Here is a 57,671-nt window from a genome sequence, read left to right as displayed (position 1 = left end):
TTTAAAAAAATATATTGAATTACATGGTGGGCACAATAGGGCTCGAACCTATGACCCCCTGCTTGTAAGGCAGGTGCTCTCCCAACTGAGCTATGCGCCCTCAAATGGTTGCGGGGGAAGGATTCGAACCAACGACCTCCGGGTTATGAGCCCGACGAGCTACCAGACTGCTCCACCCCGCGACAAAAAACTTATATATGAACTCTTATTATTATGTTCTGTTGTTATTGGTGCCGGAGATCGGAATCGAACCGATACGATCGTATAAGGATCGCAGGATTTTAAGTCCTGTGCGTCTGCCAGTTCCGCCACTCCGGCATTAACTTGGCTCTCAGGGTGGGACTCGAACCCACAACCTACCGGTTAACAGCCGGTTGCTCCACCATTGAGCTACCTAAGAACAATTTTTTTCGCTGTCCTCTCTTTCCTAAGGACAAGATATATCTTACCATACTAAAGGGTTGATGTCAACCCATTAGCCAAAAAAAATATAGATTTATTAGTTTTTTTTATAAAAGAGCCATATTATAGCCTTTCTTGCCTTTATTTTCAGCACTTTTTCTATATTTTTGTGATACTTATCATAGTCCTATTGATTTTTTCATATTTTTAATATAAAGAATTATTTTAGGGGGTAGATTGAGTGGATGATATTATTAAATGTATTTTATTTTTCATGATATATTATTTCTTAGTAATAAAATTGGATAGACGTGTTTGTTTTCGTCAATATCTTTGTAGTAAAATAGGCTCTGTTAAAAACTATAATATTTTAGTCGTTTTAGTTTGTTTTATAATGCTATTAATAGCTGGTTTTATAAATCCGTCTATAATTTATCCTAAAATCTTTGGTAGTATTTTGCTCGCAACCATGGTGTCTTTTTTGTTGTATTAGTATGTATGAAACTAGTATTATTAATAAAGTAACAAATCTTTTAATATCTCCATATATTATAGTACATAGATAATCAAATGTAATATATTTATATTCGAATATCAAATCTAATTACAGGAGGTATTCTTATGGCTGATGCTCAATGTGGAAGCGGAGGATATAGTGATAGTTTATTATTCTTTTTCTTGCTATTAGTAATATTATTCTGTTACTGCTTTTAATTAAAACCATATTAGGAGCTGGCAACGCTCCTAATAACTACATAAAATAATTTAATTGTTTACAGGTTACATAAGCTATTATAACTCTTTAATTTGTAACAAGTTTTCTTTAATCTCCATAATATATAATAGCTATTGACTAAATATACTAAACAAAGGAGGTTGCGTTATGGCTAACGGTCTTTTTGGAAGTTTATTTAACGGTGAAGGCAGCAGTTTATTATTCTTCTTCTTACTATTAGTTATTATTTTCTGTAACTGCTATTCAGGCGGCTGCTAGTTGTAAGACTCTAATGACATCTTGTTTGTGAACAATTAAAAGCTAATGTTATCCTTATGATAAATAGCTAATTATGCATTTAATAAATATTAGATTGTTGCATAACTTTGGTAAGGAGTCGTATAGACTCCTTAACCATTATGGTTAGTAATAGTAAATTCGGGAGTGATACTATGGATAATAATTTTCCTTTATGGATTGCCAAAAACAAAAATAAAATATTGGTTTATGATGCTAATGAAATACTAATTAAAAAATATGATTGTAATGAAATAAATCCTCACGATATAAAAAATAGAATAAAGTATTGTAACATAAAAAGAATACTGAAAATCTAGTATAATATATATTGATTTAATCAAAATTAAAACGAGCTGTCACTTCAAAAGTGTACCAACTCGTTTTTATAATTCTCTATTTTTTTAATACTATGTTAGCTCCATTATAATCTATCTCTAAATTATCATCGTTTTTGTAATATACCTTTAGCTCATATTCTCCATCAGGGTTAGGCACATCGAACATTAACATACCTGTTTTTTTTACCTTAGGGTCTGCCTCTATACGAAGATTCTTTCCCCCCATTAACTCTGTTTCCATATTGTCATGCTTTATTAACTCTCCTGTCTTTAGAGTTACGTCATACTGATTTCCGCCTTTTTCTATTAACTTATATTTGAAATTATCTAGTTTTATTTTTATATTTGAACTATTTACTGCTGAAACCTGAACTAATAAAAACTTGTTGGTTGCACTATAATTTACATACTGATCTTCGTAAAGTTTTACTTTACATGCATTTGTTACATATGTACCATCTACTTTAAAAGTAATTCCTTTGTACTTAATATCCTGCCCAATTTTTGTTTCTTCTTCTTGTTTAACTACTGGCTGAGCATTTTCTTTCTCTTTATTCTCTAATATTTGCTTATTAAGGCTACTTATTAAGACATCCTTTTCCTTAATACTCTTCTCTAACTCTTCGTTTTGTTTTTTTATTTGGGCCAACTGTTTTTTTAGCTCTTCGTTTTCTTTTACTGCTAAATCATTGTTATTGCTACTACAGCCACATATAAAAACAGCTGTAAGCAATGACACTATAATTAATTTCTTCATTTACAATTTATCCCCCTTATATACATGTAAACCACATACTAAAAATCTGACAATAGTATTATCTCATGTATGATTAATTTTAACAACTATAAACTTTTATATATTCTTTTATTATATAATCTATTTTTCTTAAATGATTTAAAAAACTCTGATTGGTATAATATATCCACTAACGCTATAGCCAAGACCATTATGCTAACAAATAAAAATACTACTCTCTGTGAATCCCACCCAAAAAGACTTGCTATCAATGTTAAGACTATAGGTGATGCAAATTTCCCAAAGTAAATTGATCCATTGAGAAATGAAAGTGCAAATGTATTATTGTTTTTAGGTGTCACCTCTATAACTTTAAGCTGAAATACTGGTGTTAATATTCCCATGCTAAAACCTATCATTACTACACTGACAATTATACCTGTAAAAGTAGTTGCCCTACTTATTATTACAAACCCTATGCTCATCAGAAATAATGGCACTGATATACTCATTTTTTTCATTAGAGCTGTTAGCCTATGTAACAATAATCCACTCAGAAAACCAGCCAATGTTAAAAAAGATATGGAAAGTCCCGCTGAATCCGCTCTTCCTAAGTTTTCATTTATTAAAAACAATGCTATATTAGTCATGACACTATAAAAAGCTATATTTGTAAATATAGCTATAACAGAAACTCTAATGACTTCCTTGTTCATATAGCTACTACTAGCTTTTTTCTTCTTTAATACTATATCTGAAGAAGGTAACCAGATTATAACTAAAGTAAATGAAATCACTGCTACTAAATACAACAAAAAAATATATCTCCATCCTATTAATGCTAATTTACCACTAAAATATGTTCCAAGTATTCCTCCTAAATTTGATGATGCATTTGAATATCCTAACATTTTAACTTTAGCTTTTCCTTTATATATGTCAGATATCAAGGAGCCTATTAATGGCAATAATATTCCCATCCCTACTCCTATAATTCCTCTAACTAATAACAGCTGACTTAACGTGCTAACAAAAGCCCCGCAGGCTCCACCTATTATGTATAAAATTAAACCTATTACTACTAACTTCTTTTTGTTTATTTTACTAGATAGCTTACCAGAAGCTAATGAAGCTGGAATAATTAGCATGGAAGGTAACGTTACTAATAGCTTTATATTGTATGTACTTGCTAAAGGAAAATACTCCTTTATACTTCCCAATGCAGGAGACACTAAAGCTCCTGTTATTATAATTAAAAAAGATATCGAAAGTATTGCTATACATGCAGTGTTTTTCATTGTTTTCACCTCTGTATTATTCTGTGCTAAACGATATCTTTTATCCATTTATTAAGTTGTTTATATTTTTCTAAAATCCAGAACCTCTCTAGTCTTCTTTATTTGCTCTGGAATAGAGTCAAACTTCATTCTAACTATATTTATAAACAGTACATCTATAACAGTTAATTGAGCTATTCTCGAAGCTATAGCGCCCATTCTAAGTGTTTGCTCTACTTCTGTAGTATATAGTTTTATATCTGATAGTTCTGTAAGAGGATTTTTGCCATATTTGGTAAGTGATATTATCTTTGCACCACTTTTCTTTGCTATTTCGACAGCTTTTATAGTCTCTAATGTTTTTCCATGATGTGATATAGCTATAACTACGTCATCTTTTTGAACATTAACTGCGGATACTAATTGTAAATGGTAATCCATAGACATGTTAACAGGTATATTAATCCTAATCAGTTTATACTGTAAATCCATTGCTACTAAAGCTGATTGACCTACACCAAATAAATGTACTCTTTTTGCCTTTATTATCCCTTTTGTAGCTTCTTCTATTGCTTTTATATCTAATAAATCTCTTGTTGCTTCTATTGCTTTTATATTTCCAATAGGTATTTTACTTATTATATCAGCTGTAGAGTCTTCTATTGATACTTGTTGATATATATCGTTGTTTTCTGTACCTTTTTTCACTACATCTTTTGCTAATGCAATTTTCAATTCTTGAAAGCCTGCATAACCCAATCTCTTTGAAAATCTAACAACGCTCGCTGGACTAGTTGACGATAACTTTGCTAATTGTGATGCAGTCAGATTGTAAACTCCATTTATATTTGAACTTATATAATTCGCCAGTCTTTTTTCTGAATCAGTAAATTCTTTTAGCATACTATTAATTTTAACTATGACACTCACTTTTTTCCTCCTATTTGAAGATTTATATGGACTCCTATTATTTCTTATATTATATCAATAATGGTTTTTTTTCAAAGTTATTTTTGTAATAAATAGGGGATATCTCAATTATTTCATAAGATATCCCCTTTTTCTAACTATAATAAAATTTAAATTTGCCACCTGGCTTAAGCATTGGTAACATTATATCACCATAAAGCACCCTGCCTATAACATTTACTCTCTCATCTTTTGTCAGATTATCCCGAAGTATTTGTAGCTCTCCTTCGTATCGTTTGTATAAACAGTTATCAATAGTTATTGAATATTTTTCTCTCATTTGATATCCATTTGGCTTAATTATACTACCTTTTTTTGACCTTGCTTCTTGAGATCTTATTACTTTTTCGCCAGGGTCTGTTCTATTGGTGTGTATCCCCTGAGCTATGTACAGCTCTGTATCGCTGACTTCTTTAATCTCAACAGGTAGCATTAAAATATCTTCACTTATCATAGTCAATATCTTTAATTCCTCTTGTGATGCCATTGCATCCCCTATAATAATACTATCAATCCCTGACCTTAATAGATGCTGGGCTGAAACTATTATAGGTTTATCTCTGTGTATTTCTAATGTTGGAAGCCCTTCATATATAGGTCCTCTCTTGCCATCTTTATTATTACTTGGTATAAAACCATAAATCTTAAGATTATATTCCTTAAATGCCTTATTTCTTTCCATCATCAACTCGTATGATATACCAGTGTCTCTTCTTGGATAATAATTATGACACATCTCTATATTGTTTATATCAATACCTTTATGCATCAAACGTTCTAGTTCTTCTTTATTAATTGTACTAGCATTTAGATGAATTTTGAATTGTTTATTTTTTGTTAGTTCTATGATTTCATCTTCTGTAAAACCAAAATCCAATCTTAATGCATATATGTTGTATCTCGTTATATCTATTTTTTTAAGATACTCCTTTGAGATATCAGCTATTATGTCCATATCAAGCTCTGTAGCTAACTCTATTATCTTTATGCTTTCTTTATATAAATCACTATTAGATTCAGGAATATGGAGAGATGTGAAAATTGTGTTTATTCCACACCTCTTTGCATTTCTAATGTACCTTATATTAGTTTCTAAATCTATATCTAAACCACTGTATACTGAAATACCAAACATAATTATCTCCTATTATTCTACTGGATCTTTAAATCCTAGTGCATAAGTAGCTACGAAACCTACTGCATATGCTACTGATAAACCTAATACGTATAATATTATCTTGTTTGATTCTATTAGTGAAGCTAGTGGCAATCCTGATAATCCCATACTCACTGCTCCTACTTTAAACGCAGCTACTACTGCACCTCCAGCAGCTCCTCCAATACACGCTCCTATAAAAGGTTTTCCTAATGGTAATGTAACACCATATATTAATGGCTCCCCTATTCCTAATATACCTACAGGTAAAGCACTTAAAATAGTCTTCTTGAGTCTTTGATTTTTTGTCTTAATATAAACCGCAAATGCAGCACCAATTTGTCCACAACCAGCCATAGCTAGTATAGGTAACAATGTATTTACGCCTGTTTTAGCTAATAAGTCTGCATGAATAGGTGTTAATCCTTGATGTAACCCTGTCATTACCAATGGTAAAAAAGTACCAGCTAATATACCACCAACTATCGGTCCACCACTCTCTATTGCTGTTACACATGCTTTTCCTATCCCATCTGATATCATACCACCTATTGGTTGCAATACTAAAACTGCTACAAAACCTGATATCAATACTGTAAGCACTGGTGTGAATATCAACTCTAGAACTTCTGGTATGATTTTTCTAAGCTGTTTTTCTAGTAATGATGAAAATGCTACTACTAATAATACTGCTATGATTCCACCTCTACCTGGAACTAGCGTTCTACCAAGCAACTCTATTCCTGCAAGTCCTGGAGATATAACTATACCTGCCATAAGTCCACCTATAGTCTGTGATCCGCCAAACTCTTTTGCTGCATTCATACCTACCATTATTGCCATATATGCAAAGACTGCTGAAGAAAATACTCCTAGTAATGATGTCAATGCACCTTGTTCTATTACTCCTGATTTCTTGATTATATTATTAATCCCCATTATAAGTCCACACCCTATGAAAGCAGGAATTAAAGGTATAAATATATTTGCTATCTTCTTTAATACACCACTCATAGGAGCTTTATATTTCTCTTTTACTTCTTTTTTTGTTTTAGCAGCATTCCCAAAGTTTGATTGCCCTTGACTGCCAATAATCTCTGATATCTTACTAGCTACTTTTGTTGCAACGCTTGGTCCTACAACGAATTGATACTGCCCATCTGCTTTTACAACTCCCATAACTCCTTCAATCTTTTTTATTGCGCTTTCATCTACTAGGTCTTCATTCACGAAAACCATCCTAACTCTAGTCATACAGTTAGTTACTGATACGATATTATCATAACCTCCTACATGTTTTAAAATACCATTAGCAATGTTGTCATTTTTGTTGCTCATGCGCTCACCTCTTTTATTTATTGTTGGTATTTATTCAATACTCTTACTTAAAATTTTATTTCTTTATATTTATTATAGTATGAAATATTATTTCTTACAACTAGTTTTTTTATTTTTTTATTTTTTAATTAATCTAAAGGGGAAACTATCAATCTCTTGATAGCTTCCCCTTAAAATTAAAATCTATTTTGTATAATCATAAAAACCTTTTTTAGTCTTTCTACCTAGCAAATTGCCTCTTACCATTTTTCTAAGCAATGGATGTGGTCTGTATTTTGGATCACCGAATTCCTCGTATAGAACCTCCATAATAGCTAGATTAACATCATTTCCTATCAAATCCGCTAATGCTAATGGCCCTATAGGGTGATTTGCTCCCAATTTCATTGCATTATCAATATCTTCTGCACTTGCTACTCCATCTGCTAAAATCCCTACCGCTTCATTAATCATAGGTATAAGTATTCTATTTACTACAAAACCTGGAGCTTCTTCTACTTCTACTGGAGTCTTACCTAATTCTTTCGTTAGATTTAGGATTTTCTCTTTTGTTTCCTCTGATGTAGCTATTCCTTTTATAACCTCTACTAACTTCATTACTGGAACTGGATTAAAGAAGTGCATTCCTATAACTTTATCTGGTCTATTTGTAACTCTTGCTATTTCCGTTATTGATAATGAAGATGTATTTGTTGCAAGGATTGCATCTTCTTTACATAACTCATCTAGCTCTGTAAATATTTTTTTCTTTATTTCCATATTTTCTATAGCAGCTTCTATAACTAAATCTACATCTTTACAAGCATTTATATCTGTTGTAACTTCAATTTTACTAAGTATTTCAAGTTTTCTTTCTTCTGTTATTCTCTCTTTTTTTACACTTCTATCTAAATTTTTTGTTATTATAGATATCCCCTTTTGTACGAAATCTTCTTTTAAATCTCTAAGTACAACTTCGTGTCCTGTTTGTGCAAACGTTTGGGCTATTCCACTGCCCATCGTTCCTGCTCCTAATACCATTACTTTCATGACTTTTCCCCCTCTTATTTATTCTTGAATTCTGGCTTTCTCTTTTCTACAAACGCATTCATGCCTTCTGTCTGATCTTCTGAAGCAAAGCACAACGCAAATATGTCCTTTTCTATTTCTATACCCGTTTCTATATCTGTCTCTATTCCTCTATTTATTGCAGATTTGGAGTATTTCACTGCTAGTTGTGCATTTTTAGCTATCGATTTAGCCATACTTATTGTTTCTTCTAAGAGCTTGTCCATCTCAACTACTTGATTTACTAACCCAATTTTCTCTGCATCTAATGCTCCTATTATATTTCCTGTGAATATCAATTCTTTCGCTTTTGCTATCCCTACTATTCTAGGTAATCTTTGTGTACCACTAAAACCTGGTGTTATCCCCAAACCAACCTCTGGTTGTCCAAATTTTGCCTTTTCACTAGCTAACCTTATATCACAACTCATGGCAAGCTCACATCCACCACCTAATGCAAATCCATTAACAGCAGCTATTACTGGTATTTCTAACAACTCTATCCTTCTAAATACTAAAGCTCCAAACCTTGCAAACTCTCTTGCCTGTTCTACGTTTAAATCCTTCATTTCTGTAATATCTGCTCCAGCTACAAAAGCTTTACCTATCCCTGTTATTACAAGCACTTTTATATCACTATTTTTTTCTATTAAGTCTAAGGCAGTATTTAATTCTTGTAATACCTTTGTATTTAAAGCATTTAAAGCTTTTGGCCTATTGATGCTTAAAGTAGCAATACTGTCTTCTATTTTTAACAATAAATTTTTAAATTCCAATACCTTTTGCCTCCTTTGTTATAAATAATGTGTATTAACTACACCATCCCCCCTTTATTTAAAGAAAATTTAGCAATTAATAGTTCTTTTTGTTTTCTTGTGAGCTTTTTTATCTGCACCTCTCTTTTCATTGCCTCTTTTTTTGTTCCAAATTCTTCATAATAAGTTAAGTTCACGGGCGTTCTACCTCTTGTATATTTTGAAGCTATTTTGCCATTATGCGCCTTTAGTCTTTTTTTCAAATCTGTAGTCCAGCCAGTATAATATGTTCCATCACTGCAACGTAAAATATACGTGTAATTCATATAATGCTCCTTCTTGTCTAAAGGGAGGAATCTAGTAACATTATCCCTCCCTGTATATTTCTAGTTGTTCTATGAATAACCTTTAATTTTTGTTTTAACAAGTTATTAATTTATTGTTATATTATTTTATTTGAGATATTTGTCAAACCATTGTGTTATCTCTTTTAGTCTTTTTATCCTGTGCTTTGGTTTACCGCTCCTACTGAGTTCATGATTCTCTTCTTTAAATATGCACATACGAGTATCTACATTATGGAATTTAAGAGCGGTGTACATCTGCATTCCTTCTGGTAGCCAACATCTGTAGTCTTCCTCTGAATGTATAAATAATGTTGGAGTCTCTACTTTGTCTGCATATTTTAATGGAGACTGGCTCCATAGTTCATCATGATTTTTCCAAGGTTCCCCAGCACATTGATCTTTTCCAAATATATAACCTATATCACTTGTATTAAAAAACGATATCCAATTTGAGATACTTCTTTGAGACGCTGCTGCTTTAAATCTATTTGTATGTCCTATTATCCAGTTAGTCATATACCCTCCGTATGACCCTCCTGTTACACCTACTCTCTCTTCATCGATTTGAGTATATCTTTCTAAAACATTATCTGTAAATTTCATAATATCTTCGTAATCTATAGTTCCATATTTTCCTCTAATATCTGCAAATTCATTTCCTTTTCCATCGCTACCTCTTGGGTTACAGAAAAACACGAAGTATCCTTCATTAGCCCAGTACTGCATTTCATGTACAAATACTTTGCCATATACAGTCTTTGGACCACCATGTATATTGAGTATGGCTGGATATTTCTTATCTTCTCTAAAACCTATTGGTTTCATTACCCATCCATCGATATATACTCCATCTTCAGATTCGATTTCAATTTTTTCTGGCTTTGATATAGTTCTTTCCTCCAAAACCCAATTATTAAAATCAGTTATTTGTTTTTCTTTTTCTTTGCTGTGCAAATATAGCTCTTGTAACTTGATTCCTCTAAGACCTATATACAATATGTTACCATCTACTATATCAAAATTATCTACTGTTCCATTTGATTCTATGATCTTTTGTATGTTTCCTTTCATATCTATTTTGAATAGACAAGTATCATATCTATCTGCTGATGCAAAATAAAGCTGTCCACTATCAAATTTAATATCCGAACCGTTATTATATCTACAATCGGAATTTACAGAATTCCACAAGCTAAGGTCTAAATCAGGCGTTATGCATCTTGCTTCTTTTGTATGTGTATCAATAATATAAAACTTTCCATTTTCATTTAATCCATATTTCTCCATCGTACTACCAAAGCATATTACTTCTTTGTCATTAATATAGCTAGCAAAACTAAAGCTATAATCTTTAAATAATGTTGATATCTCCTCTAATTGAGTTGCCTGTATATCATATGTATATACTTTGTTAACGAAGTTATCGATACTTTTGTATTCCGCTGAAATGAATACTATCTTGTTTTTGTCTTTGTTTAGCTCAAAATGCTCTACTGCCATGTAATCATTAGAGAGTTTTTGGATCTTCTTAGTATTGGTGTTATATTTAAATAAGCTATTTCTTTTTTTGTTTACATACCCACTTCCATTGCTCCAGAATGGTAATTCATCAACTATTTCATAGTCTTTTTCTTCTTTTCTTCTTTCAAGCTCACTTTTTTTGCTCTCTTTATCGAGTGTATAAAGCTCTTTTTCCCCTATTTTCCCAGAAGCCGTAAAAATATATTCTTCACTGTTAATAGGTATAATTTTACCTACATTTTTGGGTATCCTAAACGATTTTTTAGCTTCTCCACCGCTAATGTTTATTTGATAATACTGAGTAAATACGTCTCCCTCTTCTTTCTTTTCTTTATCTTTTTTATCTCTTATAGCTGGAAAAATGATTCGTTCATCATCTAACCATACAAAACTACTTTCTTTATCTAATGCAGTCAATTGAAAATACTTATCTTGATTCACATTGTATACCCATATATTTGAGTTATATTTATTTTCATCAAACTCTGCACTATGAACAACAAAACAAGCATTTTCTCCATTAGGTGAATATTTGACTCTAGATAAAAACTTATAATTAGTAAAATCGTCTATTTTTATACTAGACATTTTTTCCCCTCCTATTATTCATTTATTTTATTATATCAGTTTTACTTTTTTTTGTTTACCCCTGTACTAATTTAATTTTATTTAATAAATCTATAAAATACATTAATAGTATTTACTATTTTGCATTTTTAAATGATTTTAAACTAAAGAAAAAGGTTGAAATCATTTATCAACCTTTATTCTTATCATTTTTTCTCTTATTTTTTATATCCTTATGAATTTTCTTCAACGCTTTTTTTGACCCTCTTTTTATATCTTTTTCTAGCTTTCTTTGACTAAATTCTTTAAATAATATATTAAAGTCATATCCTGCCGGATACAGGTTCTCTCGTTTTACTTCAAGTATTATTCTCTTTATATTAATCTGTTTAAACGTCTTTCCTATTTTTACCTCGATATTATTATATTTATCGACTTCTTTATATACTATAGCACTCTCTTTTGTATCAAGTAACTTCACTCTATCACCGATTCTTAAATCAACTTGTGCCATATCTTCTTCTTTTTCTTTATTATTATTTTCATCTCGTTTTATGGTTTTATATTGGTAGTTTTTTGTAGTAATATATCTTTCTGCTCTTTTTATTACTCTGTCTTTTAGCCCCATTTTTTTAGATATCCATAGTGCATTACTATCTCCACCTTGACCTATGATCAATTTGTATAGTGGTTGTAATGTTTCTGGATTAAACTTCATATGAGCATTTTGAAAATCTAAATGAACAGATGCAAATTCTTTTATATCTGCATAATGTGTTGTAACTACTGTAGTGCACCCTAGATAGTATAATTCTTCTAATATTGCTATCGCTAAGTTAGCACCCTCATTTGGCTCTGTTCCTACTCCTAGTTCATCAAATAACACTAGCGTCTTTTTGTCTGATTTATTAATTATATCTGCTATGTTTTTCATATGTGATGAAAATGTGCTAAGAGCATTCTTTATACTCTGATTGTCTCCTATATCAACAAATATATTTTCAAATATAGCTATTTCACTGCCCTCTTTTGCTTTTATATGAAGTCCCATCTGAGTTGCTATGGTCAATAATCCTACTGTTTTTAAGGCTATTGTTTTACCCCCTGCATTTGGACCAGTGATAACTAATGTCTTATATTCTTTACCAACATGAATATCTAGAGGGACACAATTACCTTCTAATAAAAAATGTTCACCTTTTATTATATTAATATAACCATAGTCATTTATATTCGGCTCTATTCCTTTAATCTTAGAGCTGTATTTAGCTTTAGCAAATATTAAATCATATTGTGATATAAGCTCTATATTTATAGACATTCCTTTTGCATTTTCCTGTATTATCGCTGTTAAATATGATAATATTTGATACTCTTCTTGCTGTTCTCTGAGTTTCAACTCTGATAGTTCTGCATTCAATTTTGTAACAATCTTAGGCTCTATATATACTGTAGTTCCTTTAGAAGATTGATCAATAATACTTCCTTGTATCACGTTTTTATATGAAGCTACTATAGATACAACAAATTTGCCTTCTCTTTTACTTATAATATGCTCTCTTACATAGCTCTTATTTTTTGATATAAACTCGTTTAATCTTCCTTTTATTCTGTCTTCTATTATATATTTTTTCCTTCTGATTCTAGATAACTCTTTTGTTGCGTTATCAACTATCTTTCCATTGTTTATCATACTATTTATTTCTTCTTCTACATCTGGATATTCAGTAAGTGAATGAGCATAATTGCTTAACATTGGAGCAATATACTCTTGATTCACCATAAATCTTTTTAATCTCCTACATCCTCTTAAAAAATCTGTGACCAACATAAATTCTTTTGTTGTCAATAATTCATACTTCTGTAACTTACTAATTATGATATTGACATCATTTATGCCATCAAATGGCACATGATTAGTGCTTTCTAATATTTTGAGTGCCTGTGATGTTTCTGTAAGTCTTTTTTTAACAGCTTCTATATTTTTATATGGCTTTAACTTCTCTGCCATAGCTCTTCCTAATCCACTTATACAATGTTTCTTAAGTTCTTCTATTAATTCTTTATATTCTAGTTTAATAAACGTATTTGTATTCATTGTTTTAACTCCTTTATATTATATATATTATTAATTAATTCAAACCTATAATATGCAGAGTTAATTAGAAATCGTTTATACTCATTTTTTTGCATCAAAAAAAGGTATATCAAAAGCCAATGTTAATAGTAACAAGTCTAATAGATTACACAATAAATAGTCGATTAATATGACAAAAAATCGAATTGTGCAAAACTCATCTAATTAACTCTACTATTTAACCAGTAACACGCTCATAAAATACCTCTATTTTCTAAATTTTTATTTATATATTGTCATTATCTCATAAATTAGATGTAAATTCAAGTAGTTAGTATAATCTTTTTCAAATTTATCTACTCTATTTTGTTAATAGACTAATTTTTGTTTTTTTAGTATACAGCCTAGTATCTTTTTTTGTTCAACAACTATAAGTTTGTCTATTTCTCGACTTAATATTTGTACACAATCTTCTTGTAAGCTACTTGTAATATTTACCATATTGTTGAGTCTCTGTTTTTTTACAAATAATTCATACTGCATGTTCCCTTCTCCTTCTTCCTCTATTTTACTTTTTTTACATGCGTTTATCATAAAATACTTTATATTATTTCATTTTTAGTGTTGTTTAATCATTTTTAAAAGTATTTATATATTTTTGCCAGTGTCATTATTATACTAACCTTTTTTCTAGTTGTCAATAGATGGGTTTTAACCTTATTTATTACTATTTTTACATAGTTTTTATATTAGTTCATTTAAAACTTTATATAGGAAAATATATGAAAAAAAGCGACATTTATAGTTGACAAAAAGAGAAAGAATACATCTGTTTTAGTGTATAAAAATCCAAAAAAATTTTTTTAAATTTTTTATTGTAGTATTTTGGGGGTTTGCATATTGCGTGTAAAATATAGGTGATGTAAGATGGTTTTTGGTATCTAGGTGTATTAAACAATTTTTATTGTCAACCTTTGCGTGATATGCAAATTTAAATATCAAAATAATTCTTTATTTTTTATTTAACTAAAAAATCTATCTATGAAAATAACAATAGATTTTCTAGTTGTCTTTTGTTAATAGTTATAGAATCTATGCCATTCATCATATTTAAATACCCTAAAAAGCATATGTTTATCTATAAACATATATGGTTGACATATATAGATTATCTACATATAATTATATATAGATAATCTATACACGGAAGGAATGGAATTTATGAAAATTGATAAAAGTTTAATCTCCGGAAGCACTTCCATGCTTATATTAAAACTATTAGATCAAGAAGATATGTATGGCTATCAAATCATTGAACAACTTGAACTTCGTTCAGAAACAATATTTACTCTCAAAGCTGGTACATTGTATCCTTTACTTCATAAGCTTGAGCAAAAAGGCATACTTACTTCTTATGAAAAAAAAGCTGAAAATCAAAAAATGCGTAAATACTATAGTATTACTACTGATGGCAGAAAATTCTTGGCTGATAAGCAAAAGGAATGGCATGTGTACGCTAACAGTATAAATAAAATTTTAGGAGGTATGCAAATTGAAACACTCTAATGAACAAGAAGAGTTTTTGTCAATCGTTTGTAAATCTATAAAAGTAAAAAAACTACATAAAAAGATACGAAAAGAACTGATTAACCATATAGAAGATCAAAAAGAAGCTTATATACTAAAAGGTATGAATGAACAGGCAGCACTTAGCAAATCTATTAAAGACATGGGCGATCCTATAATTGTTGGTAAAGAATTTAATGAAGCTCACAAGCCTCTAGTAGAATGGTCCATATTGATTACTATAGCATTTTTAATACTAACAAGTGGCATCTTACAATATATATTCGACAATTATAAACTAATGTATGCAAATACCCAATCTTCTATGTTTAGACATTTTTTATTCTATGCCCCTTTAGGATTTGCCATTTTTTTAGTAGCATATTTATTTAACTATTCACTAATAAAAAAATATGCATGGCATTTCTATGTATTATACTTAGTTATGATGTTAATATTATTAAAAATATCACCAGTTATCCGTGGTAGATCCTACTATACGTATTATCCTAGCTTACTTTTTATACCTATTTTCTCAGCGTTGATTTATAGATTTAGAGGTAAAGGTTACCTAGGAATAATTTTATCTGGTATAGTATGTTTTCCTCCACTATTAATAACTCTAAACATACCTTCTTTACAATGTACACTAATCATTATTATATCTTGTTTAATTACACTAACTTTTGCTATTAAAAAAAATGTATTTAATTGTAATAAGAAATTAGGTTTAGCACTAGTATATGTGCCTACTATAACAACTTTTATCCTTACCTTTGTTTTTTTGATAGCCAATTGTAGCTATAGATATGACAGATTTTATTGTCGTATATCTCAAAATCTCGACCCTAAAGCTGAAGGATATATGTTATATATTATTAGACAAATTATAACAAGCGCTAAACCTTTTGGTTCTGTACTTATTAATAATCATCCTATTCAAGCTGTTTTACCAAACTATACAAGCGAAAATACTTTTGCTTTCATTATAGGTTCTTTTGGCTATGTGCCAGCTATCATAATTAGTATTGCTATTTTATTCTTACTATACAGATTATATAAAGTAACATCAGCGCAAAGTAATACTTTAGGAAAACTTATTTCTTTAGGTTGTTTGTCTCTTTTGTCTTTGCAGTTTATATCTTCTTTATTAAATAATATAGGAATAAACTTTATACTTCAATTTGCTCCACCACTTTTATCTTATGGCTCACTGAGTTTTGTTTTTTCTATGGGGTTACTTGGATTAATGCTATCAGTATATAGATTAAGCAATATTGTAGACGATAGACCTTACTATCCAGAAAACAAAAATAATATTATTAGTTACAAAAATGGAAAGTTAACTGTAGATTTTAATAAAATAAATTTAAAAATTAGTGGGAAAAACTCGTAATAATTTTGTAAGGATATCTTTTTTTCATTTGAAATATGAATATACTATCTTACTATGATAAACTAATAACCTTCAGTGTCAAACTAAAAATACACTATCCCTGTGATAGTGTATTTTACTAATATACGAGCAAATCTATAAGCCGAGTTCTGTTTTTGACAGTCATCTATCTAGGCTCATTGTTGCCAATAAGCTCAAGCGACCTACCTACGGGACAGTAACGAGCAGCTACCTTTTTAGTCCCTACTTGGTCTTGCTCCAGATGGGGTTTACATAGCCAGTTAGTCACCTAACTGCTGGTAAGCTCTTACCTCACCTTTCCATCCTTACCTAATATAATCAGGCGGTTTATTTCTGTTGCACTATCCTTAGGGTTGCCCCCACTGGGTATTACCCAGCACCTTTGCTCTATGGAGCTCGGACTTTCCTCATGCATTATACATGCAACTGTCTGATTTACTCGTATTTAATTTTAAATTTATTATTTTTATCATGCAAGACATAGTCTACCACAAATACATAGGTGCTGTCAATTGTTTATTTTTCCCATTCATGTGTTATGTAGCGTATTTTTTTATATTTTTCAATGTACGCCCTACTCTGGTTCTTTTGAATACAACAATATCCTCCCACAGTTATCACAGTAACATACTACTTCGTCTTTTTTTAGCCTTGAAATTGTAGACAAAGGAATATTCATATGACAGCCGGTACAGCTTTTGTTCTTTACTTTTACTACAGCTCTGTGTTTCATTTTACTTATTGCATTATATTTTTTAATAAAATCCGGTTCTATTTTAGAGTTTAATTGTTGCAATTTAGTTCTAAGCTCTTTGCACTTTTCTTTTAATTTGGTAGTTTGATCTATATGCTCCCTGTGTAAAAATGATACATTTTCACTAGATCTAGTATACTCTTTTTGTTTTAATTTTATTATTTCGTCATACGCGTCAATTTTTTCTAAATTTAAATATATTTCTTCTTCTATCAAATCACATTGTTCTCTTAATCTTTCTTCTTCTTTATGTATCTCAATTAATTCCTTGCTATCAGTTATATCTCCACTGTATAATCTTTGTGTTGTTTGTCCAAGATTATCGTTTATTATCTTTAGTTTTCTTTCGCTTCTTTCAATTTCTATTTTTTTCATTTCTAATTGTGTTTTGTTTGTAATCAAATCATATTCTAATTGCTTTAATTCTACCTGTACATTTTCTAGTTTATCATCTTCTTTGATTTGCTTTAAACTTTTTAGTGTTTTTGTTAATTCATGTTGTTTTTCTTGATGTTCCCATAGTAGTTTTATCTGTTTCATTGCTGTTGCTACTCATATGGTGAATATAATTTACAATATTCTATGAGTAGCTCCACCTCCCCTTTATAATTAATCTTTATCCTTTGCGACCAATTGAAAATAAAAATTAAAATACTGTATAATAATACATTGTTCTAATTTTTATTAGCTTTATATACTATAAAACGAAACTAAATTATAAAAATTTTCTAAAAAATTATATTATAATAAATAGTAGCTAAACTTATTATGATATAACATCGCTTTTAAAAAGATTTATTTTATAAATGAGTATATAACTCATATGAAGTGCATTTTTCACTGTCTTAAATGAATTAAATATTTAATCTGTGACTTTAAAAGTTGTTTTATGCTTATATTATTTATAATTTTACCAACTATTATTTTATCATTTGATAACAATTATATCTACGTTATTTTTTGTTTTTTTCTACTTTTACAAATTGTTATGAAATTTTTGTTTTTAAAAAATCAATGTTTAAATAATAATACGTAATTATATTTATCCAATTATATTAAACTAAGTGATATGCTGCGCTATTGTCATCATTAGATATAGAGACTATTATTTTTTCATCAATACTATTTATGTATTCTTTTATCATACTTAAAACTACTTTTTCAGTATAGTAATGCTCAGCATCAATAACGGTTACTCCCAGTTCATTAGCTAACTGTGCATCATGATAACTTATATCTCCAGTTATATAGACATCTACATCTTTTTTTGCTACAAGTGGTATGAAATCTGCACCACTTCCTCCTACTACTGCAACTTTTCTTATAGGCTTGTTCATATCACCATATACTCTAATGCTTTTAGATTTTAATTTATCTTTTAGCATATGAGACACTTGCTCTAAAGTCATAATATTTGGTAATTCCCCTATCCTTCCTACCCCATGACTCACATATTTATTCTCTAGCTCATATATATCATAAGCTGGTTCTTCATAGGGATGATACCTAGCTATTATATCCAATACTTTCGGTACATCAACTTTATACATGACTGTTTCTATTTTTATTTCTTCTACTTGTTGTAATTCATTTTGTACACCTATGTATGGATTTGTATTTTCGTTTGGCATGAAAGACCCTATGCCGCTACTTTGAAAACTACAATAGCTATAGTTACCTATATGACCTACCCCTATTTCTCCAAGTTTGTCTTTCAAATCATTTGCATGTGTTGAAGGTACGTATACTGCAAATTTCATCAATTTTTCTTGTTTTTCTTCTAGTATCTGAATATCCTCTATATCTAGCAATTTTGCTAAAACATCATTAACTCCTCCTTTACACGCATCTAAATTTGTATGACATGAAAATATTGTTATATCATTGTTTATTATCTTTTTTATTAATGTGCCCTTCTTTGTACTCATATCTATACTTTTAATTGGTTTAAATATAAATGGATGGTGTGTTATTATCATATCAAAATTGCCCTTTATAGCTTCATCAATAACAGAATCCGTTATATCAAGTGCTAATAGCATCTTCTTAACTTCTTTTTGTACATCTCCAATTTGCAGTCCACTGTTATCCCATTTATATACATAATGACTTGGTGCTAATTTATTAAAGGCTTTAATTATGTCGTTCACTTTCATATGCTTTTTTCACCTCCAAAATTTTATTGTGTTTTTCCTGTAATTGCTTATATTTTACTGTTTCATTACTATTGCTTTTTATATTGTCCATTATTATGGATATCTTGGAGAGTTTCTTATCTATAAAAGGAATCAGTAGTTCATCCTGCTGCTGTATTAATTTTTCCCCTATTTCAAAGTTTATATCATCTGAAATTTTCATTTCACCATGTTTTACTAACATTGTTTCATATATTCTTTCATTTTCTTTTGATAATTTTTCTTTTACTATTTCATATCCATTATTATATAGATATTTTCTTAGTTTATCTGATGCAGTCATTGGTTGTAAAATAAAAAAAGGTATAGACCTTGCAACTTCCTTTGATTCATCTAATATATCTGCAATTAACAATCCTCCCATTCCTGCAATAATTGCTATATCAGCTTCGTTGCTATTCAACACCTTTAACCCATTTCCGAGCCTAGTCTCTATTTTATTAGATAGTTTTCTGCTTTGTATGTAGTCTTTAGCTATATTCAGAGGACCAATGTTTACATCTGAAGCAATTGCTCTTTTACATATTTTATTTTCTATAAGATATACTGGTACGTATCCATGGTCTGTACCTATGTCAGCCACGCTACCGCAGTTTTCTACCAGATGTATTATACTGCTTAATCTAGGTGTTATTTTCATAGTTTTCCTCCTAATATTACACTATTATAAAGAACGAAATGGGTTGTTTGAAATGATAAATTTCAAAAATTTGAAGTTCACTCATTTCGAAACAACCCAAGGATTCTTTAATTGCATTTTAGACATCCTCCCTATTCTAAGAAGTCTTTTAACTTTTTACTCCTACTAGGGTGTCTTAACTTTCTAAGAGCTTTGGCTTCTATTTGCCTTATCCTCTCTCTAGTTACGTCAAATTCTCTTCCCACTTCTTCTAACGTCCTAGCTCTACCATCATCTAAGCCAAATCTTAACCTGAGCACTTTTTGCTCTCTTTCAGTTAATGTATCTAATACTTCTATGAGCTGCTCTTTTAACATTGTAAATGTTGCCGCCTCTGATGGAGCTAATGCATCATTATCTGGTAAAAAATCTCCTAGATGGCTATCTTCTTCTTCACCTATTGGAGTTTCTAAGGAAACGGGTTCTTGAGCTATCTTCATTATTTCTCTTACTTTTTCTTCATCAAGGTTCATCTCAGCTGCAATTTCTTCGGGCGATGGATCTCTTCCTAAGTCTTGAAGAAGCTGTCTTGAAACTCTTATGAGTTTATTTATAGTCTCTACCATATGAACTGGTATTCTTATAGTTCTTGCCTGATCTGCTATCGCTCTAGTTATCGCCTGTCTTATCCACCATGTAGCATAAGTACTAAATTTATAGCCTTTTGTATAATCAAATTTTTCTACTGCTTTTATTAGACCCATATTCCCTTCCTGTATTAAGTCTAGGAATAACATACCTCTACCTACATATCTCTTTGCAATACTAACAACAAGTCTAAGATTTGCCTCAGCTAATCTTCTTTTTGCGCTTTCGTCTCCCTCTTCCATACGCTTTGCAAGATTAATTTCTTCTTCAGCTGTTAAAAGTGGTACTTTTCCTATTTCTTTAAGGTACATTCTTACAGGATCATCTACATTTATTCCTTTAGGCACAAGTAATGCGTTATCAATATCATTCTCTTCTTCTACTTCTTTTTCTAATATAATTTCATCTTTTTCTCCAACTATTTGTATGCCCATATCTTCTATTAATTGATATATATCATCAATTTGCTGTGGATTTAAGTCCATCTCTTCTAAAGCATCCATTATTTCTTTATATGTCAAAACACCTTTTTTCTTCCCTGTATCTATAAGTTTTTTCGCTGAGCTAAGAATTACTTCTTTATCTTTTATTTTTTTGTTGTTATCTATTTCACCCAATACTTACGCCTCCTCTAGTGAAACTTATCATGAAGCACTATTTTTTCTTTAATATCAATTAATTGTTGTAACAATAACTTTAGTTCTTTTATATCTTCGTCTGTTTTGGTTTCTTTTAATTCAATAAGTTTTATCTTATTTTTAACTTCATCTTTTGTTATTTTTAATTTCTGCATTTTTATTATACTTATATAATCTTCTATAGCTTTGTCTTTGTTATTGTAATTTATTTTAATATCCGTATCTAAAATAGTATTTAATTTATTTAATTCTTCATCATTACATTTACTCTTTAGTACGTTGAGATCAATATAATTTTCAGTTTGATAAATTTCATATATTTTTTCTGCTAAACTGATATTTACTTCATCTAAGAAATCATCTGTCATAAATTCAGTAAATATCTTATCATAAACATTTTTATTTGTTATAAGCAGATTAATTAGATTACTCTCTGCTGATATATACCCCAGCTGTAATGTATTTTTAACCGGTAATATTCTATCTTTATTATTATATCTATATTGTTTCTTTATATACTTGTCCTTACCATCATTCATTAATTTATACGAGTCTCTATTAATGGCTTCGGGAGATATCCCTGTCTCTTTTGATATTTTTTTGATATAAACATCTCTTTCGACAGAACTCTTCACTGTTGCTAATAGTTTTATTACCTCCTCAGTAAAGTTAATCTTCCCCTCCGGTGTCTGTATATTATAAAGTTTCCTGTATAAGTATATTTTGTAGTCTATATAATTAAGTGAATTTGCTAATAATTCGTTAAACATGCTAGGCCCAAATTTTCTTAGGTACTCATCTGGATCTTTAGCTTTATTAAATATAACAGCCTTAGCTTTTATACCAACTTGATTAAAAATCTCAAACGCTAAGCTAACTGCTTTTTGACCTGCTGTATCTGAATCATAACAAATATATATATCTTTTTTATATTTTTTTAGAAACTCTGCTTGTTCCTTTGTAAATGCTGTTCCTAATGATGCGACAGCATTTTTAAAACCATATTTATACAAAGTGATAGTGTCCATATATCCCTCTGTTAAAAGTATTTTGTTATTCTCTGAATGCTTTGAAAGATTGTTTGCTCCATATACATTGTATCTTTTATTAAATACAGGAGTATCAGGAGAATTTAAATACTTTGGTAAAGCTTTGTCTATGACTCTACCTCCAAAACCTATAATTTTGTTTTTATTGTTGATTATTGGAAAGATTATTCTATTTCTAAATCGATTGTAATAGCCATTATTGTTATTTCTCTTAATTATTAATCCAGCTTCATAAATTAATTCTTCCTTGTATCCTTTACTGACTAAGTATCTTTTTAAATCTTCCCAGTCATCTAAAGCATACCCTAATCCAAAAGCTTTGATCATATCACTATCTATTTGTCTGTTTTTTAAATAATTAATAGCTTTATAGTTGTTTCTTAAATTTTTATAAAAATATATTGCAGCTTCTTTGTTTATCTGAAACAAAAGCTTTTTTTTATTTGCTACTTTATTATTATCATCTTTTTCGTTTATTACTATACCAGCCCTATCTGCTAAAATTTCTGCAGATTCCTTGAAATCAATGTTCAAATACTTTGATATGAAACTTATAACATCTCCACCCTCTCCACATCCAAAGCAATGATATATTTGCTTGCTTGGTGAAACGACAAATGAAGGTGTTTTTTCTTGATGGAATGGGCAGCAAGCTTTGTAATTTACTCCAGCCTTATTTAGCTCTATATAATCAGATATAACATCAACTATATCGTTATCTTCTTTAATTTTTTCTATTAATTCATCTGACAAGGCATATGACATATATACCTCCTTTATTATTATTTCTCCACAATTTTCATATATCCTCCAAAAATACTGTGTAATATTTTACCGAATTATGATATTATTTCTATGTTATTTCTATTTTAACTAAATAAAACTAATATTTTTACAAAAGTCAATCACCAAATATTTATTCGACACAAATCTATGTTTCCCTTTTTTTTTTTGGATTTTTTAGAATTTGTCCCATGGCTTTGGAACAAATAGCTCGTTGAACTTGTTTATAGCGTACCTATCTGTCATCCCTGCAATATAATAACATGCTACATTTTTTGTATTTTCATCAATAGTCTTTAATTCTGTAGGCAATGATTCGGTATTAATAATATAATAATCATATAATTGTCGAATTACGTATTTTGCTTTACTTTCTTCTTGCTTTGCATTTTTATCTAAATAAACGTTTTTAAACATAAATTCTCTTAATTCATTCATGTAGTAACTCATAGACTCACTCATAATTATTTCATTTTGGTCAGTACTATTGTTGATAATATCAATTATCATATTATTTATTCTTTCACCATGAGTATTTCCTACATAATCTAAACATTTTTTTGGAAGCATATCTGTTTTTAATATACCTGCTCTTATTGCATCATCTATATCGTGATTTATATATGCTATTCTATCACAAATGCGTACTAATTGTCCCTCTAATGTACATGGTTTTTTATTTCCTGTATGGTTTAATATACCATCTCTAACTTCATATGTTAGATTTAGTCCTCTGTTTTTATTTCTTATTTCTATATAATCAACTATTCTTAGGCTATGCTCATTGTGTTTAAATCCTGCTTTATGCAAATTATTTAGTACCATTTCTCCCGCGTGACCAAAAGGTGTATGCCCCAAATCATGTCCGAGTGCTATAGCTTCTGTCAAATCTTCATTTATTCTTATCGCTCTTGCTATTGTTCTAGCTATTTGCGATACCTCCAATGTATGTGTTAGTCTTGTTCTAAAATGATCGCCTTCGGGTATTAAAAACACCTGTGTCTTGTGTTTCAGTCTTCTAAATGCTTTTGAGTGAAGGATTCTATCTCTATCTCTTTGATAATCTGTTCTTATATCACATTTTTCCTCTTCTATCTCACGACCTTTACTGTCACAGCTTTTTTTAGCAAATTTAGATAAAATTTTCAACTCAAGCATTTCGGTATTTTCTCTAATCTTCATTTTTTCCCCTCATTTCCATATAAGACGTAAATTTATTAGAGAATAGTTACTTAATTATTTTATGCATAATGCTTTAATCTATGTTTATTATATATATACAACAAATGCAAAAATAATCCTTTAATTTTTTGAACTAACTGAAAACAAGTAAATAAACTTGAACTCAAAAACAATACCTTTCACAGTTAAATGTATTTTCAGTAGTACTATAATTAAAATCCATATATAAATGATATAGTATTGTGAGCAATATATAATAATTCCATAATATTACAAAATCGAACATTTCTTTTTAATTTTTTCTATAAATTTACAATAAAAAAGGATTACGCTATATATATATAGAATATATTATTAAGAAAATAATACTTGAAAGGAGCGAATTAAATGAAAAGAATTAGTAAAAAAGAAAAATTTACTTCTTTAGCTGTTATTCCACCGCAATGTAATTGTTATTGTATGGATGATCCTTCCCATTCTTATGATCAGATCTTTGTTCAAAGGTATTAATACAATCAGGTAATATTATACAAAGAGTAATCTTATGGGTGTCTTTTCAGACACCCAATATGTTAAACGAAAAACACCTTAGTATTGGCTATTTTTACACAAAAAACCCTATATGAATAAACTCTCTTTTACGAGTGTCTATTCTATAGGATTCATTTTAAAACATGACTCATTCTTTTATTTATATTTAATCATATCTAGTATTATTCCTGCTGTTTCTTCTACCGCTTTGTTTGAAACATCTATTATAGTACAGCCTAACTTTTTCATTATCTTTTCTGCATACGTTAGCTCTTCTAATATTCTCTCTAGCGCTGCATAATTAGCATTATTATCAAGTCCTAATGCTTTTAATCTCTCTTGTCTAATTTGATTTAGTTTTTCAGGGTTAGCTGTAAGACCTATAATCTTCTTATGATCTATTTCAAATAAACTTTCTGGTGGTGATACCTCTGGAATTAGTGGAACATTTGCTACTTTTATGTTTTTATGTGCTAAATACATACTAAGTGGTGTTTTTGATGTTCTAGATACTCCTACGAGTATTATATCTGCTTTTTTAATACCTCTAGCATCTTTCCCATCATCATATTTTACTGCAAACTCTACTGCTTCTACTTTCCTAAAATATTTCTCGTCTAATCTTCTTATAAGTCCTGGTTCTCTTTTAGGAGACTGAGATAGCACATTTTGTATATGATCTATTATTGGCGTCATCAAATCTATGTAATTTATATCACGCTCTTCACATTTATCTATTAGGTAATTTTTTAGCTCTGTAACTACTATGGTAAAAAGTATTATACATTTTTCATGTTTTGCTTCGTCGACTATCTCTTTTATTTGCTCTTCATCTGTTATGTAAGGAAATCTTCTTATCTCATAATTACCTGTATTAAACTGACTCATTGCAGCCTTTGCAACCTGTTCTCCTGTTTCTCCTATTGAATCAGATAATACGTATACAACTATATTGCTTTTCATCTCATACCTCCTATTTTTTTGCCCCCAAGTCTACAAAAAGACTTGTTATATTAGTTTTGGAAATCCTACCAATTACTTTATAGTGAATTTTACCTTCACTCTCTTCTTTTTTTACTACTGGAAGAGAGTCTACTTGATGATTTATTATTTTTACTGCTACATCATACATAGTTTCCTCTGGATATGCCATAACTATATTAGGCATTCTGGTCATAATTAATCCAACAGGTACTTTATTTGTATCTGAATTACCTATAACACTTTTCAAGAAATCTTTTCTTGATACTACACCTACTAAATAACCTTTTGATGTTACAAATATTGTTCCTACATCTTCTAAAAATAATGTCACTATTGCGTTGTATATACTGGTTTCTTCATCTACCACGACTGGAGTGGATACGAAACTTTTTACCTTAATGTCTTTTATTTGATTAGCAAAAATCGTATTTATTGATTGCCCCGTAAAAAAATATCCAACCTTTGGTCTAGCATCTAGCATACCCATCATTGTTAAAACTGATAAATCAGCTCTTAGGGTTGCTCTTGTTACTTTTAGCATACTGGCTATTTGCTCGCTAGATATTGGTTGTTTTTCTTTTACTATTTCTATGATCTTATTTTGCCGAGTTGAAAATTGAATATCTATCACCTCTTCATCTACATGGTTTTATCATTATTAAACTCTTTATTTTAGTATAAATTAAAATAGGACAATTGTAAATAAAGGGATATCTCAATAATATGAAATACCCCTTCGTCTATCCTATAACTAATACTTTATTTTCTCTCTAATATAGTTTTCTAAATCAGATATCTTGATTCTCTCTTGCTCCATTGTATCTCTCTCTCTTACTGTTACGCACTTATCCTCTAAAGAATCATAGTCAAATGTTATACAATATGGTGTTCCTATTTCATCATGTCTTCTATATCTCTTTCCTATATTACCTGATGCATCATAATCAACCATAAATGATTTAGCTAACTCAGAATAAATTTCTGTAGCCTCTTTGTCTAATTTTTTAGTCAGAGGAAACACTGCAGCTTTAAATGGTGCTAACGCAGGATGTAGCTTTAATACTTTTCTAGTAGTTCCATCTTCTAAGGTTTCGTCATTATAAGCATCTATTAAAAATGCTAAAGTAACTCTATCTGCTCCTAGAGCTGGTTCTATACAATATGGTAAATATCTCTCGTTAGTAACTGGGTCTATATATCTTAAATCAACACCCGAATGTTCCATATGTCTCTTTAAATCAAAATCAGTTCTATCAGCTATACCCCAAAGTTCACCCCAACCAAATGGATATTTGAATTCTATGTCTGCTGTTGCATTACTGTAATGTGATAGTTCTTCCTCTGAATGATCCCTTATCCTAAGACTTTCTTTATCTATACCTAAATCATAAAGCCAATTTATACAGAATTCTTTCCAGTACTCATACCATTTCAAGTCTTCTTCAGGCTTGCAGAAAAACTCCATTTCCATTTGTTCAAATTCTCTTGTCCTAAATGTAAAGTTTCCTGGTGTTATCTCATTTCTAAATGATTTACCAATCTGACCTATACCAAATGGGATTTTTTTTCTAGCTGTTTTGGACATATTCTTGAAGTTAACAAATATACCTTGTGCTGTTTCAGGTCTTAAATATATCTCTGTTTTTGATCCCTCTGTAACCCCTTGGTATGTTTTGAACATAAGATTAAACTGCCTAATATTTGTATAGTCATTACTTCCACAATCCGGACACTTTATTTCTTTGTCTTTTATGTAGTCTTCCATTTGCTCATTAGTCCATCCATCAACTATGACTTCTTCTAATCCTTTATTTTTAATAAAATCTTCTATTAATTTATCTGCTCTAAATCTTGATTTACATTTCTTGCAATCCATCAACGGGTCATTGAAACCTCCAACATGCCCTGATGCAACCCAAACCTCAGGGTTCATTAGTATAGCGCTATCTAAACCTACATTCATTGGTGACTCTTGTATGAATTTTTTCCACCAAGCTTTTTTTACATTATTTTTAAGCTCTACTCCTAATGGTCCATAATCCCATGTATTCGCTAATCCTCCGTATATATCTGATCCAGGAAATATAAAACCTCTAGCCTTAGCTAATGATACTATGTTTTGCATTGTTACTTCTTTCATATCGTTTCCTCCTTAAAGGTTGTTTCATATATATTCTATAATAGTATTCCTTTTATGAAAACAAGTTTATTCAATTATTATCTTATTGTCAATACCTATACAAATAAAATAAGGGATTGTCTTAAAGATTTGTAGTGCTTTCTCACAAGACCTCCCTTAGGGCTGTTTCACAATGAGTTAATTTATTAGGCTTTAATCCACGAATTTACCATTACTTTACATCCTTTATAGCCTTTATTTAAGCAACTAAATTTTATTCTTCGTCTTCATCATTCTCTTCTTTGCTTATAGTTATATATTTCTCTTCTTTTTCTTCTACATCTTCATCTTTTTGCTTAGTTTTTTTTATTTTCTCTAATGTATCCTCTGTCTTACTCTTTACAGCGCCTAACGTATCTTGTGTGACATTCTTCACCTTGTTTATAGTATCATCAGCAAAGTTGCTTATACTTATAACATCTCCATCTTCTTTTATTATTTCTATAGAGCATTTTGTAAGTAATGCACCTGTAAAACTAAGTGCTGATAAAACTGGAGCTAAAAATATACCAATAGCACCAATAGTTACAGGAATATTCATAATTGTCTCATCATCTTTTTTTAATAGTATCTTATTTACATTCCCTGCTCTTATGACTTCTTTTACACTATCTATTACCGTGTCCACTGTTTTGTTTACCTTATCTTTGCAACACTTATTTTTGCCTAAATCTTCGATGTGTATTAACGCTTCTACTAAATCACCCTCATACTTTTCTAGAATTTCCTTTGCTTCTTTGTAGGATATATCCGCTCTTTCTCTTAGAGCATCAATTTTTTCTAAACTGATATTCATCTTACCCCTCCTTATTTATATTATTATATTTTTAGTCATCTATATTTGTTATACTATTAATTATGATATGAAATCGAGAAATTTTAGTGCATTAAAGTCTTTTTTATCTACGTAATATTCTATATATTTTCTTGTTAATTTTTGTAATTCTTTAAGCTCACCATAGTCTAACTTAATCTTGTCTAACTCATCTAATCTAGAATACATTAATAGCCTTAAACCTTCTGCAAGATTCTTATCAAGCATGAAATCATACGAATTATAGCTTTTGCATACATCGCAAAGAACTCCACCACTCTTAGAACTAAACACCGCTTCTCCTATAACTTCTTTACCACATTCACAACATCTCTTTGTATTAGGTTTGTAGCCTATAAAGCTCATATGCTTTAATTCAAATGCAAGTATTATTTTTATATATCCCTCTGTAGTTTTTGATAAAACTTCTAGTGTTTTTAATAGTAAGTTATATACTTTAATATTTTGTTCGTTTATTGGAACTGATGCATCTACTAATTGTAATACGTACATTGCATATGTTAGTCTGTCCAAATCTTCTCTTACACTAGAATATGTTTTAATCATATCGCCTTGGTTAATTGTATGCATATTTCTACCACGATAAACCACAAAATTACTTACAGTTAGTAATTGTGTGCTAGAAAACAATTTGTTTTTCTGTTTTCTAGCACCTTTTGCTATTCCTTGTATTTTTCCATTTTCTTTAGTGAAAATGGTCAATATCTTATCACTTTCACTATATTTTGTTTCTTTTAATACTACCCCCTCTAATTTAAGTAGCATAATACACCTCTATTATATTCTAGATTTGATTAATATCTTCGTTGTATTTCAGTGTTTCTTTGTAATCAATATATACATCTATTCTTCCTGTTTTCTCAAATAACTTCCACATAATATCTTGTAGCATATAAACTCCTCCTAATTTTAACTTGTACTTATAGATAGTTTGCTACTAAGAAGTTCAATTATTCTATGTAAAAAGTGTTATTTGTGGAATCAAATTATTCTAATTTTATTTTACTTATAACCCATTCTTTTTATTAAGCTCACTTTGTCACGCCAATTCTTCTTTACTTTGACCCAAAGTTCTAAGAAAACTTTGCTACCAAGTAATCTTTCAATCTCCATCCGAGATGCTTTTCCGATACCTTTTAACTTCCTACCATTTTTCCCTATTATGATGCCTTTGTGTGAGTCTCTCTCACAATAAATTGTTGCACTTACATCTACTATTTCTTTATTATTTCTACTCTTCATCTTTTCTATCTCAACAGCTATACCATGTGGTATCTCTTGGTCTAAGTAATGCAGAGCTTTTTCTCTTATTATTTCTGCTGCTATAAATCTTTCTGGTTGATCTGTTATCATGTCGCCCGGGAAATATTGTGGACCTTCTGGCAGATGTTTTTTTATTCTATTTAATAGTCTATTAACATTTATATCTTTCAATGCAGATATTGGCACTATATCTTCAAATATACCAAATTCTTCGTATTGCATAGCTATATTAGCTAAACTAGCTTTATTTAGTTTATCCATCTTATTTATTACTAGTATTTTTTTAGCTTTTATTTTTTTTAATTCTTCTAGTATATATTTATCTCCTGCTCCTAGCTTTAAGCTCTCATCTACTAGCCACAGTATTATATCTACTCCCGCAAATGTACTCTTTACTGCGTCCATCATATAGTTACCTAATTTATTCTTAGGTTTGTGTATACCAGGTGTATCTAAAAATACTATTTGGCATTCATCTTCTGTATGAATACACTGTATCTTGTTTCTTGTTGTCTGCGGTTTATCTGATATTATGGATAGTTTTTCTCCTATAATATTATTTAGCAATGTTGATTTACCAACATTAGGTCTACCTATTATTGTTACGAATCCTGATTTATATTTCATTTGTTCCTCCTATACGTTTTGTAAGTCCTCTGGCCCAAAGCTATATGGTAATAGCTCCTCTAATGTATGCTCTTTGTATTCGTTTTCTGATTTTACAACTATAACCTTCATGTCTTTAGAAAATTCTCTCATAACCTGTCTACATACTCCACATGGATATGAATACTCTGAATCTCCACACACGGCTATAGCTTCAAATTCTCTTTCTCCTTCACTTACAGCCTTACTTATTGCTGTTCTCTCTGCACAAATTGTAGGACTATATGATGCATACTCTATATTACAACCTGTATATACCTTACCACTTTTCCCTAATAAGGCACTGCCAACTTTAAATTTTGAATAAGGAGCATATGACAGTTTTTTTGCTTCTATAGCCTTTTTAACCAATTCATTTATATCCATTGTCTACACCTGCTTTCATCCATTGTGCTAATTAGTTCATTAATTGTTAGTATCAAATTTTACTATAGGCTTTGCCTCAACTACTTGTATCCAAGTAACTCCTGGATTAAGTATAATTTCTTTACCATCTTCATCAAAGTATTTTGTTTTTGCTTTTCTATCACTCTTTTTCCAAGTAATATTTATTCCCTTTCCATTAGTTATATAATAACCTGAGCCTTTTCCTACTGTAGCAATACTCAATCTACCATAGCTATCTATTGCTTTTGTACTAGCTTTTTGGACTATTATGTTTTTGGCTACTATAGGAGCTTTATTAGTCTCATCTATGTGTTGTTTACCATCCTTATATCTATTATATACCTTATTCTTGCTATCGTATATGTATTTAGTAGTATTTTTAAGTTTATAGTCTATAAACACTTCTTTTGCACTAAAAGACGTATCTGTTATTATATCTATATCTTCATTGTTAAATAAAAATGGTGTGAAGTTTGCTGTTTCTCTGTATTTCCTTCTTTTTTGTTCCTTTCTTATTTTTTCCATACTTGTATAAAGTGTATGTTCGTTTTTCTTACCTGTTTTATAGTTTCTATAAAAAGCTCCACTGTATAGTCCATCTATATCTGCAACTTTTAATTTCTTTACATCTGCTTTTGCTTGTTCACTACCACCACATCTAACGTATAGTGGGTCATATTCAAGAGCTGCACTTATAAAATATGGTCTCGCACTTCTCACTGATCCTATCACTTTAGGCTCGTTTACTAAAAACACACCCAAATATCTCGTTATACGTCCTTCAACCAACATCTCATAGGCAATTTCAGCTTGACTTAATCCTGCTTGCCACCTAGCTGCCCTATGGTTATCAAACATTACTGTAACAGGTCTTCTATTTATTTTTTCCTCTGGTACAATTATACCACTCAACGGAGATTTAACACCTTCTACAACTATTTTTTCTGGCTCTTGTTGTTCTGGTTTCTCCTCTGGGCTTTGTTTTACTTCTTTTTGTTGTACTGGTATTTCATTATTATCAACCACATCTTTGTCACTTCCACAACCTATTACTGTAATCATTAGACTTAAAATCATTGCTATACATAAAAATCTTTTCATTATGTAACCCCCATTTATTTTTTACACTTTTGCCTTTATTACTTCTACCTCAACATTCAATATCCTTCTTTTATTGACTTTTAACACAGACATAACTAAATCTTTATATTTAATTTTATCACCAATTACCGCTACTCTACCTAGAGAGTTAAATATATAACCTCCTAATGAGTCAAAATCTTCATATGGCAAATCTACGTTAAAGGCTTCATTAAAGTCCTCTAGTTCTATGTCTGCTTTTACATTATATCTGTTATCTCCTATTTTTTCTATTATATTTTCTTCTGCATCGTATTCATCCAGTATATCTCCTACTATTTCTTCTATTATATCTTCTATAGTTACTAAGCCTTCTGTTGCACCATATTCATCAAGTATTATAGCCATATGGACTTGCTGTGTTTGCATTTCTTTTAAAAGCTCTCCTATTTTCTTTGTTTGAGGAACATAGTATGCTCCTCTCATAAGCTCTTTTACTGATGCTTCATTTATATCAAGCTCATTATCAAAAGCAAATGGCAATATATCCTTGGCATATAATAAACCTACTATATTGTCGATACTATTTTCAAATATAGGAATTCTAGAATGTCCGTTTTCTATAATTATTGATAGTGCTTTTTTTAGATTACTTTTTATTGATACTGCTATTATGTCTACTCTAGGCACCATCACATTTGTGACATCTGTATCATCTATCTCAAAAACGCCTTCTATCATCATTCTCTCATGATGCTCAAGTATACCTTCTTCTTCTCCTACATTTACTATGGATTTTATCTCTTCTTCAGTTATGAATGCTACGTTTTTACTAGTCTCTCCGCCTAATAACTTGATAATTGCATTTGTAAAGCCAGTCAATATATGAAGTAATGGTTTAAACACCTTCACTAATATATCCAACATTTTACCTAGCTTTGTAATTATCTTCTCCGGGTTTTGAGTAGCAAATGTTTTAGGTGTTATTTCTCCAAATACGACTATCAACACAGTCATTATAACAGTTGAAATAACTATTGACCCATCTTTTTTGAAAAACTTTAACGTAAGCTCTGTTACTATAGCTGTAGCTGCAACATTTACTACATTATTTCCTATCAATATTACTGATAATACTGAATTTATTTGCTGTTTTAATTTCTTTATCAACTCTCCTTTACGTGCATCTTTTTCTTTTATATTTCTTATATTCGTTGGTTTTATTGCTGTTAATGCAGTTTCTGCACTTGAAAATACAGATGACAGATAAAGAAGTACTATTAATGCTACAATTTTAAAATAAAAAGCCATGCAATTAGCCTCCTATAAATAGTTAACTATTTATATGTTTCCCAATTACATGACAAACTTGTATGTTTTATTTATCGCTTTTAAATATTTTAAGGTTTTTCATAACATCTTTTTCTTTTTGTCTCATAATTTCTTTTTCAGTTTCAGTCATATGATCATATCCTAAAAGATGAAACATACTATGAGCAGTTAAATACATCAACTCTCTTTTTATTGAATGTCCTAATTCTTTAGCTTGTGCTATTCCTTTTTCAACTGATATAACTATGTCACCTAACATGCTTTCTTGTCCTTCTATGAATATGCTATCATCTTCAATAGGAAACGATAATACATCAGTATAGCTATCTTTATTTCTATACATCCTATTAAGTGTTTTTATTTCTTCATTGTCTACAAAAGATACACTTACTTCATAATCAGTGTTTCCTCTCTCAAGCATTAGGCACTCGCTAACTACTTTTTTTATATCTTCTATTATCTCCTGTGAAATCTCTATTTTCTCTTGTCTATTGTCTATCAGTAGTTGCATATTATTTATATGCCTCCTTTTATTTCATCAATGTTTAATTTAGGATATTCGATTCTTTCATGGAATATACCAAGTAATATTATTGTAAATTTATTTGCTATTATATCCAAATCTTTAAAGGTCAATTCACTTTCATCAAGCTGTCCATCTTCTAACTTTGCTTTGATTATCTTTTTAATTAAACTTTCTATTTTAACCTTTGTAGGCTCTTGTATTGATCTTACTGCTGCCTCTACTGAATCAGCTAGCATTATTATGGCTGCTTCTTTAGTCTGTGGCTTAGGTCCAGGATATCTAAAATCTTCTTCTCTTACAGACTCACTTTTCTCACTATTTAACGCCTTGTGATAGAAAAATGCTACTAATGTTCTTCCATGATGCTGTCTTATTATATCCTCTATGAATTTTGGTAGCTTATATTTTTTAGCCATTTCTACACCATCTTTTACATGATTTAATATGACTATAGTGCTAAGATTAGCCTTTAATTTATCATGTGGATTAGCAGAATTAAACTGGTTTTCTTTAAAGAAATATGGTCTTTTCAACTTCCCTATATCATGATAATATGATCCAACTCTAGCAAGCAACGCATTGGCATTTATAGCCTCTGCTGCTGATTCACTAAGATTACCTACTACTATACTGTGATGATAAGTTCCTGGAGCTTCTAATAGTAATCTTTTCATTATTGGAGTATTTGGGTTAGATAAATCTAATAGCTTTTGTGGTGTAATTATACCAAATACACTCTCCCAAAGTGGCAGTGAACCTACTGTAATAACACTACACATAACTCCATTTAATATACCAAAGATACTTTGTTGTACTATTAAATATGCACCTTCATCCAAAATCAATCCTATAGACACCGACATGAATACATTTACTAATCCTACTACTAGTCCCACTACAAATATTTTGTATCTGTGATTAGCCTCTTTTCCACCTATTGCTCCAACTAAACCACTCAGCATATACAACACTATAATACTTGGTGATGCATTTGTGATATAAGCTAGTTGTATTACCATTATTAAATTAATGAAAATTGATACTTTTTCATCTAGTAGTATTGTTATAAGCATTGTTGCTGTCGCTATAGGCACTAAATATGTTGATACATCACTAACGCTCTTTCCTAACAAAAGTATAACTATGACTATTAGCATAACCATAAATAATAGCTTAGGGTTATATAATAGCTTCCTATTTAAATAATATAGGTATACTATAAAGCTACATACTATCAGTACTGCCAGTAATATTAACCCTATTTTAGGCTTATATTCTTTCATATTTTTTTCTTTTAAGAGACCGCTTTCTCTTAATAGTGCAATGTGCCTTTTTTTAAATTCTTCACCTTTTAATATTATAACTTGTCCTTTTTTTATTTTTATGTCTTCTATCTGCTTTGCTACAGCCTCTTTTGCTTCTTTTGTCTGCTTTATATCTAGAAACATATTTGGTTTTAAAAAATTGACTATTATTTCTCTGCCTATTCTTTTATTTGAATCTTTCAGATCTTCTATTTTATCAAAGTTTTCAATTAGTACTTCTTTACTTTCTTCTAAATCTTTTTCTTTTATTCCCTTTGCCATAACCTGAAAAATGATATCACCTATATAACTTTGTAATTTATCCAGATCTGATTTTTTAGTTGTCAATAATATACTAAAGTCATTATCACTCAATTCTATATCTGCTTCTCTTTTTAACAATTCCTTTTGAAGAATCTTATTTTCGTCTTGCGAGTTTCTTATCATCTGTATAATATCAAAAAAGTTATTTATCTTTGTTTTAACATTAACTTGCACTGATAAATCAAATTTGTATATTGGCTCTACTTTGTCCATTGATTGTTCTCTAAGTCTGTTAGTTTCAATTTTATCTACTATATCTTTATTAGTTACAATATCTTGCCTAGCTACATCTCCTACTTCTGCTGATATTTTATTTGTAGTCATGTTAAATATAAAAATCCCTGATAACACAATAGTAAAGCATACAAAAAGTAATATTTGTTTAATCAATCTTCTTTTTAAAAATCTATTTACTTTAGTGCTTTTTAATCTTTTCCTAATATTATGCTTTTTAAAAAGCATGTTTCCACCCCACAAGCCTCATCACATATTATTTTTGTTTATCTTCAAATTTTTCGTATGCTTCTATTATTCTTTTAACCAGTTGATGTCTCACTACGTCACTTTTTGATAATGTTATAAAATCTATTCCCTCTACACCTTTTAATATCTTCGTTATTTGTTTAAGTCCTGATGTTTTGCCATTTGGTAAATCTATCTGTGTTATATCTCCTGTAATTACTGCTTTTGAGCCAAATCCTAATCTTGTTAAGAACATCTTCATTTGCTCAGATGTTGTATTTTGTGCTTCATCTAATATTACAAACGCCGAATCAAGTGTTCTACCTCTCATATATGCTAGAGGAGCAATCTCTATAGATCCTCTTTCTTTGTGCTTTGCAAAAGCTTCTCCTCCTAAAACATCAAACAGTGCATCGTTTAGTGGTCTTAAATATGGATCAACTTTATCCTGCAAATCACCAGGTAAAAAACCCAATTTTTCTCCTGCTTCTACTGCTGGTCTAGTAAGAATGATTCTACTTACTTCTTTATTCTTAAATGCATTTACTGCCATAGCTACTGCAAGATATGTTTTACCAGTTCCTGCAGGCCCTATGCTAAACACTACATCCTTATTTTTCATAGCTTCTATATATCTTTTTTGCCCTATTGTTTTAGGTTTTATCTGTTTTCCCGAATAAGTGGTACACATGACATCATTTATTAGTTCTTTTACTAAGTCACCATTTCCCTCCTGAACTAGCTGTATAGTATATGCTAATTCTTGATCTGTTAATGTTTTTTTATTTTTAATTATATCAACTAGCTTTGATATTAATATTCCAACAGCATTAACATTTTCTTTGTTCCCTATTATTATTATGTCATTTTCTCTATATGCTATGTCTACATCGAATTCTTTCTCTATCGTTTTTACATTACTATCTAAATCTCCAAAGAGTTCTCTTGAATAATCCTCTTCGCTTATCTTAATCCTTTTCTCTACTACTTCTTTATTCAAATTATAATCCTCCATTCTGACTATTAGGGTACATTGTTATTTTATAATTTTTTTTAAGGTAATGTTCTCCATAACTTCAATGTGTAGTATCGCAGTAATGTACTGTTCATCTATTTTATAAGAAACATTTTGTGACACTACCTTCGAGTTTTTTGGAATGTTACTCATAAGATTCTGAATACCTCTAACCCTAAGAACTTCTTTCAATGCTTCTACATCCTGTTTTATGTTCTTTAAAACTACTTCACAGTATTTATGTGTAATTATTTCTATTGGCAAGCTCATTAGTGCGTTATCTATGAGTTTATTACTCTTAGTTTTTTCTATATAGCAATCAAAAGGAATTTTTCCATTTGATACGCTGATGCTTTTGCTTCCTATTTTTAGTTCCTTAACTGTATAAGTCTTTCCTGTTTCCTCTTTTATCTCTTTGCTTATTGGTTCTTTTATATATTTTGTGTAATTTGTCTTTCCTAATACTTCTCCATTAGCATGAACTAAAAGAGGCTTTTCTAGTCTTTCATCTTCTATCTGTCCTGTAATTAATATCTGTCCTGCTTTAACCACATCTCCTTTTTCGACTAATGCTTTGCCATTTTTAGCTATTATTTTATATATGATTGCATTTTTATTTGCAACTATATTACATGGGCTTTTGTTATCGACTTCATTTTTTACATCTCTTTTCTTTACCTCTATTACTAATTTTGTTCCAACTACTTCTGCTCTTGTATAAGATATATCGTCAATATCTATAATCAATTTATCTTTTATTTGCTTTATATCTATATTTGCTTTTCTTATTCCTGGTCTTATATTGTACTGTTTTAAATGCGATATCACTTTATCGTTTACAATTTTATCTTCTCCTACTACTTCTATTACCCATATAAACGATGTCAAATAAAATATAATTATTAATGATATTAAGCTTCCCACTGCCATCATTTTTCTATGCTTTAATTTAGATATAAAAAAAGGAAATCCCTTTTCTTTGATTATACTTACTTTAAAGCTATTACTTCCTAGTTTTTGTATTAGTCTGTTAAAACCTTTTACACCAACTTTAGCTACTAATGTTGTATAATCTACTCTGTCTATATCCCATAAATATATATTATCATCTATTGAGTTGTTTATAAACCTTTCTAGCATTAATCCTTCAATTTTAATAATAACATATCCTCTAAAATAATTCCATAATCTTATAATAAGCAAATATAACACCTCTTTATTAAATCAAATATTCGATTTCATTTATTACACCAGTTATTATGATTTCTTCACTCACTATTGTCTTTAACAGCATATTATTTCCTAATACTTTTATGATCCCATCCTTGTATTTTACTCTAATTACAGTTTTACTATATTCTAAAATTCCTTTATGATTTTCTATATAAACTTGGATATTCCCTATCATAGTTATCTTTGGAAGGTCCATAACTATGTCTTTCGGTAGTTCTAGCACATCTGAAATGTCACTCTTTATTTTATCTATATTTTTCACGCAAAGCCCTCCTTTATATAAAAATATGTATTTTTTTTATGATGTATTACTACATGGGCAAAATAAAAACGAGAAGATTTTAGCAATCTTCTCGCCTATACTGATTATTTAGATAAACTTTTTGGTTTTCCTAATATCTCAGCCATTATAACGCCTTTTAGTACATCATCTTTGGCAAATGATAGTCCAAAATTATTGTTATCCTTTTTAGATGAAGTATTTTGGGTATAATTTTTTTTCTGAGCTTGAGTCTGTTTGATTGAATAAGGTGTTTCTTTAACTACTGTTGCTATCTCTTCTTGACTATCATAAATAGCTTCTTCCACAGTTCTTTCTTCATCTGTTTTAGTTGATTCTATCTGTTTTACTTCTCCCTTTGCATGATGTATATTAACTCCATTTACTACCTGTAAATTACTACCAGAATTTACTGCATGGTTTGTACCTTTATTTGCTTCTTTAGCTATTTTATTAATTTTACCTGCTATATAGCCAATAAATCCTATTATTAACGACGACGACACCAGAATATCAATAATATTGTCCATAGACATCAAATCCTTCCTAGTATATATTACTATTTGTCTTCTTTATCAACGTTTATTTTGGATATAGATGTTCTCATATCTGTGTCAGCCACTACATTTTTCATGTTATAATAATCCATTACACCTAGATTACCCTTTTCAAATGCTTTGGCTATAGCAAGTGGAATCTGTGCTTCAGACTCTACAACTTTAGCTCTCATTGATTGAACCTCTGCCTTCATTTCTTGCTCTTTAGCAACAGCCATAGCTCTTCTTTCCTCAGCTTTAGCTTGAGCAATCCTCTTATCTGCTTCAGCTTGGTCTGTCTGCAATTTAGCACCTATATTTCTTCCTACATCAACATCAGCTACATCTATAGATAATATCTCAAATGCAGTTCCTGCATCTAGTCCTTTTTCTAAAACTGTTTGTGATATCAAATCTGGATTTTCTAGCACTAGTTTATGGCTTACTGCACTACCAACTGTAGTTACTATACCTTCTCCAACTCTTGCTATGATTGTTTCTTCCCCTGCACCACCGACAAGTCTTTCTATATTTGCTCTTAAAGTTACTCTCGCTTTTACCATAACCTCTATACCATCTTTAGCTACTGCCGATACTTTTGGTGTTTCAATAACCTTTGGATTAACACTTACTCTTACAGCTTCTAATACATTTCTTCCTGCTAAATCTATCGCTGCTGCTCTTTCAAACGGTAATACAATCTCAGCTCTTTGTGCTGCGATAAGTGCATCGACTACAGTATTTACATTACCACCTGCTAAGTAATGTGCTTCCAGCTCGTTCAAATCCAATTTCAATCCAGCTTTTGTGGCTTTAATGAGTGGATTAACTATCCTTGATGGAATAACTCTTCTAAATCTCATCCCAACAAGTGTGAAAAGTCCTATTTTAACTCCTGAAAAATAAGCAGTTATCCATAACCCTACTGGAATAAAGCTAAACAATAAAGTTAAAAATATCACTACAGCAACAACAATAATAATTAAGAAAACTAAACCATCCATACCTTTGCTCCCTCCCAAATTTAACTAAATTTTTGTATTATTGATAATAATAACACCGTTATCAAAATAATGCAAATTTATTTTTTCTTTTTTACTACAATTCTTCTTCCTTCTATCTTTGTTACCTCAACTATTGAGCCTTTTTTTATAAATTGCCCCTCTGACACAGCATCTATTCTACTTTCATCAATTTTTATAGTACCTGCTGGTCTTAGAGATGCCACAACTATACCTTCTTTACCTATCAAGTTAATATCTGCTTTTGAACTAGTATAACTATCATCCTGACTTTTTGTAAGAACTAGCTTATTAAACATTGGGCTTTTTTGACCATACTTGACCATTATAAATATAAACAACCCACTAGTTAAGAATGCAGAAACCAGATATATCACTCCATGCATAACTGATTCTGATGCTAATAATATAGATACAACAATGCTTATTAATCCTCCTACTCCTGGTACTCCAAAGCCTGGTATCACTAACTCTATAAGCAATAAAACAATACCTACAACAAACATAATCACTGCTGCATACCCAGAATTTCCAGCTACTACACCTCCCCAGAAATATAAACCAAAGCATAATATCGCAAGGGTACCTCCAATACCAAATCCAGGTGTGAAAATTTCCGCAATTAAACCTATGAACCCTAATACAATTAATAACATTACGATAAATGGATTTGATAAAATACTCACTATAGTATTTTTAAAGTTATAGTTTGCAACTACTATTTTATTATATTTAACATCTAATTTTTCTAAAATCTCAGAGTAGTCACTTGCTATAGCATCTGAAAGATTAAGTCTTTTTGCATCTTCGTAGTTTAAATTTAATAAATATCCTCTTTTCACTACTCCCTCAATCTCTATATTTTTGTCTGCCATGGCAGCAACTAACTCATCATTTCTATTCCTTAGTTTAGCAGTAGCTTTTAGCATCTCTACCCATAAAGATAGTATTTTGGGGTTGTTAGGTATTGGCTCAGCCGAACCTATAGTTGCCCCTGGAGCCATTGCTACTTTATTAGCTGATATTGCTAGCAATACGCCTGCTGATTCAGCCTTATCATTTACATAAGATATGGTAGGGATATTGATTGATACTATTTCTTTTTTTATTTTTTCTGCATATTCAATATATCCTCCATATGTATCTATCTCAAATATAATAGCACTATAATTCTCTGATAATGCTAATTTGACATTATTCTTAACATATTCATAGGTGGCTTTGTTTATGTCTCCTTTTATTGGTACTACATATACATCACCCTCTGAATCGCTTGCATATACAAATCCTGAACATATTGTAAGTACAAACATCATCACAAATAAACATTTAATAATATTTCTAGATGCTTTCATAAAACACTCCCCTTTCCATAAATAGCCTTTTGATTATTATAATACAAGCAAATATTTTTTACTAGATTTATTTAATGAATTTTATTAAATTATTTTTAATAAATACTATATTTTGTAAATCGGCACTTATATTTTTGTTTATAATATTAGAAAACTAAGTAAAAAAATAAAATCTGAACACTATATATGCTCAGATTTTAGTAACTAACCTAATATTTTTTTTACGTAACTGCTAGCAATACTGGCGTCTGCTTTGCCTTTTATTCTAGGTACAAGTTTGCCCATAACTTTACCCATATCTTTCATGCTAGTAGCATTTACTTCATTTATCACTTCTTTAACAATAGCTTCGACCTCTTCATTAGACAACTGCTCTGGTAGATATTGCATCAGTATATCTATTTCATTGTAAGTATTTTGAACTAAATCATCTCTTGAGCCTTGCTTAAAGCTCTCTATAGCATCTTTTTTTTGTTTAATTTGCTTTGATATAACGTCCAAGATTTGCTCATCATTTAATTCTATACGCTCATCTACCTCTTTTTGCTTAATACCAGCTCTAACCATTGTGATAACATTCTTACGAAGTGTATCTTTTTGCTTCATCGATTGTTTAAGATCTTCTAAAAGCTTTCCTTTAAGAGACATAACTCACCTCTTATCTTCTTTTATTATTCTTTCTCCTAGCTGCTTCTGCTTTCTTTTTACGCTTCACACTTGGCTTTTCGTAATGCTCTCTTTTTCTAAGTTCTGAAAGCACTCCACTTCTAGAACATTGTCTTTTAAATCTTCTAAGAGCATTATCTAGAGTTTCATTTTCCCCTACTTTAATCTCTGCCATCAATTTCTCCCTCCCCTCGTTTACTGCTTTAAATCCTTAGGGACACAGTAAATGAAAATAGGCACTAAATCATTATACCTCAAATTCCATCTAAATGCAAATATGAATTACCCTGGAGGCCAATTTAAATTTCGACCACCTAAAACGTGATAATGCAAGTGATTAACTGTTTGACCGCCTTGCTTGCCACAATTATTTACTACTCTGTAACCATCTCTATCTATATTATATTCTTTAACTATTTTATTAATAGCAAGATGAATGTCTTTAATAATATCTAAGTTCTCATCTATATCATTTAGAGATTCTATATGTTCTTTAGGTATTACTAATACATGTACAGGTGCTTGTGGCTGTATATCCTTAAAAGCTATTACATTTTCATTTTCATATATTTTGTCACAAGGTATATCTCCATTTACTATCTTGCAAAATATGCAATCTGACATATTTTCACCTCCTATATTAAAAAGGGTTTTTGCATATTTAGGGATAATTTCAGTAACCCCTCATTTATATACTATTCTATAATCATAGCGTAAATTCCTTTATAAGAATAAAATTCTACAATTAACTTCAATTTATAAAATTACTTCAGTAGTTTTCCGACTAACACTTCATTTTGTATCCCACTTACATATACATCATGTATCTCGTGAAGTAGCTGTTTTTTGCCACTTGATAAAACCTCTATATAGTTTGTAGTATGCCCTTTTACCAGATCGCTACCAGTACTTTGTTCAAACAATACACTTACTGTCTGATTAATAAATCTCTGTAAGTAGTTATTAGTAAGTTGCTGTGCAATTTCTATTAATATTTTGCTTCTCTTATTTTTTACATCCCCACTGATTTGGTCGTCAAACTTCGAAGCTGGAGTCCCTTTTCTAGGTGAATATTTAAATACATGTATCTTGGAAAACTCTATCTCTTTAACAAAATTGCAAGTCTCTATAAAATCTTCATCTGTCTCAGATGGAAATCCTACTATAATATCTGTAGTTATTGCAGCATTCTCCATATATTTTCTGATCAAAGCTACATTATCTTTGTATTGCTTTGTTGTATACTTTCTATTCATTCGCTTAAGTATTTTGTCACATCCACTTTGTAGTGATAAATGAAAATGATCACATACCTTTGGTAACCTACTAAGCTTAATCATAAATTCTTCATCTATAAGTGTAGGCTCAAGAGAACCTAGTCTAATTCTTTTTAAGCCCTCTATATCATGTATCTGCTCTATTACATCTATCAAGCTACCTTCTTTTAAATCCTTGCCATATGATGCTAAATGTATTCCAGTAAGGACGATTTCTTGAAATCCTTTTTTGCAGAGCTTTTTAACTTCATCTCTTATATTGTCTATTTTCCTACTCCTAATTCTCCCTCTAGCATATGGTATTATACAATAAGAGCAGTACTGGTTACAACCTTCCTGTATTTTTAAATAAGCTCTTGTTTTATCATTAATCGCACCTATAGACAGCTCCTCAAACTCATCAATAGACATAATATCTCCTACGGCATTTATCTTAGTGTTTTCATTTATATACTCCTCACAGAACTCTACTATCTTTTTTCTTTCATTAGTCCCAAGCACTATATCTACATCTTCCATCAGACTCACCTCTTTAGGTGAAACTTGAGAATAACAACCAACAACAGCTATTATAGCATCTTCGTTGTTTTTCTTTGCTTTCCTTATAAACTGTCTAGATTTTCTTTCTCCTAGATTAGTAACTGTACACGTATTTATCACGTATATATCTGCGAATTCTCCAGGTTTTACAACTTCATACCCTGCTTTTACAAAAAGTTCACTCATAGCCTGTGTTTCGTATTGATTTACTTTACACCCTAGCGTAAATGTAGACACAGTCTTTTTTCTGCCATATCTATTATAAAAAGTATCATTATCATTGCTCAAATCAACCTTGTTCATAGTTTCCTCCTAAGAAATAGCTTTCTCTCTTGTTATTAACAGTATAACACTATTTTATTCATAATATAATCTACCATATTATTTGTAATTATTCAACGGTATAATTGTACTTAATGATAATGATTTGAAACTTTAAAAACATGTACGCTAGTTTTTATATTGGATTTCTGTCAACCTCTTCGCTTTATTTGCGTGTAACTCTCATAGAAAAAAACAGCACCCCTATCTAGAATTCTAATAAATTTGTCATCAATCTATGGTAATAACATATGTTATCCGTTATACAATCATACAAAAAAGCAAATAGGTAATCTATAAAATTACCTATTTGTCTGTCTAATTATTATTTAATTATACTATCTATTTTAGCAATCATATCGTTGTTCATCTTCCACTCTAAAGCTTTTAAGTTGCTTGAAAGATGTAACTGTTTAGTAGCTCCTGCAATAACAGGGCCTACTGTTTTTTGAGCTATAAGCCAGTTTAGTGCTATTTCATTAATCGGTTTACCTATTGTTTCTTCAACTTCTCTTGCTTGTTTAAGGTGCTGAGATAATCGTTCTCCTTGAAGCTCTGGATTGTTACTTGCAGCCCCCTTATCAAATATAGTTTTGCCTGCCAATAATCCTTGCATTAGTGGACTGTATGGTAAGAAGAACTGTCCGTTAGATTCAAGGAACCCAAGTAAAGATTCTCTTACTTTGTATTGTAACGGTATATTATGATAAGAAGTTGGGTTGTGCTCAAGTATGTTGTATAGCCCTTGATGAGATACTACTTGAGCAGTTTTCATTCCCTCTTTAATCATCGCTTGAGAATAATTGCTCACACCAATATATCTAATTTTGCCTGATTTTTTTATATCAGCTAATGCTTCAAATGTTTCGTTGATATCTGTATTTGGATCAGGCCAATGAATTTGGTATAAATCTACATAGTCAGTTTGTAAACGTCGTAAACTATCCTCTATTTCTTTAAGTAAACTTTCTTTAGTCAAATTATTCGTTACATTGTTACTATCATCCCAAACAAGGCCACATTTGGTCGCTAAAAATACTTTATTTCGTTTACCTTTAAGCGCTTCACCTACTACAGTTTCGGAGTGACCAAGCCCATAAATTGGCGCGGTATCTACAAAATTAATACCGGCATCAATGGCTTGATGAATCACTTTAATAGCGTCATTTTTAATAAAATTTGGCCAATCGCCTTTACCTGCAAACTGCCAAGTACCAAGACCTAGCACTGATAATTTATCTTCGACTAAATTAAACTTTTTATAATTCATATTTGAACCTCCTATTAAGTAATAATTTAATTTATATATTAAACTTTAATTATTCATTAATAACTATATCTATCCTATTTAAAAAATACTTCTCAAGCTTATCCCATTTATAAGTCTTTAGGTTCAATCATAGATATGTAATATATGCAATTATGTATCTATGTCACTATGTCATGACATGCGTATTTACTCTTATATTTTACCTTTAATAATAATAGGGTTATTTACAGGAAATATTTACTGTAAATTTACTCCTATCTCCACGATAAGCTGCAATAGAGTATTCTATAGGTGTTCCCAAGTGATTTAAACCGATTGAATTAAAAATCTGTAAAGGAAACCCTTTTGGTATACACAGATGTTTACTTTCATATTCTCCAGAGACTGATGCCTCTATTGTCCTCTTCATATGAGTGATTTTTGTTTCACGATTAGTAGATAAGAAATCATAAAGAGAATGTTCTTTTTGGTATACATCATATATTTGATGACAGTACTTACCGTTTAAGTAAGTATCCACTATAACAATCGGTGTATCATCTGCGAACCGTAGTCGTTTTAGCTTTATTACTACATCATGCTCTTGAATATTAAGTGCTTCTGCAACATCTTTAGAAGCATTGAGTATCTTTTTTTCAAGAATAATTGTTTTGGAAGTATATCCTTTTCTAATCATTTGGTCGCGAAAAGGCTCAATACGTGCAACAAATTCCTGTTCAATCTTTGGCTGAGAGATAAAGGTACCTTTACCTTTTACTCGATATAAATGTCCTTCATTCACAAGCTCAATAATTGCTTGCCTAACAGTTGTTCGACTTAACTGTAGTATCTCAGTTAACTCTAATTCCGCGGGTAACATATCTCCCGGCTTAAGGATACCTTGGCTAATATTATTCATTATTAATTTTTTTAGCTGGTAATATAGCGGAACAGGAACATTTTTATCTATCTTAGAAGCAGTAAACATATTAGCTCTCCTATCGTTTTAATGTTAGTTATTATTTTTATACTAGTATTACGATACCATATTATAATAACAATAACAATAATAAAATAAATATGTTAAGAAAAAACTCCCCACGTAAAGTGAGAAGCTCTTAATTATTACTTTTTCAAATCTTCCATTATCTCAAGTATCTTTTCTACGTCTTTTGCTGAGATGTTTTTTTCTTTGAATTTTAATGCTAAATTGATATAATCCATTCCTATTTCTCTAATCTTTTCTTCTGCGGAGTTAGCATCATATAAGTCATTGCCCATAAGGTAGTCTGTGGCTACGTTGAAGTAGTTTGCTATTTTGAGTAGTGCTTCGTAGCTTGGCTTTCGTGCATTTGTCTCATACATTCCTATTATTGATGTACTTACTCCTATATGATTGGCTAATACTGATTGAGTAATATTTCGATCTTTTCTTAATTGTTTGATTCTTTCTGAGATCATGTTACTCCCCCCATAAAATAAATTATCACTATTAGTTTAATTTTATTATAACCAACAGTGATAATTTTTGCAACCACTTTTACATAATCTTGCATTTATTTTGCTTTTTTTTCTATTTCTTTTATCATGTCCTTTATCTTTTCATCTGATACTTTATTACTTTCAAGTTTTTTTATTAATTCTAAATACATTTCATTAGACTCTATTATCTTTGCTGTTTCGAATTTTGGCTGGTAATAATCTTGTCCTGTCAAGTAATCAATTGACACACCTAGATAGTCAGCTATTTTAATCAATACACAATGTCTTGGCTCTCTCTTATTTGTTTCGTACATTCCTATTGATGAAGTACTGATATTAAGCGCATCTGAGAGTTGCTTCTGAGTGAGCTTTCTTTCTAGCCTCTTTTCTTTAAGTCTTTTACCTATCATAGTAATCCCCCATAATTATCACTATTAGTATATATTATTATTATAACCAAAAGTAACAATTTTTTCAAGGCACTTTAAGTGAGAATCAATGTAATATAAAGAAATATACAGTAATTTCAAGAAAACGCAATATAATTCCATAACATGAATAATTTCGACTCTTGAAAAAAATTACTTAAAGTTGTATTATATTAGTAGATGATAGTTTTGAAAGGAGATATATTATGGCTAATCATATCACAATTTTGAGAAAAAAAGCAGGATATAAAAATGTCAAAGAAGCAGCCTCAGCTCTGGATATTAGTTCAAGCATGATCTATCAAATCGAATGTGGTTACAAGAAACCAAGTGCAAGCTTAGGAATGAGAATGTGCCACCTGTTTGGCTGTAAGTTAGAAGATATTTTTTTACCCTACACTATCACCGAGCGTGATAATCCAATCCAAGACCCTCAATAATTTACTACAAAACAATTACCCATACTGGAGGATTTACTATATGAGAGATTCTGTTAGAGATTTATTTGTAAAAAAGATGATTAGACTAGAGGACATTGAAATCGAACTAGATAAGTTATATAAACTTGCAAAAGAAGCAGCTAATTCGAATCATGATGATTTTATGGAACATATAAGAAAAATTAGAGAATACGATACTACTCTGGCTATTCTATATGAAACTGAAGAACTAAAACTGTGTATTGAACGCAAACCATTACTTAAATTGCGTAATGACCTAGTAAAAACAGGATTACATGAATTCATTTAATTTTATTTCCCTAGTTCCCTTTGTTTTATAATCGCAAAAGAGGCAGTCCTTATTGGACGCCTCTTTTGTATTTATACCATTATAAATTTAACTGTCAAGTTCATACATAATGACTGCTATTGTCGCAAGCCCTGCTGTCTCTGTTCTGAGTATTCTATTACCTAGAGTAACTATTGATGCTTGTTTTTCTCTAAGCATATTTATCTCTTCTTCTTCAAAGCCACCTTCTGGACCAATAACTATACCTATGCTCTTTGCATCTACTGTTTTTAGTAGATTTTTTATACTATTTTTCTGCTCACATTCATAAGGCACTATTATCTCATCCAATTTTTCCATATCTTCTAGCAATTCTTTAAATGTAAGAATATTTTTTACGCTAGGTATTATTCCTCTTTTACTCTGTTTTGCTGCCTCGTAAGCTATCTTATTCCATCTATTCACTTTTTTATTTTCTTTTGATATATCTTTTATAACCGATACACACCTTTTAGTTTGAACTGGACATATCTCATTCACTCCTAATTCGACTGCTTTTTGGATTATTAAATCCATCTTTTGTCCTTTAGTAAGTGCTTGATACAGTGTAATTTTGATATTACTTTCTCTTTTAATATCACATTTGGATAGTATTTCACACATAACATCTTTATTGTTGATTGCTTTTATTTCTGCTATATATTCGTTATCGTTACCATCACATAGTGATATTTGATCTCCTATACTCAATCTAAGCACATTTTTTATATGCTTTACATCATCACCTTTTATTGTCACCCTATTGTCTACAAAGCTATCTTCTATAAAAAATCTATTCATGCTTATCTCCATCTAGTTTTGATACTATACATGCCCATTCACCCATGGTTGTTTCTTCTATAATTGTTAATCCGTTATCTTTTAGTGCTTCTTTTACTTCCTGTATTTTATCTAATATTATTCCTGAAGCTATAAATACGCCGTCATCTTCTAGGAACGTAATTATATCTTTTGATATTATCTTTATGATTTCTGCCACTATATTTGCTACTACTACATTGGCTTTACAATCTATCTGTTTTAGCATATCTCCATGCTTTATTTGGACTGCTCCTGTAACACCATTTTTTCTGACATTTTCTCTAGCTACTTTTACACACTCTTCGTCTAGATCAACTCCAACTACGCTCATCGCGCCTAATTTTGCTGCTGCAATAGATAATACACCTGTTCCACAACCTACATCAATCACTGTGTCTAAACTATGCACATGCTTCTCTAACTCTCTTACACACATTATTGTTGTTTCATGAGTTCCGGTTCCAAATGCTGTTCCTGGGTCTATTTCTATTACTATTTCGTCAACTTGTTTTTCGTACTCTTCCCACGAAGGCTTTATCACAATTTTTTCACCTATCTTTTTAGGTTTATAGTACTTCTTCCATGTTTTTGACCAATCTTGATTTTCTATCTCTGTCGTCGTTACTTCTGTAACATGTCCTAATTCTTTATTTTTACAAAACTGAGGTATTTTCTCCACGTTTTCTATTATAAGCTCTATTTTATCTTTTAAATCCTCACTTTCTTCTAAATAACCTTTGACTATTACTCTCTCAAAATCTTGGTCAAGTAGCTTTGTATCTATGTAATCCCATGTCTCGTTTTCGCTATCAATAATATCATTAGGGTCTTCTATTACAAGTCCTCCTACTCCAACCTCATACAATATATTTGATACTATTTCAACGGCCTGTGTAGTTGTTTTTATTTGTATTTCAGTCCACATCATATTTTCACTTCCTTTGATTTTATCTTGACCAGATAATGTTCTTGTTGTTATTATACCCTATATACAGCTAAAAAACCAGCCTTCATATGCTGAAATTTAAAAGCATTATACTTTAACGCTTTCTACATCCGTTATATTAATGACTTGTCATCAATATATCAGACTGTAGTAAAAGTTTAAGTTGGGGGCGTGTTAAAATTGAGTAACAGAGCTTACTTAGAGGTAAGTAAACAACGGAAATTTTAGGACAACGCAGAAATTGGGCTTTTTTCTACAGTTTGAGGGCTGTCGTATTAGACAGCCCCCTCAAAATTACTTATCAAACATATCCTTAACTTTGTCAAAGAAACCTTTCTTTTGCTCGTATACTTTCACTCCTGTTTCTTTGGCAAATTCTCTTAGTATGTCTTTTTGAGTATTGTTTAGATTTTTCGGTACTTCTATGTTCACTTTTACGTACTGATCTCCTCTACCATAGCCTCTAAGACTTTGTATCCCCTTGTTCTTAAGTCTAAACACTGTCCCTGTTTGTGTACCTTCTGGTATCTTGTACTTAACTTTACCATCTAATGTTGGAACTTCTACTTCATCTCCTAGTGTTGCCTGAACGAAAGTTATTGGATACTCACATATTATATCATTACCTTCTCTTTTAAATATCTTGTGCGGTAACACATTGATGTAAATATATAAATCTCCTCTTGGTCCACCTTTTTCTCCTAGTTCTCCTTCTCCTCTGAGAGGTATTACTGAGCCAGTGTCTACACCTGCTGGAATTTTAATTGATATCTTCTTAGTTTTTTTCTGTTTTCCTGTTCCTGAACATGATTGGCATGGGCTCTCTACTTCTTCTCCACTTCCATTACATGCTTCACAGGTTTTTACGTTTACAAACTGACCAAAAGGTGTGTTCTGAGAATATCTAACTTCTCCACTTCCACCACATTTCGAACATGTTTTTTTGCTAGTTCCAGGCTTAGCTCCTGTTCCATTGCACTCTTTACAGTCCTCTGATCTTGTTACTTCTATTTTTTTATCTGTCCCAAATGCTGCTTCTTCAAAAGAAATTGTAACTCTATATTTTAAATCAGCACCTTTTTTTGGACCAGCTCTTCTTCTGCCTTGTGATGAAAATCCTCCACCGAAGAAATCTCCAAATATGTCTCCAAATATATCCCCAAATCCTTCAAAGCCTTGAGCATTAAAACCACCTGCTTGACCATTAACACCTGCATGGCCAAATTGATCGTATCTTTTCTTTTTTTCAGGATTGCTAAGTACTTCATATGCTTCGTTTATCTCTTTGAATTTAACTTCAGCTTCTTTATTGTCTGGGTTTAAATCAGGGTGATATTTTTTAGCTAGTTTTCTAAATGCCTTTTTTATTTCTTGTTCACTAGCCCCTTTTTGCACTCCCAATATCTCGTAATAATCTCTTTTTCCCATTTTATCACCTTTTCATATCTATAATAAGTTATCCAAGACTATTATATGCTAATTTTATTTATTTTTCTATTATTAATATATAATTCCTATAATATTCTTTTGGATAGTTAAAATAGGGCTGTCTCACACCCTGAAACAGCCCTCTGGGGATGTCTTTCAGACACCCCGAGGTTTGTTTTATTTATCGTCATCTACTACTTCGTAGTCAGCATCTACTATGTCATCATCTTTAGCTGCGTTGTTTTCTTGCCCTTGTTCAGCTTGCCCTGCTTGCTGTTGCTGAGCTTGTTGTTGATATAATTTTTGTGATATTGCATGGAACTCTGTAGTCAATTCTTCTGTTTTTGCTTTAATATCATCTATGTTATCTGTTTTTAGTGCTTCTTTTAATGCAGTAGCTTTAGCCTCTATTTTAGCTTTTTCATCATCTGATATCTTACCTTCTAAATCTTTTAGTGTTTTTTCTGTTTGATATACTAATGAATCTGCATTATTTCTAACCTCTATTTGCTCTTTTTTCTTTTTATCTTCTTCTGCGTGCATTTCTGCTTCTTTAACTTTTGATTTAATCTCATCTTCACTTAGATTAGTTGAAGCTGTTATAGTTATTTTTTGCTCTTTTCCTGTACCTAAATCTTTTGCTGATACATTTACTATACCATTTGCATCTATATCAAATGTTACTTCTATTTGTGGTATTCCTCTCGGTGCTGGTGCTATACCTGATAACTGGAATCTCCCAAGTGATACATTGTCCGCAGCCATTTGTCTCTCACCTTGTAATACGTTGATATCAACTGCTGTTTGGTTATCAGAATAAGTTGAGAATATTTGGCTTTTCTTTGTAGGTATTGTTGTGTTTCTCTCTATTAGATTTGTACAAATACCACCTGCTGTTTCTATACCTAATGATAATGGAGTTACATCAAGTAACAATACGTCTTTTACTTCTCCACTTAATACTCCTGCTTGTATTGCTGCTCCTAATGCAACACACTCATCTGGATTTACTCCTTTATGTGGATCTTTACCTGTTAGCTTCTTAACTGCTTCTTGTACTGCTGGTATTCTTGTTGATCCACCAACTAATATAACTTTATCTATATCTGAAGGACTTAATCCTCCGTCTTTTAACGCATTTCTTGTTGGTGTTAATGTTCTTTCTACTAAATCTGCTGATAATTCTTCAAATTTAGCTCTTGATAAATCTATATTTAAATGTAATGGACCTGATTGATTTGCTGTTATAAATGGTAGATTGATATTTGTTGTCATTACTGTTGATAATTCTTTTTTAGCTTTTTCACTAGCTTCCTTTAATCTTTGTAATGACATCTTGTCATTTCTTAAGTCTACACCATTTTCTTTTTTGAAGTTCTCTGCTAAATAATCTATTATAACTTTATCAAAATCATCTCCACCTAGGTGATTATCTCCTTTTGTTGATATAACCTCAAATACTCCATCCCCAAGTTCTAATATTGATACGTCAAATGTACCTCCACCTAAGTCAAATACCATTATTTTATGATGCTCATCATCTTTATCTAATCCATATGCTAATGATGCTGCTGTTGGCTCATTTATGATTCTTTGTACGTTTAAGCCTGCTATTCTTCCTGCATCTTTTGTTGCTTGTCTTTGACTATCTGTAAAATACGCTGGTACTGTTATTACTGCATCTGTTACTTTGTCTCCTAGATAATTTTCTGCATCGCTTTTTAGCTTTTGTAATATCATAGCTGATATATCTTGTGGTGTTAGTGCTTTTCCATCTATATTAACTTTATAATCTGTTCCCATTTCTCTCTTTATAGAAGTTATTGTTCTATCTGGATTAGTTATTGCTTGTCTTTTTGCTGTTTCTCCAACTAATCTTTCTCCATCCTTTGTAAATGCAACTATTGATGGTGTTGTTCTATTTCCTTCTGCATTTGCTATAACTACTGGTTCTCCACCTTCCATTACAGCTACACATGAGTTTGTTGTTCCTAAATCGATTCCTATTACTTTAGCCATTTTTATATCCTCCTAAACTCTTTTTTTAGACACTTTTACTACACTTGGTCTTATAACTCTGTCATGTAATTTATAACCCTTTTGGAATACTTCTGTTACTGTATCCTCTCCATCTTCATCTATTGTATCTTGCATTACTGCATGATGAAGGTTTGGGTCGAATTTGCAATTTAAAGCATCAATCTCCTCTAATTCATTCTTTTTAAATATTTCAAGAATCTGTTTATAGACCATTTCGATACCTGTATATAAGTTTTCTTTTTTTGATTCTTCATCGACTGAATCTATAGCTCTCTCCATATTGTCTAATGAACCTAATAAATCTGTAATGAGTGATTGATTCGCATATTTATAAATTGATTGTTTTTCTTTTTCTACTCTTTTTTTGTAGTTTATAAAATCTGCTTGAAGCCTAACATATCTATCCTTTAGGTCTGCTATAATTTTATCACTATCTACTTGCTCTTCTTTTTGCTGATTTTCTGTTTCTTGATTTTCTTCTTCACATGAGCATTCACACTCTTGATTACACTCACACTGTTTAGCATCTTCTTTTATATCTTGGTTTTTGTTACATTCACACACTTTTTACACCCCTCTTTTGCTCTTTTTATGTATGGCTAAGGTTTACTTCTATAAAGGTGTAAGATTGGATTATCCTACACCCATTAATCAAAGAAATATTTTGACAATATATCATTTATATCCATAGCCATGAGTCTTACTATAGGGATAACTTTAGAATATTCCATTCTTGTAGGACCTATTAATCCTATTTTTCCTATAGTTTTTCCATTCATTTTATATGTTGCTGTTATCAAGCTACAATCTTTTATTTCATTATGGTCATTTTCACTACCAATGATGACCTCTATATCATTTTTATTGCTCTCCTTTAACAGCATATCTATAACTGTCTGCTTATTTTCAAGAAATGAAATAATCTCTTTTGCCTTGCAGATATCGTTGTATTCAGCATGGTTAAATATTTTATTTACTCCATCTGTATAATACTTGATTTTATCAAAGTCATCTAATGTGCTATTTATAGTTGGAAATATATCTGATACAATATGACGTAAATCTTCCATATTTTCTATAAACATATTCATTATTTCTTCTTTTATTGTTCTTGGCAATTCATTAATATTTTTGCCCTTTAGCTTAGTATTTAATAAATTTGTTATTATATTCAGTTGTTCATCATTTACTTCATATTGAAGCCTAATTATTGTGTTTTTTACTACACCTGTGTCTGTAACAATAACAACTAATACTCTAAATTCATCTAACGAAACTAACTGTATATGTTTTAACTTGCTATATCTTAGGTTTGGCGCTATTGCAAATGTAGTATAGCTAGTCAAATTGGATAATATACTTAGGCTCGATTGAACGAGCTGTTCAACTTCATTTATACTGCCCAGCAGTTTGCTTTTTATGTTTTGTTTTTTCTCGTTTTCAACCTTCTTAAACTGTATTAAATTATCCACATATAGTCTATAAGCTTTATCAGACGGTATTCTACCTGCTGAAGTATAGGGTTGAAATAGATAACCTAATTCTTCAAGGTCTGACATTTCATTTCTTATAGTAGCAGCACTTACTCCTAAAGAGTATTTTTTTGAAATCGTTCTAGACCCAACAGGCTCACCGCTTGTTATATAATTGTGTATTATAGCTTGTAGTATCCTTATTTTTCTGTCATCTTTCATACATATCTCCTACCAATCTAATGCATTTTGTAGCGCCTTTGTTGATAGTATTTTATTTTATTAGCACTCTCTAGTGTTGAGTGCTAACACTTTCTGTTCTTAAATTATCATTGATATTGAAATTTGTCAATAGTTTTTTTTATTTTTTTTCAAAAACTATTACATTAAGTCACAAAAAATAGTATTAGACAAGTCAAATCCTCGTCTTGTAAGCTTTATTTTATTATCTTCTATTTTTAAAAGCCCTTCTTTTTTATGTTTTTTTAGTACATCCCCATACCTATCGAATATGTCTACTTTAAATTTACCATAAAAATCATCTATATCTATGCCTTCTGTCAATCTTAACCCTAACATCATATACTCAAATATTTTATCATCTCTTACTTCTATTACTTCTTCTATTGGTCTGTTACCTTCCTTCACCTCTTTGAAATAGCTATCAAAACTTTCTCTATTACTCCACCTACTATCATCTATGTTTGAGTGTGAGGCTAGCCCTATGCCGAGGTACGGCTTTAATTTCCAATATGTGAGGTTATGTATGCACTCAAATCCCTTCTTACTAAAGTTTGATATTTCATATTGCATATATCCCTTAGATTGTAAGTAATCTATAGATCTATGATACATATTTCTTTCTATATCTTCGTGTGGTAATGCTATCTGATCGTTATTGTATTTATGAAAGAAAGGTGTTCCTTGTTCAATCTTTAAGCTATACAGTGATATATGGTCTACATCTAATTTAGTTGTTTGTTCTAGCGTATATAAAACGTCATTTATGCTCTGCCTAGGCAAATTAAACATAATATCAAAATTTACATTGTCTATACCAGCATTTCTAATGATTTCGTACGCTCTATATACATCGTATTTATCATGTATTCTACCTATGGATCTTAACAGTCTATTATCTAAGGATTGTACTCCCATGCTTATCCTGTTTATCCCACTATTCTTATAAGCTGTTGCCTTATTTTTGTCTAATGAATTGGGATTTGATTCTATTGTTATCTCTGCATTGTTTTCTATAGTAAATATCTTACCAGTCTCATATAATATCCTCTGGATATATGAACTATCTATACTAGAAGGAGTCCCTCCTCCTATAAAAATTGTTGAGATACTATATTTGCTACTAAGGTACGAATAAATACTTATCTCTTTTATCATATGTTCTATATATTCTTTTATTATATTCTCTTGTTGAGGAAATGATATAAAGTCACAATAGTAACATTTGCTTTTGCAAAATGGTATATGAAAATATAAACTTAGTTGTTTCATGCTTGTTTTTATACTCCCTCTCAACAAAAGAGGCTGACTTAATAGACAGCCCCTTTATATTATTTTTTATTTTCGTCAAACTTCAGTACTACTAAAAATGCATCTTGTGGAACATCTACACTACCAACTGATCTCATTCGCTTCTTACCCTCTTTTTGCTTAGCAAGTAGCTTTTTCTTTCTAGATATATCTCCACCATAACATTTAGCTAATACATCCTTTTTAAGAGCTCTAATCGTCTCTCTAGCTATTATTTTCGAGCCTATTGTTGCTTGTATTGGTACTGCAAACTGATGCCTTGGGATTACGTCTTTTAATCTCTCACATATCTGCCTAGCTCTTTCGTAAGCTTTTTCTTCATGTACTATTATTGAAAATGCATCTACTGCTTCTTTGTTTATCAATATGTCAAGCTTGGCTAACTCAGACTCTTTATAACCTTTTAGTTCATAATCTAAAGAAGCGTATCCCTTAGTCTTTGATTTTAGAGCGTCAAAGAAATCGTATATTACTTCGTTTAGTGGAATCTCATATTTTATTGCTACTCTTGTCTCTTCTAGATATTCCATATTTTTAAATACTGCTCTTCTATTTTGACAAAGCTCCATGATTTGTCCTACATACTCTGTCGGTGACAATATAGTAGCATCTACTATAGGTTCTTCCATGTAACTTATTTCTTGAACTGGTGGTAAATTAGTCGGGTTTTGTATAGTTATCATTTCTCCATCAGTCTTCATTACATTGTATAAAACGCTAGGTGCCGTAGTTATGATATTTAAATCAAACTCTCTATCTAAACGCTCCTGTATTATCTCCAGATGCAATAATCCAAGGAAACCACATCTAAAACCGAATCCTAGTGCCACTGATGTTTCAGGCTCAAATGTCAATGCTGCGTCGTTTACTTGTAGTTTAGCAAGTGCATCTCTAACATCATTATAGTCTTCACCTTCTGCTGGATAGATACCACAGAATACCATCGACGTAACCTGTTTATACCCTGGCAA

General features: G+C 30.6%; 55 protein-coding genes, 4 tRNA genes and 1 other RNA gene (1 of these 60 only partly in view). 5 read left to right on the top strand and 55 right to left on the bottom strand.

Going from position 1 to position 57,671, the window contains the following annotated elements; all coding sequences use genetic code 11:
* Window positions 1–24: 24 nt before the first annotated feature.
* The 4 genes from P3X86_RS12500 to P3X86_RS12485 all read right to left on the bottom strand — a co-directional run bounded on the left by P3X86_RS12500 (window position 25) and on the right by P3X86_RS12485 (window position 400).
* Window positions 25–100: transfer RNA gene (locus P3X86_RS12500), tRNA-Val, on the bottom strand.
* A 5-nt stretch (window positions 101–105) separates the two neighbouring features.
* Window positions 106–182, bottom strand: a tRNA-Met gene (locus tag P3X86_RS12495).
* Between the two features lie 46 nt (window positions 183–228).
* Window positions 229–318, bottom strand: a tRNA-Leu gene (locus tag P3X86_RS12490).
* 7 nt (window positions 319–325) lie between these two features.
* Window positions 326–400 (bottom strand) — tRNA-Asn (locus tag P3X86_RS12485).
* Window positions 401–1,569: 1,169 nt separating this feature from the next.
* Here P3X86_RS12485 and P3X86_RS12480 point away from each other — a divergent pair.
* Entirely contained in the window at window positions 1,570–1,734 is a 165-nt protein-coding gene (locus tag P3X86_RS12480) for a hypothetical protein (protein WP_483293028.1), read from the top strand.
* A gap of 76 nt (window positions 1,735–1,810) precedes the next feature.
* On the opposite strand, the gene P3X86_RS12475 is transcribed toward P3X86_RS12480, so the two are convergent.
* From P3X86_RS12475 to P3X86_RS12425, 11 genes are all read right to left on the bottom strand, one after another.
* Window positions 1,811–2,512 (bottom strand): DUF4352 domain-containing protein, encoded by a 702-nt coding sequence (locus P3X86_RS12475; RefSeq protein WP_483293027.1) that lies wholly within the window; start codon window positions 2,510–2,512, stop codon window positions 1,811–1,813.
* An 86-nt stretch (window positions 2,513–2,598) separates the two neighbouring features.
* Entirely contained in the window at window positions 2,599–3,789 is a 1,191-nt protein-coding gene (locus P3X86_RS12470) for an MFS transporter (protein ID WP_483293026.1), read from the bottom strand.
* 60 nt (window positions 3,790–3,849) lie between these two features.
* A complete protein-coding gene (locus tag P3X86_RS12465; RefSeq protein ID WP_483293025.1) occupies window positions 3,850–4,698 on the bottom strand; it encodes a MurR/RpiR family transcriptional regulator in 849 nt (282 codons plus the stop codon).
* Between the two features lie 133 nt (window positions 4,699–4,831).
* The gene (locus P3X86_RS12460) at window positions 4,832–5,872 is read right to left on the bottom strand and encodes a MupG family TIM beta-alpha barrel fold protein (protein WP_483293024.1); all 1,041 of its coding nucleotides are present in this window, start codon (window positions 5,870–5,872) and stop codon (window positions 4,832–4,834) included.
* Window positions 5,873–5,884: 12 nt separating this feature from the next.
* Complete coding sequence (locus P3X86_RS12455; RefSeq protein ID WP_483293023.1) at window positions 5,885–7,231, bottom strand: PTS transporter subunit EIIC; 1,347 nt, start codon at window positions 7,229–7,231, stop codon at window positions 5,885–5,887.
* A 183-nt stretch (window positions 7,232–7,414) separates the two neighbouring features.
* Window positions 7,415–8,260, bottom strand: a complete 846-nt coding sequence (locus tag P3X86_RS12450; RefSeq protein ID WP_483293022.1) for a 3-hydroxybutyryl-CoA dehydrogenase — start codon at window positions 8,258–8,260, stop codon at window positions 7,415–7,417.
* Between the two features lie 14 nt (window positions 8,261–8,274).
* Window positions 8,275–9,054, bottom strand: coding sequence for a short-chain-enoyl-CoA hydratase (locus P3X86_RS12445; RefSeq protein ID WP_483293021.1), 780 nt, complete (start codon window positions 9,052–9,054; stop codon window positions 8,275–8,277).
* Between the two features lie 38 nt (window positions 9,055–9,092).
* On the bottom strand, window positions 9,093–9,359 hold the full coding sequence (locus P3X86_RS12440) for a GIY-YIG nuclease family protein (RefSeq protein ID WP_483293020.1): 267 nt from the start codon (window positions 9,357–9,359) through the stop codon (window positions 9,093–9,095).
* Window positions 9,360–9,485: 126 nt separating this feature from the next.
* Window positions 9,486–11,489 carry a S9 family peptidase gene (locus P3X86_RS12435; protein WP_483293019.1) on the bottom strand — a complete coding sequence of 668 codons (2,004 nt, stop codon included), beginning with the start codon at window positions 11,487–11,489 and terminating at the stop codon, window positions 9,486–9,488.
* Between the two features lie 169 nt (window positions 11,490–11,658).
* A complete protein-coding gene (locus P3X86_RS12430; protein ID WP_483293018.1) occupies window positions 11,659–13,566 on the bottom strand; it encodes an endonuclease MutS2 in 1,908 nt (635 codons plus the stop codon).
* 348 nt (window positions 13,567–13,914) lie between these two features.
* The gene (locus P3X86_RS12425) at window positions 13,915–14,088 is read right to left on the bottom strand and encodes a hypothetical protein (RefSeq protein WP_483293017.1); all 174 of its coding nucleotides are present in this window, start codon (window positions 14,086–14,088) and stop codon (window positions 13,915–13,917) included.
* A gap of 678 nt (window positions 14,089–14,766) precedes the next feature.
* Between P3X86_RS12425 and P3X86_RS12420 the strand changes: the two genes are divergently transcribed.
* Complete coding sequence (locus P3X86_RS12420) at window positions 14,767–15,111, top strand: PadR family transcriptional regulator (protein WP_483293016.1); 345 nt, start codon at window positions 14,767–14,769, stop codon at window positions 15,109–15,111.
* Window positions 15,098–16,507 carry an FtsW/RodA/SpoVE family cell cycle protein gene (locus P3X86_RS12415; protein WP_483293015.1) on the top strand — a complete coding sequence of 470 codons (1,410 nt, stop codon included), beginning with the start codon at window positions 15,098–15,100 and terminating at the stop codon, window positions 16,505–16,507. Before P3X86_RS12420 ends, P3X86_RS12415 begins: the two co-directional genes overlap by 14 nt.
* Before the next feature lie 122 nt (window positions 16,508–16,629).
* Here P3X86_RS12415 and rnpB read toward each other — a convergent pair.
* The 32 genes from rnpB to P3X86_RS12255 all read right to left on the bottom strand — a co-directional run bounded on the left by rnpB (window position 16,630) and on the right by P3X86_RS12255 (window position 47,655).
* An RNA gene (gene rnpB / locus P3X86_RS12410) (RNase P RNA component class A) lies at window positions 16,630–16,970 on the bottom strand.
* Window positions 16,971–17,102: 132 nt separating this feature from the next.
* Complete coding sequence (locus P3X86_RS12405) at window positions 17,103–17,822, bottom strand: zinc ribbon domain-containing protein (protein ID WP_483293014.1); 720 nt, start codon at window positions 17,820–17,822, stop codon at window positions 17,103–17,105.
* 515 nt (window positions 17,823–18,337) lie between these two features.
* Entirely contained in the window at window positions 18,338–19,438 is a 1,101-nt protein-coding gene (locus P3X86_RS12400; RefSeq protein ID WP_483293013.1) for a Nif3-like dinuclear metal center hexameric protein, read from the bottom strand.
* Window positions 19,416–20,117 (bottom strand): tRNA (adenine(22)-N(1))-methyltransferase, encoded by a 702-nt coding sequence (locus tag P3X86_RS12395; protein WP_483293012.1) that lies wholly within the window; start codon window positions 20,115–20,117, stop codon window positions 19,416–19,418. Before P3X86_RS12395 ends, P3X86_RS12400 begins: the two co-directional genes overlap by 23 nt.
* A gap of 131 nt (window positions 20,118–20,248) precedes the next feature.
* Entirely contained in the window at window positions 20,249–21,361 is a 1,113-nt protein-coding gene (rpoD, locus tag P3X86_RS12390) for an RNA polymerase sigma factor RpoD (protein WP_483293011.1), read from the bottom strand.
* Between the two features lie 14 nt (window positions 21,362–21,375).
* Window positions 21,376–23,196 (bottom strand): DNA primase, encoded by a 1,821-nt coding sequence (gene dnaG / locus P3X86_RS12385; protein WP_483293010.1) that lies wholly within the window; start codon window positions 23,194–23,196, stop codon window positions 21,376–21,378.
* 195 nt (window positions 23,197–23,391) lie between these two features.
* Window positions 23,392–24,396: a deoxyguanosinetriphosphate triphosphohydrolase gene (locus P3X86_RS12380; RefSeq protein WP_483293009.1), complete on the bottom strand. Its 1,005-nt coding sequence runs from the start codon at window positions 24,394–24,396 to the stop codon at window positions 23,392–23,394.
* A gap of 687 nt (window positions 24,397–25,083) precedes the next feature.
* A complete protein-coding gene (locus P3X86_RS12375) occupies window positions 25,084–25,890 on the bottom strand; it encodes a pyruvate, water dikinase regulatory protein (RefSeq protein ID WP_483293008.1) in 807 nt (268 codons plus the stop codon).
* Window positions 25,891–25,900: 10 nt separating this feature from the next.
* Window positions 25,901–26,533 carry a transcriptional regulator CcpN gene (gene ccpN, locus P3X86_RS12370; protein ID WP_483293039.1) on the bottom strand — a complete coding sequence of 211 codons (633 nt, stop codon included), beginning with the start codon at window positions 26,531–26,533 and terminating at the stop codon, window positions 25,901–25,903.
* A 129-nt stretch (window positions 26,534–26,662) separates the two neighbouring features.
* Complete coding sequence (locus P3X86_RS12365; protein WP_483293007.1) at window positions 26,663–28,051, bottom strand: glycine--tRNA ligase; 1,389 nt, start codon at window positions 28,049–28,051, stop codon at window positions 26,663–26,665.
* Window positions 28,052–28,304: 253 nt separating this feature from the next.
* Window positions 28,305–28,886, bottom strand: a complete 582-nt coding sequence (locus P3X86_RS12360) for a DUF4342 domain-containing protein (protein WP_483293006.1) — start codon at window positions 28,884–28,886, stop codon at window positions 28,305–28,307.
* A gap of 60 nt (window positions 28,887–28,946) precedes the next feature.
* Window positions 28,947–29,690 carry a DNA repair protein RecO gene (gene recO / locus P3X86_RS12355; RefSeq protein ID WP_483293005.1) on the bottom strand — a complete coding sequence of 248 codons (744 nt, stop codon included), beginning with the start codon at window positions 29,688–29,690 and terminating at the stop codon, window positions 28,947–28,949.
* A 237-nt stretch (window positions 29,691–29,927) separates the two neighbouring features.
* Complete coding sequence (gene era, locus P3X86_RS12350) at window positions 29,928–30,815, bottom strand: GTPase Era (RefSeq protein ID WP_483293004.1); 888 nt, start codon at window positions 30,813–30,815, stop codon at window positions 29,928–29,930.
* Window positions 30,816–30,824: 9 nt separating this feature from the next.
* Window positions 30,825–31,220 carry a cytidine deaminase gene (gene cdd / locus P3X86_RS12345; RefSeq protein ID WP_483293003.1) on the bottom strand — a complete coding sequence of 132 codons (396 nt, stop codon included), beginning with the start codon at window positions 31,218–31,220 and terminating at the stop codon, window positions 30,825–30,827.
* Window positions 31,221–31,259: 39 nt separating this feature from the next.
* On the bottom strand, window positions 31,260–32,342 hold the full coding sequence (locus P3X86_RS12340; protein WP_483293002.1) for a DUF3048 domain-containing protein: 1,083 nt from the start codon (window positions 32,340–32,342) through the stop codon (window positions 31,260–31,262).
* Between the two features lie 21 nt (window positions 32,343–32,363).
* A complete protein-coding gene (locus P3X86_RS12335) occupies window positions 32,364–33,632 on the bottom strand; it encodes a hemolysin family protein (protein ID WP_483293001.1) in 1,269 nt (422 codons plus the stop codon).
* Window positions 33,633–33,699: 67 nt separating this feature from the next.
* Window positions 33,700–34,164: an rRNA maturation RNase YbeY gene (gene ybeY, locus P3X86_RS12330; RefSeq protein WP_483293000.1), complete on the bottom strand. Its 465-nt coding sequence runs from the start codon at window positions 34,162–34,164 to the stop codon at window positions 33,700–33,702.
* A 5-nt stretch (window positions 34,165–34,169) separates the two neighbouring features.
* Entirely contained in the window at window positions 34,170–36,269 is a 2,100-nt protein-coding gene (locus P3X86_RS12325) for an HD family phosphohydrolase (protein ID WP_483292999.1), read from the bottom strand.
* 28 nt (window positions 36,270–36,297) lie between these two features.
* Window positions 36,298–37,284 (bottom strand): PhoH family protein, encoded by a 987-nt coding sequence (locus tag P3X86_RS12320; RefSeq protein WP_483292998.1) that lies wholly within the window; start codon window positions 37,282–37,284, stop codon window positions 36,298–36,300.
* A 21-nt stretch (window positions 37,285–37,305) separates the two neighbouring features.
* The gene (yqfD, locus tag P3X86_RS12315; RefSeq protein ID WP_483292997.1) at window positions 37,306–38,487 is read right to left on the bottom strand and encodes a sporulation protein YqfD; all 1,182 of its coding nucleotides are present in this window, start codon (window positions 38,485–38,487) and stop codon (window positions 37,306–37,308) included.
* 16 nt (window positions 38,488–38,503) lie between these two features.
* A complete protein-coding gene (yqfC, locus tag P3X86_RS12310; RefSeq protein WP_483292996.1) occupies window positions 38,504–38,779 on the bottom strand; it encodes a sporulation protein YqfC in 276 nt (91 codons plus the stop codon).
* A gap of 104 nt (window positions 38,780–38,883) precedes the next feature.
* The gene (locus P3X86_RS12305) at window positions 38,884–39,327 is read right to left on the bottom strand and encodes a hypothetical protein (RefSeq protein ID WP_483292995.1); all 444 of its coding nucleotides are present in this window, start codon (window positions 39,325–39,327) and stop codon (window positions 38,884–38,886) included.
* A gap of 29 nt (window positions 39,328–39,356) precedes the next feature.
* Window positions 39,357–40,337: a flotillin-like protein FloA gene (floA, locus tag P3X86_RS12300; RefSeq protein ID WP_483292994.1), complete on the bottom strand. Its 981-nt coding sequence runs from the start codon at window positions 40,335–40,337 to the stop codon at window positions 39,357–39,359.
* A 77-nt stretch (window positions 40,338–40,414) separates the two neighbouring features.
* Complete coding sequence (locus tag P3X86_RS12295) at window positions 40,415–41,710, bottom strand: NfeD family protein (protein WP_483292993.1); 1,296 nt, start codon at window positions 41,708–41,710, stop codon at window positions 40,415–40,417.
* A gap of 204 nt (window positions 41,711–41,914) precedes the next feature.
* Window positions 41,915–42,358: a GatB/YqeY domain-containing protein gene (locus P3X86_RS12290; protein ID WP_483292992.1), complete on the bottom strand. Its 444-nt coding sequence runs from the start codon at window positions 42,356–42,358 to the stop codon at window positions 41,915–41,917.
* A gap of 10 nt (window positions 42,359–42,368) precedes the next feature.
* Entirely contained in the window at window positions 42,369–42,551 is a 183-nt protein-coding gene (rpsU, locus tag P3X86_RS12285) for a 30S ribosomal protein S21 (RefSeq protein WP_483292991.1), read from the bottom strand.
* A 107-nt stretch (window positions 42,552–42,658) separates the two neighbouring features.
* A complete protein-coding gene (locus P3X86_RS12280; RefSeq protein ID WP_483292990.1) occupies window positions 42,659–43,000 on the bottom strand; it encodes a histidine triad nucleotide-binding protein in 342 nt (113 codons plus the stop codon).
* A gap of 140 nt (window positions 43,001–43,140) precedes the next feature.
* Window positions 43,141–44,496 carry a tRNA (N(6)-L-threonylcarbamoyladenosine(37)-C(2))-methylthiotransferase MtaB gene (gene mtaB, locus P3X86_RS12275; protein WP_483292989.1) on the bottom strand — a complete coding sequence of 452 codons (1,356 nt, stop codon included), beginning with the start codon at window positions 44,494–44,496 and terminating at the stop codon, window positions 43,141–43,143.
* A 343-nt stretch (window positions 44,497–44,839) separates the two neighbouring features.
* A complete protein-coding gene (locus P3X86_RS12270; protein WP_483292988.1) occupies window positions 44,840–45,784 on the bottom strand; it encodes an aldo/keto reductase in 945 nt (314 codons plus the stop codon).
* Between the two features lie 220 nt (window positions 45,785–46,004).
* A complete protein-coding gene (locus P3X86_RS12265; protein ID WP_483292987.1) occupies window positions 46,005–46,751 on the bottom strand; it encodes a GntR family transcriptional regulator in 747 nt (248 codons plus the stop codon).
* 137 nt (window positions 46,752–46,888) lie between these two features.
* Complete coding sequence (locus tag P3X86_RS12260) at window positions 46,889–47,224, bottom strand: helix-turn-helix domain-containing protein (protein ID WP_483292986.1); 336 nt, start codon at window positions 47,222–47,224, stop codon at window positions 46,889–46,891.
* 95 nt (window positions 47,225–47,319) lie between these two features.
* A complete protein-coding gene (locus P3X86_RS12255; protein ID WP_483292985.1) occupies window positions 47,320–47,655 on the bottom strand; it encodes a helix-turn-helix domain-containing protein in 336 nt (111 codons plus the stop codon).
* A 224-nt stretch (window positions 47,656–47,879) separates the two neighbouring features.
* On the opposite strand from P3X86_RS12255, the gene P3X86_RS12250 reads away from it, so the two are divergent.
* Window positions 47,880–48,113, top strand: a complete 234-nt coding sequence (locus tag P3X86_RS12250; RefSeq protein ID WP_483292984.1) for a helix-turn-helix transcriptional regulator — start codon at window positions 47,880–47,882, stop codon at window positions 48,111–48,113.
* A gap of 40 nt (window positions 48,114–48,153) precedes the next feature.
* On the top strand, window positions 48,154–48,423 hold the full coding sequence (locus tag P3X86_RS12245; RefSeq protein ID WP_483292983.1) for a hypothetical protein: 270 nt from the start codon (window positions 48,154–48,156) through the stop codon (window positions 48,421–48,423).
* An 87-nt stretch (window positions 48,424–48,510) separates the two neighbouring features.
* Here P3X86_RS12245 and P3X86_RS12240 read toward each other — a convergent pair whose 3' ends face one another.
* From P3X86_RS12240 to lepA, 8 genes are all read right to left on the bottom strand, one after another.
* Window positions 48,511–49,242: a 16S rRNA (uracil(1498)-N(3))-methyltransferase gene (locus tag P3X86_RS12240; RefSeq protein WP_483292982.1), complete on the bottom strand. Its 732-nt coding sequence runs from the start codon at window positions 49,240–49,242 to the stop codon at window positions 48,511–48,513.
* Entirely contained in the window at window positions 49,235–50,191 is a 957-nt protein-coding gene (gene prmA, locus P3X86_RS12235) for a 50S ribosomal protein L11 methyltransferase (RefSeq protein WP_483292981.1), read from the bottom strand. The genes P3X86_RS12240 and prmA overlap by 8 nt, the downstream gene beginning before the upstream one ends.
* Window positions 50,192–50,503: 312 nt before the next feature.
* Entirely contained in the window at window positions 50,504–51,637 is a 1,134-nt protein-coding gene (dnaJ, locus tag P3X86_RS12230; protein WP_483292980.1) for a molecular chaperone DnaJ, read from the bottom strand.
* A gap of 177 nt (window positions 51,638–51,814) precedes the next feature.
* A complete protein-coding gene (gene dnaK, locus P3X86_RS12225; RefSeq protein WP_483292979.1) occupies window positions 51,815–53,656 on the bottom strand; it encodes a molecular chaperone DnaK in 1,842 nt (613 codons plus the stop codon).
* Between the two features lie 12 nt (window positions 53,657–53,668).
* Window positions 53,669–54,241 carry a nucleotide exchange factor GrpE gene (grpE, locus tag P3X86_RS12220; RefSeq protein WP_483292978.1) on the bottom strand — a complete coding sequence of 191 codons (573 nt, stop codon included), beginning with the start codon at window positions 54,239–54,241 and terminating at the stop codon, window positions 53,669–53,671.
* 83 nt (window positions 54,242–54,324) lie between these two features.
* On the bottom strand, window positions 54,325–55,371 hold the full coding sequence (hrcA, locus tag P3X86_RS12215; RefSeq protein ID WP_483292977.1) for a heat-inducible transcriptional repressor HrcA: 1,047 nt from the start codon (window positions 55,369–55,371) through the stop codon (window positions 54,325–54,327).
* Between the two features lie 159 nt (window positions 55,372–55,530).
* Window positions 55,531–56,661 (bottom strand): radical SAM family heme chaperone HemW, encoded by a 1,131-nt coding sequence (hemW, locus tag P3X86_RS12210; protein WP_483292976.1) that lies wholly within the window; start codon window positions 56,659–56,661, stop codon window positions 55,531–55,533.
* Window positions 56,662–56,720: 59 nt separating this feature from the next.
* Window positions 56,721–57,671, bottom strand: the 3' portion of a protein-coding gene (gene lepA / locus P3X86_RS12205; RefSeq protein WP_483292975.1) for a translation elongation factor 4. It continues 861 nt past the right edge of the window; the window shows 951 of its 1,812 coding nt (coding positions 862–1,812); its start codon lies beyond the right edge, outside the window; its stop codon occupies window positions 56,721–56,723.

Source organism: Abyssisolibacter sp. ZYX002, assembly GCF_056892235.1.
Note: the sequence above shows the minus strand (reverse complement) of the source record. Positions and strands in the feature narration are given on the sequence as shown.

Bases quoted from the DNA above. Each gene is read 5' to 3' on its own strand.
- P3X86_RS12480 (WP_483293028.1), top strand. From the start codon at position 1,570: ATGGATAATAATTTTCCTTTATGGATTGCCAAAAACAAAAATAAAATA.
- P3X86_RS12475 (WP_483293027.1), bottom strand. From the start codon at position 2,512: ATGAAGAAATTAATTATAGTGTCATTGCTTACAGCTGTTTTTATATGT.
- P3X86_RS12470 (WP_483293026.1), bottom strand. From the start codon at position 3,789: ATGAAAAACACTGCATGTATAGCAATACTTTCGATATCTTTTTTAATT.
- P3X86_RS12460 (WP_483293024.1), bottom strand. From the start codon at position 5,872: ATGTTTGGTATTTCAGTATACAGTGGTTTAGATATAGATTTAGAAACT.
- P3X86_RS12455 (WP_483293023.1), bottom strand. From the start codon at position 7,231: ATGAGCAACAAAAATGACAACATTGCTAATGGTATTTTAAAACATGTA.
- P3X86_RS12450 (WP_483293022.1), bottom strand. From the start codon at position 8,260: ATGAAAGTAATGGTATTAGGAGCAGGAACGATGGGCAGTGGAATAGCC.
- P3X86_RS12440 (WP_483293020.1), bottom strand. From the start codon at position 9,359: ATGAATTACACGTATATTTTACGTTGCAGTGATGGAACATATTATACT.
- P3X86_RS12435 (WP_483293019.1), bottom strand. From the start codon at position 11,489: ATGTCTAGTATAAAAATAGACGATTTTACTAATTATAAGTTTTTATCT.
- P3X86_RS12430 (WP_483293018.1), bottom strand. From the start codon at position 13,566: ATGAATACAAATACGTTTATTAAACTAGAATATAAAGAATTAATAGAA.
- P3X86_RS12425 (WP_483293017.1), bottom strand. From the start codon at position 14,088: ATGCAGTATGAATTATTTGTAAAAAAACAGAGACTCAACAATATGGTA.
- P3X86_RS12420 (WP_483293016.1), top strand. From the start codon at position 14,767: ATGAAAATTGATAAAAGTTTAATCTCCGGAAGCACTTCCATGCTTATA.
- P3X86_RS12405 (WP_483293014.1), bottom strand. From the start codon at position 17,822: ATGAAACAGATAAAACTACTATGGGAACATCAAGAAAAACAACATGAA.
- P3X86_RS12400 (WP_483293013.1), bottom strand. From the start codon at position 19,438: ATGAAAGTGAACGACATAATTAAAGCCTTTAATAAATTAGCACCAAGT.
- P3X86_RS12395 (WP_483293012.1), bottom strand. From the start codon at position 20,117: ATGAAAATAACACCTAGATTAAGCAGTATAATACATCTGGTAGAAAAC.
- dnaG (WP_483293010.1), bottom strand. From the start codon at position 23,196: ATGTCATATGCCTTGTCAGATGAATTAATAGAAAAAATTAAAGAAGAT.
- P3X86_RS12380 (WP_483293009.1), bottom strand. From the start codon at position 24,396: ATGAAGATTAGAGAAAATACCGAAATGCTTGAGTTGAAAATTTTATCT.
- P3X86_RS12375 (WP_483293008.1), bottom strand. From the start codon at position 25,890: ATGAAAAGCAATATAGTTGTATACGTATTATCTGATTCAATAGGAGAA.
- P3X86_RS12365 (WP_483293007.1), bottom strand. From the start codon at position 28,051: ATGAAAGAAGTAACAATGCAAAACATAGTATCATTAGCTAAGGCTAGA.
- P3X86_RS12360 (WP_483293006.1), bottom strand. From the start codon at position 28,886: ATGAATATCAGTTTAGAAAAAATTGATGCTCTAAGAGAAAGAGCGGAT.
- recO (WP_483293005.1), bottom strand. From the start codon at position 29,690: ATGCTACTTAAATTAGAGGGGGTAGTATTAAAAGAAACAAAATATAGT.
- era (WP_483293004.1), bottom strand. From the start codon at position 30,815: ATGAAATATAAATCAGGATTCGTAACAATAATAGGTAGACCTAATGTT.
- cdd (WP_483293003.1), bottom strand. From the start codon at position 31,220: ATGGATATAAATGAATTGGTTAAAAAGGCTATAGAAGCAAAAAAACTG.
- P3X86_RS12340 (WP_483293002.1), bottom strand. From the start codon at position 32,342: ATGAAAAGATTTTTATGTATAGCAATGATTTTAAGTCTAATGATTACA.
- P3X86_RS12335 (WP_483293001.1), bottom strand. From the start codon at position 33,632: ATGGCTTTTTATTTTAAAATTGTAGCATTAATAGTACTTCTTTATCTG.
- ybeY (WP_483293000.1), bottom strand. From the start codon at position 34,164: ATGCAACTACTGATAGACAATAGACAAGAGAAAATAGAGATTTCACAG.
- P3X86_RS12325 (WP_483292999.1), bottom strand. From the start codon at position 36,269: ATGCTTTTTAAAAAGCATAATATTAGGAAAAGATTAAAAAGCACTAAA.
- P3X86_RS12320 (WP_483292998.1), bottom strand. From the start codon at position 37,284: ATGGAGGATTATAATTTGAATAAAGAAGTAGTAGAGAAAAGGATTAAG.
- P3X86_RS12305 (WP_483292995.1), bottom strand. From the start codon at position 39,327: ATGGACAATATTATTGATATTCTGGTGTCGTCGTCGTTAATAATAGGA.
- floA (WP_483292994.1), bottom strand. From the start codon at position 40,337: ATGGATGGTTTAGTTTTCTTAATTATTATTGTTGTTGCTGTAGTGATA.
- P3X86_RS12295 (WP_483292993.1), bottom strand. From the start codon at position 41,710: ATGAAAGCATCTAGAAATATTATTAAATGTTTATTTGTGATGATGTTT.
- P3X86_RS12290 (WP_483292992.1), bottom strand. From the start codon at position 42,358: ATGTCTCTTAAAGGAAAGCTTTTAGAAGATCTTAAACAATCGATGAAG.
- rpsU (WP_483292991.1), bottom strand. From the start codon at position 42,551: ATGGCAGAGATTAAAGTAGGGGAAAATGAAACTCTAGATAATGCTCTT.
- P3X86_RS12280 (WP_483292990.1), bottom strand. From the start codon at position 43,000: ATGTCAGATTGCATATTTTGCAAGATAGTAAATGGAGATATACCTTGT.
- mtaB (WP_483292989.1), bottom strand. From the start codon at position 44,496: ATGAACAAGGTTGATTTGAGCAATGATAATGATACTTTTTATAATAGA.
- P3X86_RS12270 (WP_483292988.1), bottom strand. From the start codon at position 45,784: ATGAATTATAAAAAGTTTAATTTAGTCGAAGATAAATTATCAGTGCTA.
- P3X86_RS12265 (WP_483292987.1), bottom strand. From the start codon at position 46,751: ATGTTTACTGCTTCTAAGATAGATAAAAATGTTCCTGTTCCGCTATAT.
- P3X86_RS12260 (WP_483292986.1), bottom strand. From the start codon at position 47,224: ATGATCTCAGAAAGAATCAAACAATTAAGAAAAGATCGAAATATTACT.
- P3X86_RS12255 (WP_483292985.1), bottom strand. From the start codon at position 47,655: ATGATAGGTAAAAGACTTAAAGAAAAGAGGCTAGAAAGAAAGCTCACT.
- P3X86_RS12250 (WP_483292984.1), top strand. From the start codon at position 47,880: ATGGCTAATCATATCACAATTTTGAGAAAAAAAGCAGGATATAAAAAT.
- P3X86_RS12245 (WP_483292983.1), top strand. From the start codon at position 48,154: ATGAGAGATTCTGTTAGAGATTTATTTGTAAAAAAGATGATTAGACTA.
- P3X86_RS12240 (WP_483292982.1), bottom strand. From the start codon at position 49,242: ATGAATAGATTTTTTATAGAAGATAGCTTTGTAGACAATAGGGTGACA.
- prmA (WP_483292981.1), bottom strand. From the start codon at position 50,191: ATGATGTGGACTGAAATACAAATAAAAACAACTACACAGGCCGTTGAA.
- dnaJ (WP_483292980.1), bottom strand. From the start codon at position 51,637: ATGGGAAAAAGAGATTATTACGAGATATTGGGAGTGCAAAAAGGGGCT.
- dnaK (WP_483292979.1), bottom strand. From the start codon at position 53,656: ATGGCTAAAGTAATAGGAATCGATTTAGGAACAACAAACTCATGTGTA.
- hrcA (WP_483292977.1), bottom strand. From the start codon at position 55,371: ATGAAAGATGACAGAAAAATAAGGATACTACAAGCTATAATACACAAT.
- hemW (WP_483292976.1), bottom strand. From the start codon at position 56,661: ATGAAACAACTAAGTTTATATTTTCATATACCATTTTGCAAAAGCAAA.